The sequence below is a fragment of the Actinocrinis puniceicyclus genome (assembly GCF_018283645.1).
GTDB classification, from domain to species: domain Bacteria; phylum Actinomycetota; class Actinomycetes; order Streptomycetales; family Catenulisporaceae; genus Actinocrinis; species Actinocrinis puniceicyclus.
The window spans coordinates 1-57,671 of record NZ_JAGSXH010000003.1; the positions used below are offsets into that span (position 1 = coordinate 1).

Sequence of the window (57,671 nt, forward strand, 5' to 3'; positions counted from 1 at the left end):
GGCTGGGGCTGGGGCTCGGGCTCGGGCGCGGGTGCTGACGATCGCCGGCTCCGATTCCGGCGGCGGCGCCGGCATCCAGGCCGATCTGAAGACGATGCTCGCGCTCGGGGTGCATGGAATGAGCGTCGTCACGGCCGTCACAGCACAGAACTCCCTGGGCGTGCACGGAGTCTGGCAGCTGCCCGCGGACGCGGTGGCCGCGCAGTTCCGGGCGGTGGTCGACGACATCGGCGTCGACGCGGTGAAGGTCGGCATGCTCGGGACCGCGGAGCTGGTCGCCGAGGTGGCGCGGCTGCTGGCGCGGCTCGACCCGGCCGTTCCGGTCGTCGTCGACCCGGTGTCGGTGTCCAAACACGGTGACGCGCTGCTGGCATCCGATGCCCTCGGCGTCCTGACCACCGAACTGCTGCCGCGTGCGACGATCGTCACGCCGAACCTCGACGAGGCCCGCGCGCTGACCGGAATCACCGTGACAGACGTGGACGCAATGCGCGCGGCGGCGGCGAAACTGCTGGCGTCCGGCCCCGCCTGGGTGCTGGTCAAAGGCGGGCACCTGGCCTCTGAGCAGTCCACCGACCTGCTCACGAACGGCCCGCACGAGGTCACGTTCAGCGCGCAGCGCCGCGACAACCGGCACACGCACGGCACCGGATGCACGCTGGCCAGTGCCATCGCCTCTCATCTGGCGTCAGGCAGCCCGGTTCCCGACGCGGTCCGCGCCGCGAAGCTGTACGTCACGAACGCGATCGCCGGCGGATTCCCGCTCGGCTCCGGCATCGGCCCCGTCGACCACGGCTGGAATCTGTGACCTGCGCCGGGACGACGAGGCGCGGGCACAACGAAAGGCCCCGCGATCGCCGAGAGAACGGCGACGCGGGGCGCAGACTCGGGCACGAGCCGGCTAGCGGGTGACCTTGCCCGCCTTGAGGCACTTGGTGCAGACGTTCTGGCGCTTCGGCGTCCCGTTGGACAGCGTGGTGCGAACCCGCTGGATGTTCGGGTTGAACCGGCGCTTGGTGCGGCGGTGCGAGTGCGAGACGCTCATGCCGAAGCCCGGACCCTTGCCGCAGACATCGCAGGTGGCAGCCACGGGAGACACTCCAAAAGACCGATGGGACGTACGAGGTGAGTCGCCGAGGCCGGTTTTCTCCGTCTGGAGACGCAGGCGCCGATAGGCAACCTGGTCAGGTTAACCCAACCGGCCCGGCAAGAGCCAATCCGGGTCGCGGGCGGTGTACGTAGCGCCCATCACGTTCGATGATGCAAATATCCTCGGTACGAAACGTATGCCACCCCGGCGGACAGAAAGGCGCAGCGTGCTTGAGACGCTCGACGGGCCGGCGGTGCGACTGTGGGCCAGGGCCTGCCTGGCCGCGTTGGGCCGCGCCCGTGAGGAGATCGACGCGCTGAACGTGTTCCCGGTCCCCGACGCGGACACCGGCACGAACCTGTTCCTCACGTTCGAAGCGGCGTGCGAGGCGCTCGACGCGCTCGACCCGCCGCCCGAGGCGGACGGGCTCGGAGCCGCCACCGCTCTCGGCGCGCTGGCCGGCGGAGCGCTCAAGGCCGCACACGGCAACTCCGGGGTGATCCTGAGCCAACTGCTGCGCGGCCTCGCCGACGAGGTCGGCGCGGCCATCCGGGACGGGCAGCCGGCCGGCCCCCGCGTCCTGGCCGCAGCCCTCGCCGACGCAGCCGAACTGGCCTGGCAGGCCGTCGCCGCACCCGTCGAAGGCACCATGCTCACCGTCGCGCGGGCCGCGGCGGACGCCGCGTGCGCCGTCGTCGACGGGACGGACCTGCACGGGGACTGGAACCTCGAACCGACCTTCGCGGCCGTGGCGCAGGCCGCACGGGACGCCGCCGAGTCCGCGCTCGCCCACACCCCGGAGCAGTTGCCGGCGCTCAGCGCAGCAGGGGTCGTAGACGCTGGAGGGCGAGGCATCTGCATCCTGCTCGATGTACTTTCCGCGCTGCTGGGGGGTTACGACCCGATGCGAGCGGTAACTGTGGGACGTGTGCGTGTACCGCCCCAGACCATGACCGCTATACGCGACAACACCGTCCGCGCCGCAAAAAGCTCTGATCCGCCCACCATTCCGTCCTTCGAAGTGGTGTACATGGTGGACACGAACGAGCCGCAGTTGCGGCAGTTGCGCGCGACCCTCGAAGAGTTCTGCGAGCAGGGCGGAGGCGATTCGCTGGTGATCGCCGGGGGCGCCGGCTCGTACCGCGTGCACATTCACGTGGAGCGGCCCGGCCCGGTGATCGAGGCCGCCATCCGGCTCGGCAGGCCGCACGATCTGCATGTCAACGCGCTCTCGGAACGCGCGGTGCGCGCGCCGCGGGAAGAGGCCCCGCTGCGGCTGTCCGGCCGGATCGGTGCCGACCACGCGGACGTCGCCCACGGCGGGGGCCCCCTTCACTTCCACGCCGCGCCCGGCCGCGTCGTGCTGGCCGCGGCCCCCGGGCCCGGCCTCGCCGAGTTGTTCGCCGCGGCCGGGGCGACCCCGCTGCCGTGCGCGGCCGGGCGCCCGCCGACCAGCGCGCAGCTGAGCCGCGCCATCGCCCAGGCCGGAGTCGAGGAGGTGGTGGTCCTGGTCAACGACGCGGACGGCCTGGCCGCGGCCTCCGCCGCCGCCGAACAGGTACACCGCGGCACCTCCGGGGTGCGCGTGGCCGTGGTGCCGAGCAAGGCCGTGGTGCAGGGCATCGCGGCTCTCGCCGTGCACGAGCCGGGCCGCCGCTTCGATGCCGACATCGTCGCGATGACCGCTGCCGCCGGAGCCACCCGGCACGGCGCCTTGCAGGTCGCCGAGGACGACGCCTGGACGATGGCCGGGGTCTGCCACGCCGGGGACGTGCTCGGCTTCATCGAGGGCGACGTGGCCCTGATCGCGCCGACGCTGCGCGACGCGGCTCTCGCCCTGGTCGACCGCATGGTGTCGGCGGGTGGTGAGATGGTGACCCTGGTCACCGGCGACGGCTTCGGCTCGGACGGCGACCCGGACGGCACGCGGTTGGCGGACGCCGTGCGGGCGCGGGTCCAGGCGACCAGGCCGGAGATGGACGTGGTGGCCTACGAGGGCGGCCAGAGCGGCTGGCCGCTGCTGATCGGTGTGGAGTGAGCGAGGCGATGGCGCAGCAGGTCGGGCAGCGGCCGGTCGCGAATGCCGATCCGCTGGCCGAGCGGCTCAAGGAAGTGGTCGGCGGCCGCACCGCGACCACCCTCGAACGCAAGCTCGACCTGCGCACCGTGGGCGACCTGCTGCGCCACTATCCCCGGCGGTACGCGACGCGCGGGGAGCTGACCGACCTGGCGAGCCTCGCGCTGGACGACTACGTGACCGTGCTGGCCGAGGTCGAATCGGTCAGGACGCGGCCGCTCAAGGGCCGGCGCGGCTCGGTGACCGACGTGGTGGTCACCGACGGGTCCGCCGACCTGTCGCTGACCTTCTTCAACCAGCCCTGGCGCGACCGCGAGCTGTACCCCGGCCGGCTGGGCCTGTTCTCCGGCCGCGTCACGGTGTTCAACAAGCGCCGCCAGCTGGCGCAGCCGGAGCTCGAACTGCTTAAGGAGGACCAGGACGCGGCCGCGGAGGCCGAGCGCTACGCGAACGAGCTGATCCCCTTCTACCCGGCGGCCAAGGAGCTGTCCAGCCGCAAGATCCAGTCGTGTGTGCAGGTCGCCCTCGACCGCCTGGACGACCTGCCGGATCCGCTGCCGCGGCCGGTGCGCGAGCGGCACGGGCTGATCGGCCTGCTGGAGGCGTTCGAGAAGATCCACCGCCCGGGCCGGCGCGACGAGTACCGGTTGGCCCGCAAGCGGCTGAAATGGGACGAGGCGCTGCCGCTGCAGGTGGTTCTGGCCCAGCGGCGCCGTGACGCGCTCGCCCTGCCGGCCGTCCCGCGGCCGGTGCGCCGCGGCGGGTTGCTCGACCGCTTCGACGCCCGGCTGCCGTTCCGGTTGACCTCCGGTCAACGCGCCGTCTGCGACCAGATCGAGCGGGACCTGGCCGCCGCGCACCCGATGCAGCGGCTGCTGCAGGGCGAGGTCGGCTCGGGCAAGACCGTGGTCGCGCTGCGCGCCATGCTCACCGTCGTGGACGCCGGCGGACAGGCCGTGTTGCTCGCCCCGACCGAGGTGCTGGCGCAGCAGCACCACCGCTCGATCCTCGACCTGCTCGGTCCGCTGGCCCGCGCCGGGCAGCTCGACGGCGATCCGGAGGGCACCCGTGTGGCGCTGCTCACCGGTTCGCAGGGTGCGAAGGAGCGGCGCGCGAACCTGCTCGACGCGGCAGGCGGCGCCGCCGGGATCGTGATCGGCACGCACGCCGTGATCGAGGACACCGTGCAGTTCGCCGACCTCGGCCTGGTGGTGGTGGACGAACAGCACCGCTTCGGCGTCGAGCAGCGTGACGCTCTGCGCGCCAAGTCCGCGAAACCGCCGCACCTGCTGGTGATGACGGCGACGCCGATCCCGCGCACCGTGGCGATGACCGCGTTCGGCGACCTGGAGACCTCGGTGCTGGCGGAGCTGCCCGGTGGCCGCTCGCCGATCTCCACGTTCGTCGTGCCGGCCGCGGACAAGCCGCACTACCTCGCGCGCACCTGGGACCGGATCCGCGAGGAAGTGGCGGCCGGGCATCAGGCGTACGTGGTCTGCCCGCGGATCGGGGACGGGGAGCCCACCGGCAGCGACGAGGCCGAGGGCGAGGAGACCGGCGGCGCTCCGGACGGCGCGGCTCCGGACGGCGCGGCTCCGGACGGCGCGGCTCCGGACGGCGCTGCCCGGGCCGGCGGCGATCCGGCGGACGAACCGGAGCGGCAGGCCCAGCTTTCCCTGGACGATCTCGCCAAGGCCGCACCCGCCCCCCGGCCGGCGCTCTCCGTCGTCGACACCGCACGTCGGCTGACCGAGCGGCAACTGGCCGGGCTGCGCATCGGAGTGCTGCACGGACGCCTGGCTCCCGAGGAGAAGGACGCGGTCATGACCGCCTTCGCGGCAGGCGGGATCGACGTGCTGGTCGCCACGACGGTGATCGAGGTCGGCGTCAACGTGCCGAACGCGACGGTCATGGTCGTGCTCGACGCGGACCGCTTCGGCGTCTCCCAGCTACACCAGTTGCGTGGGCGCGTCGGGCGGGGAACCGCACCGGGACTGTGCCTACTGGTCACGCAGGCCCCAGAGGAAACGCCCGCGCGGCAACGCCTCGGCGCGGTCGCCGCGACCCTCGACGGCTTCGAGCTCTCCCGCATCGACCTGGAGCAGCGCCGGGAGGGCGACGTGCTCGGCGCGAGCCAGTCGGGGCGCCGCTCCTCGCTCAAACTGCTGCGCGTCCTGGACGACGAAGAACTTTTGCGCGCGGCCCGCGAAGCGGCGAGCGAACTGGTGGAAAGCGATCCGCTGCTGACCGGTGAGCCCGCCCTGGCCGCCGCGGTCGCCGCGCTGGTCAGCTCGGACCAGGCCGGCTTCCTCGACAAGAGCTGAGCCGAACCCTTGATGACATCCGACCGCCGGGCGGAGAAACGTGGCCGGACCACATAACGAACCGCGGCGCCGCTGCGGGCAGAATCGGCGGCATGACACGCATCATCGCGGGCAGCGCGCGGGGACGCCGCCTCGCCGTGCCCGAAGGCCGCACCACCCGGCCCACCTCCGACCGCACCCGCGAGGGCCTGTTCTCCGCGCTCGACGCCTCGTTGAACGGCTTCGGCGGACTGCGCGTCCTCGACCTGTACGCGGGCTCCGGTGCGGTCGGCCTGGAGGCGCTGTCCCGGGGCGCCGCGGCCGCGCTGCTGGTCGAGTCGGACCGGGCTGCGGCCGGCGTGGTGCGGGCCAACCTCGACGCGCTCGGCCTGCCCGGCGCGCGGATCTGCACGGACCGCGTCGAACGGCTCGCCGCCGCACCGTGCCCGGACCAGCCCTACGACCTGGCGTACCTCGATCCGCCGTACGCGACGCCACCGGAGGAACTCGCCGCGGTGCTGGTCGCGCTGGCCGGCAACGGCTGGATCGCGGACGGCGCCATGATCGCGGTCGAGCGCGCGACGCGGGGGCCGCAGTGGGCCTGGCCCGCGGGCTTCGAAGCACTGCGATCCCGCGCGTACGGCGAGGGCACCGTCTGGTACGGTCGCCGCCAAGCTCGCTGAAGACCACCGGCCGGCGCCGACGCCTCCACGCCGAACAGCCGCCGGACCGCCGCGCCGCCGTCCGCTTCGCGGACGCACGATCCCCGGACCGCCCGCCTGCTTCCCCCGAATCCGCCCTCGCCGATGACGACAAGGACTGTCTCGTGGACCCGAATCCCGCCTCCCGGAGAAGACGATGATGCGCCGCGTGGTCTGCCCCGGTTCGTTCGACCCGGTCACCAACGGGCACCTGGACGTGATCGGACGGATGGCACTGCTGTTCGACGAGGTGGTCGTCGCGGTGGGCAAGAACGCCGGCAAGAACGGCCTGTTCGGCTATGCCGAGCGCGTTGAGATGCTGCGCGACGTCACCGCGCACCTGGACAACGTGAAGGTCGAGGTCGTCGAGGGCCTGCTGGTCGACTTCTGCCGGGAGCGCGGCATCCGTGCCATCGTCAAGGGGCTGCGCGCGGTCGGCGACTTCGACTACGAGTTGCAGATGTCCCAGATGAACCTCCGGCTGGCCGACGTGGAGACGCTGTTCGTGGCCACCAACCCGCTCTACAGCTTCCTGTCCTCCTCGCTGATCAAGGAGGTCTGCGCGCTGGGCGGGGACGTCTCCGGCCTGGTTCCCGACGCGGTGTTGGAGCGGCTGACCGAGCGGCTGCGCAAGTAGACGCGCCCGCGGCGGGCGGCCGCGATCACGCTCCAGTGGCCGTGAAGTGACGATACGTCATAACAGCTGCCGACTTTACCGGTGTTACCGGCAATAAGACTATTCACGGCACACCGCCCATTCCGGGCATGGCACTCGCACACTGAGCCGTACGGGGTACCGTTGGCTGGACGCCCGCTTCCGGGCGCCGCCCGTGAAACAGGGAGTGCCAGTCCGGTGGACGTGAATGCCAAGATCGACGACCTCATCGAGATCGTGGAGAGCGCGCGCGCTATGCCGATGTCGGCCTCGTGTGTGATCAACCGAGCGCAGGTGCTCGAACTGCTCGATGAACTCAGGCGGGGGCTGCCCGACGAGATGGACCGGGCCCGCCGGGTGCTCGCGGACCGCGAGTCGGTGCTGGAGGACGGCCGCCGCGAGGCCGAGCGGCTGCTGGAGCGCACTCGCAGCGAGCGCGAGTCGATCATCGGGAACACGGACGTGACCCGGGAGGCCCGTGGCGCCGCCGAGCGCATCCTGGCCGAGGCCAGGCACGAGGCCCAGCAGATGCGCCTTGAGGCCGAGGACTGGGTGGACCAGAAGCTGGCCAACTTCGAGGTCGTGCTCACCAAGACGATCGCGGCGGTGGGCCGCGGCCGGGAGAAGATGCGCGGCAACAGCAACCCGATGGAAGAACTCGGCCGGCATGTCGAGGAGCAGGACGCGGTCGCCGCGGAGCGGCGCCGCTCCCGGGACTTCTCCGGCGCCGACAACGGGTTCGACGGCTACGAGAGCCAGGACTTCACGGTGGACGCATTCGCGGAGGCGGAGCGTCCCTACGAGCAGCACGAGTACGGCGCCGCGGACCAGTACGCGGAGCGGCAGGGCGACTACGCGGCCACGGGCGCGTACGGTTCGGACCAGCACGACGGCTACAGCTACGAGCAGGGCGCGTACGACCAGGGCGCGGCCCACGGCTACGGCACCGGTGAGTTCCACACCGATCCGCAGGGCGGCGGCTACGGCCAGGAGTACGCCGACGAATACGGCCAGCCGCAGCAGTACGGCCAGCCGCCGGCGCAGCGCCAGGGACCGCCCGCGCAGTACCCGGCCGAGGAGACCTCGTACTTCGACACCGGCCTGATCGACGTCCGGCAATTCCAGCATGACGGCGGCTACACCCGCTGAACCGGCCTGGAACCGGCCCTGAGCCGGGCCGCCTGAGTGTGCTGAACCAGCCCTGAGCCGGGCCGTTCCCGAGTCGGCCCGGCTCTTTGGTAAGCTGGATGGCCGGTTGTGCTCCACCCTCCCCATCACCGCTGGAAGTCGTCATGCCTGCCGTATCCAAGCCACGCCGTCTCGACGCGCGGTCGCCGTTCGTCTTCGACGTGCGTGAACTGGGCCGCCGTGCGGGTGCGATGCGCGAGTTCGACCGGGAGCTTCCCGCTGCGGACCTGCTCGGCGGCGAGAACTCGGCCACGCTCGACGGCCTCTACTCGGCGGACGGCGCGGACCTGCAGCTGAGCCTGCGGGTCGAGTCCGTGGTGGAGGGGATGCTGGGCACCGGCCGGGTCTCCGGCTCACTGGTCGGCGAGTGCGTGCGCTGTCTCGATCCGATCGAGGTGGAGCTCGACGCCGATTTCCAGGAGCTGTTCTACTACGACGCCGCCGACCTGACCGCCCAGGAGGCGCAAGAGGCGCTGCTCGTGGTGGAGGACCTGATCGACGTCGGTCCGCTCGTGCGCGACGCGGTGATGCTGGAACTGCCGCTCCAGCCGCTGTGCCGGGAGGACTGCCCAGGGCTGTGCGCCGAGTGCGGTGCCCGACTGGCCGACGATCCCGATCACGGGCACGAGACCGTCGACCCGCGCTGGGCCGCGCTGAGCCGGCTGACGCCGGGCGGCTCCGGTAAGGTCGCCGGGAACGAAACGGGGGCCGGCCGGGAGACCGGCGGCTCCGAGCAGTGACGCGGCACGTATAAGATCCGAGCAGTTCAGTACGCAGTACTCAGTACTCAGTACCCGTAGCGGGCCGGCGGCCCGCGCGGGCGATGACCAGGAGAGTTCGAACCGTGGCCGTTCCGAAGCGCAAGAAGTCCCGCAGCCGCACCCGCTCGCGGCGTGCCCAGTGGAAGGCCGCGCCGCTGACCCTGGTCGCCTGTGACCGCTGCGGGGAGACCAAGCTCCCGCACACGCTGTGCGAGAACTGCGGCACCTACAACAAGCGTCAGGTCATCGCGGTCTGACGGCCGGGAGCCGCTCGTGACCGATTCCCAGGTGCCCCCGGCCGTGCTGGAGCAGCGCCTCGGCGTCCCGCTGGACCCGCGGCTGCTGCAGCGCGCGCTGACCCACCGGTCGTTCAGCTACGAAAACGGCAACGTGCCGACCAACGAGCGCCTCGAATTCCTCGGGGACTCGGTGCTCGGCCTCGTGGTCACCAGCACGCTGTACGACACGCATCCCGACCTGCCCGAGGGACAGCTGGCCAAGTTCCGCTCGCACGTGGTCAACTCGCGCGCGCTGGCGGACGTGGCCCGTTCGCTCGGGCTCGGGCAGTTCCTGCGCCTGGGCAAGGGCGAGGAGTCCACCGGCGGCCGGGACAAGTCCTCGATCCTGGCCGACACCATGGAGGCGCTGATCGGCGCCGTCTACCTGGACCACGACCTGGAAACCGCCGCGGGCCTGATCCACCGGCTCTTCGACGGCCTGATCGAGGCGTCCGCGGGGCTCGGCGCGGGACTGGACTGGAAGACCTCGCTGCAGGAGCTGACCGCGGAACACGGCCTCGGCGTGCCGGTGTACCTGGTCACCGAGGACGGCCCGGACCACGACAAGTTCTTCGAGGCGCGGGTCCGGGTCGCCGACCGGGAGTATCCGCCGGGGCGCGGCCGCTCGAAGAAGGTGGCCGAGCAGATCGCGGCCGAACACGCCTACCGCGCGATCCGCGCGGTGTTCGGTTCGGCCAAGGCGGAGCCCGATGCCGGAGCTGCCTGAGGTCGAAGTCGTGCGCCGGGGCCTGGAGCACTGGACGGCGGGACGCACGGTGGCGGCCGCGCACGCGCTGCACCCGAGGGCGTTACGGCGGCATGCCGCCGGGCCCGCGGACTTCGCGGCGCGGCTGGCCGGCCGGACCTTCGGGACCGCCCGGCGGCGCGGCAAGTACCTTTGGGTGCCGCTGTTCGGCCCCGGGCAGCAGTGGCGCGACGGCGACGACTTCGCCGAGGAGGCGCTGCTCGGGCATCTGGGCATGAGCGGCCAACTGCTCGTCCAGCCGGCCGCCGCGCCCGACGAGAAGCATCTGCGGGTCCGCGTCGTGTTCGCCGACGACGGTCCCCAGCTGCGTTTCGTGGATCAGCGCACCTTCGGCGGACTGTGCCTCGACCTGCTCAAGGACGGTGTCCCGGCGAGCGTCGCGCACATCGCCCGCGATCCGATGGATCCGCTGTTCGACGACGCGAAGTTCGTCGCCGCGCTGCGCGTCAAGAGCACCGGCGTCAAGCGGGCGCTGCTCGACCAGTCACTGATCAGCGGCGTCGGCAACATCTACGCCGACGAGGCACTGTGGCGGGCGAAGCTGCACTTCGAGCGGCCGGGTTCGACGCTGCGCCCGGCCGAGGCGGCCCGGCTGCTGGCCGCGGTCCGCGAGGTGCTGGCGGAGGCGCTGGCGGTCGGCGGCACCTCGTTCGACTCGCTGTACGTCAACGTCAACGGGGAGTCCGGCTACTTCTCCCGCTCCCTCAACGCCTACGGCCAGGCCGGCCGGCCATGCGGCCGCTGTCAGACCCCGATCGCCCGGGTGGCCTTCATGAACCGCTCGTCGTACTACTGCCCGCGATGTCAGCGGGCGCAGATGAAGAAGGCAAGTGCATGAACGCGCGGCAGGACGAGGTCGAGGCGCAGTACCGGGCAGTCGAGGCCGAACTGCTGCGCCGCTGGCCCGAGACCAGGCTCGAGCCGTCCCGGGACCGGATCGAAGACCTGATGGACCTGCTCGGTTCGCCGCAGCGTTCGTATCCCTCGATCCACATCACCGGAACCAACGGCAAGACCAGCACCGCGCGCATGATCGACGCGCTGCTGCGCGCGCTCAACCTGCGCACCGGCCGCACCACCAGCCCGCATCTGGAGCAGATGCGCGAGCGCATCTGCCTGGACGGCGAGCCGATCAGCCGGGAGCGTTTCGTCGAGGTCTACCGCGACGTGCAGCCCTTCGCCGAACTGGTGGACAAGCGCCGGCCGCACCCGCTGTCCTTCTTCGAGATGATCACCGGCATGGCTTACGCGGCGTTCGCGGACGCCCCGGTGGACGCCGCGGTCGTGGAGGTCGGGCTCGGCGGCAGCTGGGACTCGACCAACGTGATCGACGCGCAGGTCGCGGTCATCACCCCGATCTCCCTGGACCACACCCATCTGCTCGGCGACACCGTCGAGGACATCGCCTGGGAGAAGTCCGGGATCATCAAGCGCGACGCGCTCGCGGTGCTGGCGCAGCAGCCGGTGGAGGCCGCGCAGGTGCTGCTGCGCCAGGCGGCCGAGGTCGGCGCGACGGTGGCGCGCGAAGGCATCGAGTTCGGCGTGATGGACCGTCAGCTCGCGGTCGGCGGCCAGCGCCTCGTCATCAGGGGCCTGTCACACGAGTACGACGAGGTCCACCTGCCGCTGTACGGCGCGCACCAGGCGCACAACGCGGCCTGCGCCATCGCCGCCGTCGAGGCGTTCCTGGGCGCGGGCGCGGGCGGGGCGACGCTGGAACCGGACCTGGTACGCGAGGCGATGGCCGTGGTGCGCTCGCCGGGCCGCCTTGAGGTGGTGCGCCGCAGCCCGACCGTGCTGATCGACGCCGCGCACAACCCCGGCGGAGCGCTGGCCACCGCGGAGGCGATCGCCGAGGAGTTCGCGTTCGACCACCTGGTCGGCGTGATCGCGGCGATGCAGGACAAGGACGTGCGCGGTCTGCTCGAAGCCTTCGAGCCGGTGCTGGCCGAAGTGGTCATCACCCGCAACTCCACGCAGCGCGCGATGCCGGTGCGGGAACTGGCCGAGATCGCCGGGCAGGTCTTCGGCGCGGAACGGGTCACCGCGGTCGACCGGCTCGACGACGCGATCGAACGCGCCATCGCGTTGGCGGAGGGCGGCGTGCCGGACGCCTCGCTCGGCGGCTCCGGCGTGCTGATCACCGGTTCCGTGGTGACCGCGGGAGAGGCCGGCCGGCTGCTGCGCCGGTAGGCGGCCGTCCGCGCCCGAGACCCCGCCTGCTTCAATGGGATGTGTCACACCGAGCAGAAAGGGCGATCCGATGCGCCGGATGGCCGCGTCCGTACTGGTCTTCGAAGCATTCATCGCCCTGTTCTTCGGGTTGGTCGCGGCGAAGCTGCACCCGTCCGACGACTGGCTCGTGGCGGTCGTGCTCGGCGGCCTGTGCGTCCTGCTGTCCGGGTTGATGCGTTACCGCTGGGCTTACACGCTCGGCTGGATCCTGCAGGCCGGCTTCATCGCGGCCGGTTTCCTCGTGACGGACATGTTCGTGCTCGGAGTCGTGTTCACCGCGGTGTGGTGGGCGGGGCTGCACTACGGCGAGAAGGCGGAGCGCATCAAGGCCGGGCTTGTGGCCGCGCACGAGGCGCGGGCCGCGGCCGACGAGGGCGCGCGCGAGCACGGCGAGGGCGCGGCGGCCGGAACTTCTACAGACCGTCCTGGAGTGAAGACCCGCTGAGCTGGGTCATAACATCAAGGCAACCACAGACGTCGAAGCGGACGTCGCGCGACTGCTTGAGGAGATGATGGTGGCGACCCCCGTGGAACGCTCGCTCGTGTTGGTGAAGCCGGACGGTGTGCGCCGCGCGCTGATCGGCGAGATCATCCGGCGCATCGAGGCCAAGGGGATCAGGGTGGTCGCGCTGGACTTCCGGGCGCTGCCGCGCGAGCTGGTCGAGGAGCACTACGCCGAGCACGAGGGCAAGCCGTTCTTCGAGCCGCTGGTCTCGTTCATGACCTCCGGCCCCGTCGTCTCCATGATCATCGAGGGGCACCGCTGCATCGAGGCGTTCCGTCTCCTGGCCGGGGCCACCGACCCGGTCAAGGCCGCCCCCGGCACCATCCGCGGCGACCTGGCCACCGACATCGGCACCACGGTCGTGCAGAACCTGGTGCACGGGTCCGATTCGCCGGTCTCGGCCGAACGCGAGATCAAGCTGTTCTTCCCGCAAGAGTCCTGAGCTGAGCCGAGTCTGACTGAGCCGAGTCTGACTGAGCCGAGTTCTGGGCCGAGCCTGACCCCGAGAAGGCGTTCGAGCCCTCGGCGCCGCGCCCGACGCCGCGTCCGGTCCTGCGGGCGCGGCGTCAACCATGTGGCGTCCGCTCGCCCGGCGCGCCAGTGACATTGCGTCATCTTGGTCCCTCATCCGGTGGAACAGCCGTTTCCTTCGCGCAAATCGGCGGGAAGCACCCATAGGGTCTGAAGACGGGCGTGGGCGCTTCGGGAAGGTAGCTGGGACAACATGGGCATGTCGGTCGTCGGCCGTGACATCGCGGTGGACCTCGGAACGGCGAACACGCTGGTCTACGTGCGCGGCAAGGGGATCGTGCTCAACGAGCCGTCCGTGGTCGCGGTCAACACGCACAACGGTGCGGTGCTGGCCGTGGGCTCGGAGGCGAAGAAGATGATGGGCCGCACTCCCGGCAACATCGTCGCCATCCGCCCGCTCAAGGACGGGGTCATCGCCGACTTCGAGATCGCGGAACGGATGCTGCGTTACTTCATCCGCAAGGTGCACCATCGCCGGTTGCTCGCCCAGCCACGGGTGGTCATCTGCGTTCCCAGCGGCATCACCGGGGTCGAGCGGCGCGCGGTCGAGGACGCCGCCGACGCCGCCGGGGCGCGCCAGGTGCATCTGATCGAGGAGCCGATGGCGGCGGCGATCGGCGCCGGGCTGCCGATCCAGGAGGCCACCGGCAACATGGTGGTGGACATCGGCGGCGGCACCACGGAAGTCGCCGTGATCTCCTACGCGGGCATCGTCACCGCGTCCTCGATCCGCACCGCCGGGGACGAGCTGGACAACGCGATCATCCAGTACGCCAAGAAGGAGTACTCCCTGCTGCTCGGCGAACGCACCGCCGAGGAGCTGAAGATCACCCTCGGGTCGGCCGACGAACAGGACTCGGAGCTGCACGCCGAGGTGCGCGGGCGGGATCTGGTCTCCGGGCTGCCCAAGGTCATCGTGCTGACCTCGACCGAGTTGCGGCGCGCGCTCGACGAGCCGGTCGCCGCGATCGTCGACGCGGTCAAGGACACCCTGGACAAGTGCCCGCCGGAGCTGTCCGGCGACATCATGGACCGCGGCATCGTGCTCACCGGAGGCGGCGCCCTGCTGCGCGGCCTGGACCAGCGGCTGCGCCGCGAGACCGGCATGCCGGTGCTGATCGCGGAGAACCCGCTGGACTCCGTGGTGCTCGGCTCGGGCCGCTGCGTCGACGAGTTCGACGCGCTCCAGCCGGTGCTCGGCGCCCAGAGCCGCAGGTAGCGGGGCGGATGACGGTGCTGGAAACAGTCACGGTGCTGGTATCGATCAGGGCACTGGAATCAGTCAGGGCGCTGAGATCGAACGCGGTGGTGCGATGAAAGGCGCGGTCATATGCGCGACACGCGCCGTACCAGGGTGGTGCTGGCCGGCCTGCTGCTCGCGGGTCTCGCGCTGATCACCTTCGACGCGCACGGGGCGCGCCCCGGCGAGCCGCGGCCGCTGGGCAAGCTGCGCTCCCTCGGCCAGGCCGTGCTCGGGCCGGTCGAGCGCGGGGCGGACAGCGGCGTGCGGGCGATCGGCTCCGTCTTCCACGGCTTTGGCCGCTCCTCCGCGGACCAGCAGCGCATCGCCCAGCTGAACGCCCAGGTCGCCGCGCTCAGGAACCAGCTGGAGAGCGGCACACAGGACCACCACCGCGCGCAGCAGCTTGACAGACTGCTGCGGTTGACCGCCCTCGGCGGCCTCAAGACGGTGCCCGCGCGGCTGGTGGCTCTCTCGCCCGAGCAGGACGGCACCTGGTCCGCGACCATCGACGCGGGCCGGCGCGACGGGATCGCCGAGAACCAGACCGTCCTGGACGGCGACGGGCTCGTGGGCCGCACCACCGACGTCGGTCCCCATTCCGCGACCGTGCTGCTGGCGGCCGACCCGGCCTCCACCGTCGGGGTCCGGTTGGCCGGGTCCGGCACCATCGGCACCGCGACCGGGCAGAACCCGCACACCCTGCGCGTGGAGTTCCTCGACCCCCAGTTGCAGGTCAAGCCCGGCGCCGTCGTGGTCACGCTCGGGTCGGCCGGCGACGCGCCGTTCGTGCCAGGCGTCCCGATCGGGACGGTGCGCCAGGTGGTCGCGACGCCGGGGGCGCTGACGCGGACAGTCCTGGTGACTCCGTACGTGGACGCCACCTCCGTCGACACCGTGGCAGTGGTCGTGCAACCGCCGCGCACCGACCCCCGCGACGCGATGGTGCCCGCCGTGGCGCCCGATGCGCCGCGGCCGTAGCGAACCGGGCAGGAGGAGACCAGGACGCCATGCGGACCCTGCTGCGCGCCGCTCTCGTCGCGACCGCCGCGATCGTGACACTGGTGCTGGAGCTTTCCGTCGCGCCACGGCTGCACCTGCCCTACGCGGTTCCCGACCTGGTGGTGCTCGCCGTCTTCGCGTTCGCCGCGCAATGGGGCGCCGCCGCCGGCGCGTCGGCCGGGTTCGCGATCGGCCTGGTGCAGGACCTGGCCCCGCCCGGGCTCGGCGCGCTCGGCCGCAACGCGCTGGTGCTCACCGTCGTCGGCGCGCTGGCCGGCCGGGTCGGCCGCGAGGTGCACCGCTCCGCGCTGCGCACCAGTGCGCTGGCCGGCTCGCTCGCGGCCCTGGCCATGGTGCTCGATCTGCTGATCGGCCTGGCGCTCGGCGGCGGCGTCGGACTTTCGCCGGCCGGTGTGCCGCGCGCCCTGGGCGCCTGCGCGCTGTACACCGCGGTCGCCACGCCGCTGATCGTGCCCGGTCTGGCCGCGCTGGCCCGCCGCACGGACGGCCCCGGCGCCCGGCTGCTCGCACCGCCCGGCAGCGCGTTCGGTGTTCCGGTGCCGACCCGGTCCGGGCCGGCCGAGCCCGCGCCGGGCGAGTCGGCATCGGCCGAGTCCGCGTCGGCGCAGTCCGCGCCGGCCGGCTCCGAGAGCGAAAGGGTGTGATCTGATTGCCGGTCCCGCAGCCCGCGCGCAGCCGCGTCGCCGTCGTACAGGTTCTGGTGCTGGCGCTGCTGGGTACGCTCGGCGCCCGGCTCTGGTTCCTCCAGGTGCGCTCCGGGGCCCAGTTCCAGCAGGCTGCCGCGGCGAACGACCTGCGCTCCGTGGTGACCGCCGCGGTGCGCGGTTCGATCCTCGACGACCAGGGCCGCGCGCTGGTGGACAACCGCACCGTCCTGGACGTGACCGTCGATCTCAATACCCTGGCGCGAGAGCCGCAGTCGGGCCGGCCCGTGCTGGAGCGCCTCGCCGCCGCGCTCGGCGTGCCCGCCGCGCAGATCGAACAGCGGGCTCGGCTGTGCTCGCCGACGGTGGGCCAGCCGTGCTGGACCGGTTCGCCCTACCAGCCGGTACCGGTCGCGCGGGACGTGCCGACGCGGCTCGCGGTCAAGATCATGGAGGAGCGCGACCGGTTTCCCGGTGTCTCCGCCGTGCCCGGGGCGCAGCGCGTGTTCCCCGAGCCGTACGGTGCGCAGGCCGCACAGGTCCTCGGCTACCTGTCCCCGGTCACCCCGGGCGAGCTGGACGCCCCGGACACGAAGTATCAGCCTACTGACATGGTGGGCCGCTCCGGCCTGGAGCAGACCCACGACGACGAACTGCGCGGCGTCTCCGGTGTGGCCGAGGTCGCCGTCGACAACCTGGGCCGGGCGGTGCGCACCGTCTCCGCCACGCCGCCGGTGCCCGGCGACGACCTGGTCACCACCCTCGACGCGCACGTGCAGGCGGTCGCCGAGCAACAGCTTGCCGCCGCGGTCAAGTCCGCGCGCAACGGCTGGGACAAGAACTCGGGGACCCGCTACAAGGCCGACTCGGGCGCCGTCGTCGTGCTCGACGTCAACACCGGCGGCGTGGTCGCGATGGCCACCTACCCGAGCTACGACCCGAGCGTGTGGAGCGACGGGGTCAGCGCCGCGCAGTACGCGCGCCTTACCGACCCCAAGGCGGGCACGCCGCTGCTGGACCGCGCCTACCAGGGCCAGTTCGCCCCCGGATCCACCTTCAAGCTGGTGACCGCCTCCGCGATGCTCCAGGACGGCTTCCCGGCGCGCGGGGTCTACGACTGCTCGCCCTCCTTCGACGTCGGCAGCCAGTCCTTCCACAACTTCGAGGGCGAGGCGTTCGGCCCGATCACGCTCAAGCGTGCCATCGAAGTGTCCTGCGACACGGTGTTCTACCGGGCCGCGTACCAGATGTGGCTGCGCGACGGCGGCAACCGTCCGGTCACGCACCCGGCCGACCCGGTGCAGACCATGGCCGCGGCCTATGGCTTCGGCCGCGCGACCGGTATCGACCTGCCCGGCGAATCCCCCGGCGACGTGCAGAACCGGCAGGAGAAGCTGGCCACCTGGAAGCAGATGAAGGACATCTGGTGCCGCCGCGCCCAGACCGGCTACCCGGAGGTGGCCGGCTCCGACCCGGCCAGGGCCGCGTATCTCAAGCAGATCGCCCACGAGAACTGCCAGGACGGCTGGCAGTTCCGCGGCGGCGACGCGGTGATCGAGGCGATCGGCCAGGGCGGCATCCTGGTCACCCCGCTGCAACTGGCCCGCGCCTACGCGGCGCTTGCCAACGGCGGCACCCTGTACCAGCCCCACCTCGAGAAGGCGGTCATCGCCCCGGACGGCCACGTGGTCTCGACCTACCGGCCGAAGGTGGTCGGGCATGTGCCGGTCTCGCCGGCGACGCGCTCCTTTCTGGTCAGCGCGTTCGAGGGGGTGGCCCAGGAGGGCACCGCCTCCGGTGTGTACGGACCCTGGCCGCAGAACCGGATCGCGGTCGGCGCGAAGACCGGAACCGCGGACGTGTACGGCAAACAGGCCACCTCGGTCTTCGCCTCGTTCCTGCCGGCGGACCACCCGCAGTACGCGGTCGCGATGATGGTCTCCCAGGCCGGCCAGGGCGCGATGGTCTCCGGACCGGCGGTGGAGAAGATCGAGGAGGCGCTCTACGGCGTCCAGGGCGGCGCGATCAACCCGCGGGCGGCCCTGCTGCCGCAGCCGCCCGCCACGCTGCCGGGCATCCGGCCGGACGGGACGCTCGTCGCACCGGCCGACCAGGTGCTGCCGCCCGCATGCCTGCCGCCGCCCGGCTATGGCGTCTCGCAGGCGTTGCCGCCGGCTTTCACCGAGCCTTCGGTGCTCGCCGCGCCGCCCTACTACCTGCCTGAGCGCCGATACGCCGGCCTCTTCCAGGCCGGGGCGCTCGCGTGATCATCGGCGAGAGGGCCGGCGTCCCGGCGGTCACCGTCGCGCTGGGCGATTCGCCGACGGACCGGGTCCGCGCGGCCGCGCGGCGCGGGGGAGCGCTGCGACGCTTCGACTGGGCCCTGGCGGTGTCGGCGAGCGCCCTGGCCGTCCTCGGCGCGATCCTGGTCTGGTCGGCCACCCGCGAGCGCGGCCGGCTGACCGGCGGCGATCCCCAGTACTTCCTCAAGCGGCACCTGCTCAACCTCGCCGTCGGGCTGGTGCTGGCCGCCGCGGTCAGCGCGCTGGACCACAAGCGTATGCGGGCGCTGACTCCGGCGGTGTACCTGTTCGCGATCCTCGGCCTGTTCGCGGTGCTCTCCCCGCTCGGCTCGACCGTCAACGGCGCCCGCTCCTGGATCGAGCTCGGCGCCGGCTTCTCCATCCAGCCGGCCGAGTTCGCGAAGGTCGGCGTCGTCATGGCGGCCGCGATGGCGATGTCCGCCCGCCCCGCGGTGCGCCGCGCGCCGGACATGCTCGCTCCGGTGTTCGACGCGCGCCGGCCCGGCGACGCGCCCTCGGGCCGCCTGATCGGGCTCGCGCTGCTGGCCGCGGCCGTGCCCACCGGCCTGATCGCGCTGCTGCCGGACCTGGGTACGACGATGGTGGTCGTCGCGACGATGGCGGGTGTGATCGTCGTCTCCGGGGTCAGGCTGCGCCTGCTGTTGCTGCTCGGGCTCGCCGCGGCGGGCGCGGTCGCGCTCGTGGTGAAGTTCCACCTGCTGGCCGCTCACCAGGTCAACCGGTTCGCCGCCTTCGCGGACCCGAACCTCGATCCGCAGGGCGTCGGCTACAACACCCACCAGGCGAGGCTGGCCATCGGCTCCGGCGGGATCTTCGGTCAGGGCCTGTTCCACGGCGCGCAGACCAACGGCCAGTTCGTGCCCGAGCAGCAGACCGACTTCGTGTTCACCGTCGCCGGAGAGGAACTCGGCCTGGTCGGCGGCCTGGTGATCATCGCGCTGTTCGGGGTGCTGCTGTGGCGCGCCTGCGTGATCGCCCGCGGCGCGACCGAACCGTTCCAGCTGCTGCTGGCCGCCGGCGTGCTCAGCTGGTTCACGTTCCAGACCTTCGAGAACATCGGCATGACGCTCGGGATCATGCCGGTGGCCGGCATCCCGCTGCCGTTCGTCTCCTACGGCGGCTCCTCGATGTTCGCCAATTTCATCGCGGTGGGCCTGCTGGAGAACGTCCGGCTGCGCTCCACCAGATAGGCGGCGCGGACCAGGTAGCCTGGGACGGTGGTGAACTCCGTCTGGCCCCGGCTCGAAGCCCTGCTGCCGTCCGTGCGCAAACCGATCCAGTACGTCGGCGGGGAGCTGAACTCCACGGTGAAGGAGTGGGACGCCTGCGACGTGCGCTGGGCGCTGATGTACCCGGACGCCTACGAGGTGGGGCTGCCGAACCAGGGCACCATGATCCTCTACGAGGTGCTCAACGAGCGCGAGGGCGTGCTGGCCGAGCGCACCTACTCGGTGTGGCCGGACCTGGAAGCGCTCATGCGCGAGCACGGGGTGCCGCAGTTCACCGTGGACGCGCACCGGCCGCTGGGCGCCTTCGACCTGTTCGGCGTCTCCTTCTCCACCGAGCTGGGCTATACGAACATGCTCACGGCGCTCGACCTGGCCGGCATCCCGATGGCGGCCGTGGACCGCGACGAGTCGCACCCGGTCGTCATCGCCGGCGGGCACGCCGCGTTCAATCCCGAGCCGATCGCGGACTTCGTCGACGCGGCGGTTCTCGGCGACGGCGAGCAGGCGGTGCTCACGATCACCGACATCGTGCGCGCGTGGAAGGCCGAGGGCAGGCCCGGCGGCCGCGACGAACTGCTGATGCGGCTCGCCCGCACCGGGGGTGTCTACGTCCCGCGCTTCTACGACGTCGAATACCTCCCGGACGGGCGGATCAAGCGCGTGGTGCCGAACCGGCCCGGCGTGCCGTGGCGGGTCTCGAAGCACACGGTCATGGACCTCGACGAGTGGCCGTATCCGAAGCGGCCGCTGGTCCCGCTGGCGGAGACCGTGCACGAGCGGATGAGCGTGGAGATCTTCCGCGGCTGCACCCGCGGCTGCCGGTTCTGCCAGGCCGGGATGATCACCCGCCCGGTGCGCGAGCGCTCGATCACCGGCGTCGGCGAGATGGTCGAGCAGGGACTTTCCGCCACCGGGTACGAGGAGGTCGGGCTGCTCTCGCTCTCCTCGGCCGACCACAGCGAGATCGCCGAGATCGCCAAGGGGCTGGCCGACCGGTACGAGGGGACGCAGACCTCGCTCTCGCTGCCCTCCACGCGCGTCGACGCGTTCAACATCGACCTGGCCAACGAGCTGTCCCGCAACGGTCGTCGCAGCGGCCTGACGTTTGCGCCGGAGGGCGGCAGCGAGCGGATCCGCCGCGTCATCAACAAGATGGTCAGCGAGCAGGACCTGATCCGCACGGTCACCGCCGCGTACTCGGCGGGCTGGCGGCAGGTCAAGCTGTACTTCATGTGCGGCCTGCCGACCGAGACCGACGAGGACGTGCTTCAGATCGCGCAGATGGCGCGCAACGTGATCAAGGCGGGTCGTGAGGCCGCGGGCACCCGGGACATCCGCTGCACGGTGTCGATCGGCGGCTTCGTGCCCAAGCCGCACACGCCGTTCCAGTGGGCCGGGCAGTTGGGCGCCGAGGAGACGGACGCGCGCCTGGCCAAGCTGCGCGACGCGATCCGCGCCGACCGGGACTACGGCCGCGCGATCGGCTTCCGCTACCACGACGGCAAGCCGGGCATCGTCGAGGGCCTGCTCTCCCGCGGAGACCGGAGAGTGGGCAAGGTCATCCGCGCCGTGTACGACGACGGCGGCCGGTTCGACGGCTGGAGCGAGTTCTTCTCCTACGAGCGCTGGATGCTGGCCGCGCAGCGGGCGCTCAAGGACGAGCCGGTCGACGTGGCCTGGTACACCACGCGGGAGCGGGACCAGGTCGAGGTGCTGCCGTGGGACCACCTGGACTCCGGTCTGGACCGCGAGTGGCTGTGGGAGGACTGGCAGGACGCGCTGCGCGAGGTCGAGGTCGACGACTGCCGGTGGACGCCGTGCTTCGACTGCGGCGTGTGCCCGCAGATGCAGACCGAGATCCAGGTCGGCCCGACCGGCAAGAAGCTGCTGCCGCTGACAGTGGTCTGATCCCAGCGACGGTTACGCCGGTGTCTCCCGGCGTCCCGTGCGTCGGCGGCGGTTCATCGACGGCGGGGCGCGCGTCCGCGTTGCTTCCGCGCCGGCGTGCGTCCGCAGACCGGCGCGCGAGGCGCGCGCACCGGCCGGTCGTGCGACCCCGCGCGCGCTCTGCTCTCAGACGTCTGTTTCCCGCCATGATCCAAGATCTGCTATGACCCACGGTGAGAGAACCGGTACGGTCGGTGGCATGGTTGATCGAATCGGGCGCGGGGGCGCCGTGGAACCGGTCTGGGACACCCTCACACACCATGAGGACTACGCGATCCCGTACTGGGTCTCCGAGAACGTCACGGTACACATGTGGCAGGCGATGCCGGAGAGCCTGTGCCGGCGGCTGGAGGTGGTCGACGGACGGGCCGTGCTGCTCGGCTCGCCCACCGATGACCATCAGGGTGCGGCGTTGAGCCTGGGGATCGGGCTGCGATCGCACGCGCGTGCCTACGCGCAGGCCAGCGGTCGGCCGGTGGACGCGCTGTACGGCTACGACCTGCGTCTGCGTACTGATCCGCTGCATCACCGCCGGCCCGACGTGATCGTGTACGGGCAGGCGCCGGGCCGCGGGCTGCCCACGCCGTCGGACACGCTGCTGGTCGTCGAGGTGGTCTCGCCGTCCAGCCGGGTGATCGACACCGTGCACAAGTCCGCCGAGTACGCCGCGGCCGGAGTGCCGCACTACTGGACCGTGGAGACCGGCGACGGGTCGATCTGCGCCATCAGCTGGTACGCGCTCCCGGACGGCGACAAGCGCTACCGGCTGCGGGCCCAGTGGACCCCGCAGCTGACCCCGGAAGGGATCTGGACCGACGCGCCGTTTCCGATCCGCATCGCATGGGACGAACTCGCGTTCTAGAGGGTTCTGGACGGAAGGACGTCCGCGGGACGAACAGCGGATCCCGACCTGGTCGACCCGCCCGCCGTCGTCGTCATCGTGATCGTCGGCCGATTCGACGTGGACGAGGCCATCCCGTGCCGGCGACCACGACTGGACCACGAGGTGCGCGCGCGGCGTCCAACGACATTACCTGCGGGTAACCTGGTCTGGATTCATGCGTGTGGCGGTTCTAGGCTTGCGCCATGACGACGAGCGGTGTGACTCCCCAGACGGCCCCCGGTCCGGCGCCGGGCGCCGGTGCGAACGGCGCGGCGACGCGGCTGGAGACGATCCGGCCCCACCTGCCCCGCGAGTTCGTCGCCAGGCTGGTCGAGGACGTCGTGGTCGGTTCCAACGCCGGCACGACGCCCATCCACGCTCCCGTCACCGGGGAGGTCATCGTCGAGCTGCCGCAGTCCGCGCCCGGCGACGTGCGCCTGGCCTTCCAGAAGGCGCGCGCCGCGCAGCCGGCCTGGGCCGCGCGGCCGGTCGGGGAACGGGCCGCGGTGCTGCGCCGCCTGCACGATCTGCTGTTCGACAACGAGCCGCACCTGCTGAACCTGGTGCAGATCGAGACCGGCAAGGCCAGGCTGCACGCCTACGAGGAGCTGGCCGGCGCGGCCGCGGCGCTGCGGCACTACGCGGCGGCCGCGCCGGGGTACCTCAAGACCCGGCGCCGCGCCGGCATCCTGCCCGGACTGACCAAGGTGTCCGAGGTCCGCCACCCGAAGGGCGTAGTCGGCCTGATCACGCCGTGGAACTACCCGCTCGCGCTCGTCGTCATGGACATAGCGCCGGCGCTGGTCGCAGGCAACGCGGTGGTGCACAAACCGGACAACGCGACCACGCTCACAGCGCTGTACCTGCGCCAGTTCGCGGTGCGCGCCGGGCTGCCACAGGACGCGTGGCAGATCGTCACCGGAGAGGGTCCGGTGACCGGCCCGGCCGTGGTCGACCACGCCGACTACGTCGCCTTCACCGGCTCGACCCGCACCGGCCGGCAGGTCGCGCAGCAGGCCGCCGGCCGGCTGATCGGCTGCTCGCTGGAACTCGGCGGTAAGAACTCGATGATCGTGTTCGACGACGCCGATCTGGAGAAGGCGGTGCAGGGGGCGCTGCGCGGCTGCTTCTCCTCGGCCGGGCAGCTGTGCGTGTCCTTCGAGCGGATATACGTGCACTACTCCCTGCACGATCAGTTCCTTGAGCGGTTCGTCACGGAGACCAAGGCGCTGCGGCTCGGCGGCGGTCTCGACTACGGGGCCGACGTCGGTTCGCTCGCCTCGACCCGGCAGTTGGAGTCCGTCACGCTGCACGTCGAGGACGCCCGCGCGAAGGGCGCGAAGGTGCTCGCCGGCGGCCGGCGCCGGCCCGACGTCGGCTCGCTGTTCTACGAGCCCACCATTCTCTCCGGGGTGACCGCCGCGATGAACGTGTACGCGCAGGAGACCTTCGGCCCGGTGGTGTCCGTGTTCGGATTCAAGAACGAGGCCGAGGTGCTGGAAGCGGCCAACGACACGGTCTACGGCCTGAACGCCGCGGTGTGGACCCGTGACGCGAAGCGCGCCCGCGAGGCCGCGCTGCGCCTGCACTCGGGCATGGTCAACGTGAACGAGGCGTACGGCGCCGCGTTCGGTTCCGTCGCCGCGGCCATCGGCGGGATGGGTGATTCCGGGCTCGGCCGACGCAACGGAGCCGAAGGAATACACCGATACACCGAGTTGCAGACGATAGCGCGGCAGACGGTGTTGCCGCTCGCGCCGTGGTTCGGCGAGTCACCCGAGCGTTACACCAAACAGCTGACTTTCTCGCTGCGGCTGCTCAAGCGTCTCGGACTGAAGTAGCGGTTGAACACGCGAACGAATACGCGAACCAATCTCGATCGCACGGCTCGCCGAGCGGCCGTGCGGCGCGCCCGATATGGGTAAAGACTTGGTAATGTCTGCCACCCGGCTATCTGCCGCCGTGCCCGGGCCAGTAGCGTGTAGGTGCAGATGGCACCGAACCGTCACCTCTGCGAGGGCCTTGGGGCTTGGGGGAGCGCGGGAATGGTGGATCTGACAACCTCACAGTTGTCCTATACGCAGAATTCCTGATTCGACGGGGATGGTGAACGATGGCCGGAGCCTATACAACCGACGCTGCGGTGATGCAGAAGGCGGCTCAGCAGGTGCAGCAGGTCAGCGAGGAGATCAACTCCGAACTGCGCTCCCTGATGAGCAGCCTTGAGCCGGTCGCCTCGTCCTGGAAGGGCAGTGCGGCCAGTGCTTTCCAGCAGCTGATGGCGCGTTGGCAGGAGGACGCCAGCAAGCTGACGCAGGCGCTGGACGGAATCGCCGGCATGCTCGACTCGACGACGAAGACCTACTCGCAGGCTGAAGAGTCCAACGCCTCGCAGATCAGCCAGATTCTCGGTAGCCTCGGCTGACCGGGCGGCGGACGGTCAGCGGGTTCTTCATCCCGCCACGGGGCGGGTCTTCATACGTACGAGGGGAGTAGCGCAGATGGGTTACGATCAGGGTCACGTGATGGTGACCTTCGCGACCATCGCGGAGGCATCGCAGAACGTGCAGCGCACCTACCAGAGCCTTGAGCAGAAGCTGAACGACCTGCACCAGTTCCTGCAGCCGATGGTGGCCGAGTGGACCGGTTCGGCCGCCGAGCAGTACCAGCAGAAGCAGCAGCAGTGGAACCAGGCCCAGACGGACCTCGGCAACGTGCTGCAGACCATCGGCCGGGTGCTGGAGGACACGCACACCGCCTACACGCAGACCGAGCAGGCCAACAGCCAGGCCTGGGCCTGAGGTCGAGCCCGAGGCGCATCGTGCCCGGTCTTTCCGGTCCGCGTCCGCGGATCGAACAGACCGGCGCACTCTGATCGCGTTCTGATAATGTGCCGAGCGTGCTTCGGTCGCGGCGATTTGGCTATGGCTTTCCGGCAGGTCCGGTGGGCCAGGCGGTCGCGCGCTGACGAACACGGCGAGACCTCATCCGGCGCCCCGGACCCCGCAGGGTCCGGGGCGCCGTCGCGTCCGAGGTCGGACCGCGCGGCTCCCGGCGCCTTCCCGGCAGGAAGGACCGACCGACCATGAACACCGCCGACACGCCCACCGCCGACACACCTACCGTCGTCACCTCCGACGATGACGCAGTGCACTGCGGCCGTGAACGCATCGACGCGCTGGACGCGCAGATCACCGCCCTGGTGCTGAGCCGCGTCGAGGCCTCGCGGCAGATCCAGGCGGCCCGCGTCGCCGACGGCGGCCGCCGGGTCGACCTGCGCCGGGAGACCGAGATCATCGGCCGGTACAGCGCCGCGCTCGGCCGCCCGGGCATCGCGATCGCGATGGCGTTGCTGGAACTCGGCCGCGGACGCGCGTAACCGGACGTCCGTTCAGTCGTTGTCCCGGGCGGATGGGCCGGGGCGAACGGCCGCGGCCGAGAACGAGCGACGACCGGACCGTGGTTGTGGGACCTCGTCTCGGTGCGTGTCTGCCGGCAGGGGACAGTCGGCGGACGTCCGCGTACCCTTCCTTCTTCGCGGCCGGCCGCCGCTACAGCGGTTCCGGCCGGCCGCGAAGAGCCCCGTAGACTGGTGCGCACTATGGACTCCACCACCCCGCTGGTCCTCGTCATCGACTTCGGCGCCCAGTACGCCCAGCTGATCGCCCGCCGGGTCCGCGAGGCGCGCGTCTACAGCGAAATCGTGCCGCACGATCTGTCCGTCGCCGAGATACTGGCGAAACGGCCGGCCGCGATCATCCTTTCCGGCGGTCCCTCCTCCGTGTACGCCGAGGGCGCCCCGAGCGTGGGGGCGGAGCTGTTCCGGGCGGGCGTGCCCACATTCGGCATCTGCTACGGCTTCCAGGCCATGGCGCGCGCGCTCGGCGGCGTGGTCGACAAGACCGGCACCAGCGAGTACGGCGGCACCGACCTGGTGGTCGGCGAGCCGGCCTCGACCCTCTTCGCAGGCACCGCGCCGGCGCAGTCCGTCTGGATGTCGCACGGCGACTCGGTGGTCGCCGCGCCCGAGGGCTTCCGGGTCAGCGCGAGCACGCCCGGCACGCCGGTGGCCGCCTTCGAGGACGACGAACTGCGGTTGTACGGCGTCCAGTACCACCCCGAGGTGATGCACTCCGAGTACGGGCAGAAGGTGCTGGAGAACTTCCTTTACCGCGGCGCCGGCATCACGCCGAGCTGGACCATGGTCAACATCGTGGACGAGGCCGTCGCGTCGATCCGCGCCCAGGTCGGCGAGCGGCGCGCGATCTGCGGCCTGTCCGGCGGCGTGGACTCCGCGGTGGCCGCGGCCCTCGTGCAACGCGCCATCGGCAACCGGCTCACCTGCGTTTTCGTGGACCACGGGCTGCTGCGCAAGGGAGAGGCGGAGCAGGTCGAGAAGGACTTCGTCGCGGCCACCGGCGTCGCGCTGAAGGTGGTCGACGCCAGGCGGCGCTTCCTCGACGCGCTGGCCGGGGTGAGCGACCCCGAGGAGAAGCGCAAGATCATCGGCCGGGAGTTCATCCGGGTCTTCGAGCAGGCGCAGGCGCAGATCGTCGAGCAGTCCGCGAAGCAGGCCGCGCAGGACGAGCGCCAGGAGCCGTCCGCGCACAGCGCTTCGTTCTCCGACTGGTGCCTCGTGCAGGGCACGCTCTACCCGGACGTGGTGGAGTCCGGCGGCGGCGCGGGCACCGCGAACATCAAGTCGCACCACAACGTCGGCGGCCTGCCCGACGACCTCGAATTCGAGCTCGTCGAACCGCTGCGCAAGCTGTTCAAGGACGAGGTGCGCCGGGTCGGCGAGGAACTGGGCCTGCCCGCGGAGATAGTCTGGCGCCAGCCCTTCCCCGGGCCGGGCCTGGGCATCCGCATCGTCGGCGAGGTCACCGAGCAGCGGCTGGACCTGCTGCGCGAGGCGGACGCGATCGCCCGCGAGGAGCTGACCCGCGCCGGGCTCGACCGGGACATCTGGCAGTGCCCTGTGGTGCTGCTCGCGGAGGTGCGCTCGGTGGGCGTGCAGGGAGACGGGCGCACCTACGGCCACCCGATCGTGCTGCGCCCGGTTTCCTCCGAGGACGCGATGACCGCGGACTGGACCCGGCTGCCGTACGACGTGCTGGCGCGGATCTCCACGCGGATAACGAACGAGGTGCGCGACATCAACCGGGTCGCGCTGGACGTGACTTCGAAGCCGCCGGGCACCATCGAGTGGGAGTGAGCCGCGAAGGCCGGGCCGCCCCGGCTCGCGGTGTCGTTTTCCCGTAACGGATTGCGCCGCGGTCCGCTGTACCCGCCCGGGGCGCGCCCTCACCGGTGTACGCTCCGATCCTGCTGCTCGATCGCGAACGTACGAAGAATCATCATCGCGTTGCCAGGGAGGGGGCGGGCGTGGCCCACGGACCGGATTGCCACTGCTCGGTCCGGCGGGACTACGACCTCGAACTCGCGCAGTTCGCCGACCGCTGTCTGGAGTTCGCCCGCGGGGAAGGCGTGCCCGCCGCGCTGGCGCACTCCGAGTCCGGCGCGAAGCAGTGGGTCTCCGACGAGCTGACCCGGCGGGCCGGACGGCTGGCCGCGGTCTCGCGCCGGGAGAACGCCGCCTGGATCGCGCTGGTCGGCCGGCAGGCGCAACGGGGTGCCTGGTGGCTGCTGGCCGCCGTGCTGGTGCTCGATCTGGCCACGCTGCCGCTCTCGGCGGGCTGGACCCTGCCGCGCACGGCCACGCCGCTGGCCTTCCTCGCCTTCGCGGCGCTGTTCACGCTGTTCAGCCTGGTGCACGGCGACATCGGCGGCGTGCTGTGCTTCCTGGTGGGTGTGGACGGGCGGCTCTCGCTGCCGCGCACCCTGGGCGTGCTGTGGGCGTCCAGCCTGGCCACCGCGTTCGTCTACTTCGGAATCGAGGACATAGCCGCGGGTTCGGCGGCGGACCGGGCGCAGGTCGCCGCGGCGATCTCGCATCCGCACTGGGAGTACCTGGCGCTGCTGGCCGCGCCGGTGTTCGTGGCCGTGGTCAGCGGCGCGGTCAGCGCGGCGCGCATGCGCCGCAGGGCGGCGCCCTACCTGCCGGGCCAGCGCTCGCAACTGCGCGACCTGCTGGTCGAGGAGAGCGGCCTGGGCTCGCTGGCCGCGGCGGTGTGGCTGCCGGTGAACCTGGTCGGGGTGCTGTTCCTCGTGGTCGGCCTGGCGAAGAACCCGTACCAGCTGCCGCGGCTGCCCGACGCGGTCACCGTGATCGCGCTCGGCGCGGCGGCGCTGTATCTGGGCGTGAAGCTGACCGAGGTGCGCAAGCCGGTCCTGGTCTCGGTCGTCAGGGTTCGCACACCGGGCGAGCCGGACGGCCCGATCCGCCAGGGCGACGAGATCGAGATCCGCGGCCTGGGCTTCGTCCCCGCGGCGGCCCGCGCCCCGGACCAGCTCTCCCGGATCGTGGTCAAGCTCGGCCCGGTGCACATCCACGTCCCGCTGGTTCCGGATCAGGACGGCGGGTTCGCCAACCCGACCGACACGAGTGTCACCGTCCCGATTCCGTACGAGGCCGAACCCGGCCCGTGGACGGTGCGCGTGGTGACGGCCGCGGGCCTGGAGACCGACGACTACCCGCTGGACATCCTCGCCGACGAGGTCTGATACGTCCCGCGCCGGCGTCCTACCGGTCGCCGCGGCTCGACCGGGTGTGGCTCTCGCGGCGGGCTCGCACGAACGCTCCGACCACCCCGGACAGGCCGAGGCCGAGCAGCAGGAACGAGCCCGTCCAGCCCGCGTTGACGGTAAGGTGGCCGCCCGACGCGAGTAGGTACGCGCCGCCGAGCAGGAAGAACACCAGACCGACACCGATCGACACCGGGTCGGCCGCGCCGCGCGTCGACGGCTTGGGGCGCTGCCGCGCGGATGCGCGCGGATGCTCGGGGCCGCTCGCCACGGTCGCCTCCTGGAGGGTCGGATAGTCGGGTACCGGGACCGCGAACGTCTCGCCGGTCGCGGTGAACGGCTCGCGGAGGGTCAGGTGTTCGGCCTCTGAGTTCGGGCCGGAATCCGGCCGCTCGGCCGCCCGGCCGGCCGCCGGGGTTTCGCGCGGTTCGTCAGGCACGGTCCACCTCCAAAGATCCCATGCCCACCTTGATGTCCAGCACGATGGTTCCGTGGGAGCCGGCTAAGGCCGGTTCGGCGAAGCCGTCGGTCAGGTCGATCCCGTTGTGCTCGGAGTCGTCGGGGAAGAGGATGTGGCCGGCGCCGACGTGCGCGGTGATCTCGACCGCCACGTCGTCGGGCACCGTGACCCTCAGCTGGCCGACGCCGACGTAAGCCCTGACGTGCACGGCGCCGCCGCGCGGGTCGATCGCGGACAGGTCCAGCTCGCCGTGACCTACCGCCGCGTCGTACGGTGACGCGAGGGCGGCCGCGGATACCGGCGTCCAGAACACGTGCCCGGTCTCGCCGCGCAGCGGCATGCCGACGGCATTGGCCAGGATCAGCGGCACCGCGAGCACCAGTCCGAGCGGAATCAGCGCTCTGGCCCGCCCGAACAGGCCCCCGACGACCATGCCCGCGCCCACCGCCATGACCGCGACCGCCACCCCGGAGGTCACCCCGATGTGGAAGACGCCTGCTTTCCCCAGCACCCCGAGCAGGCCGAGGAGCAGCAGCGCCGCGGAGAGCGCCAGGCCGCTGAGCCGGCGCTGTCTCGGTTCGCCGGCGGGTTCTCGGCCGGAGAGGAGGGAAGGGTCGTAGGCGGGCAAGGTGCCCGCGCTCGTCGTCCTCGCTCCCGCATCCGCGGCCCCGGCTTCCCGACCGACGGGGCCGGGCGCCTGAAGGCCCGGTGCCTGGAGGTCCGGGGCTGCCTGGGCCGCCACCGGGCGCTGCCACCACGGCCGCGGCGCCGCGGCCCCCTGCCGTCCGGGACCGGCGTACTGAGCCGTACCGGCCCGCGCCCCGCGGCTGGCGTCGCCACGCCAGACGAGCACGAGGACGATCACCGAGGCGATCACGAGTAGCGGTACCGCATGGTCGAAGCCCCGGCTCAGCGTCGTCAGCGCCGCCATGAAGCCCAGCGCCATCAGGACCGCCACCGCCACCGCGCCGAGCGCGCTACGGCCCGTCAGCAGCCGGTGCGCCTCGGATTCGTCCTCCCCGTCGCAGGGGACGAACAGCCACGCGGTCGCGTAGGCCAGCAGTCCGAAACCGCCGAAGAAGGTCAGCACGGCGAACAGGATGCGAAAGACGATCGGGTCGACGTCCAGGTGGCGCCCGAGGCCCCCGCAGACCCCCGCGATCATCCTGGAACGCCGGTCCCGCCGCAGCGGCGCGCGAAGCGGGTCCGGCCCCTGCCCCGGTCCCGGTCCCGCGGACGCCTCCGCCTGTCCGCCGGCCCGCGTGCCCGCCGCCGGATCAGGCCCCGGACCCGGTACCGCTCCTGCGCTCCAGGCGTCGCTGTCGTGGTCGCGGTCGCCGCCGCTGTCGCCGCCGCCGATTCCCGAGCTCTGCTCATCGCTCATGGGGTAAACACTGCCCGGGCCGAGCGGTTCGCCGCATCGGGCGCGGCCAGGATTCGACCCGGAATCGTGCCCTGAGTGCGGCTCCGGGTCATCCCCGATGCACAGCAGCTCCTGACCGTGTGAGCATGGCTGACGTGATGCCGTTGTGACGCCGCCGCTGCCTGAGGGCACCCGCCGCCTTTACCGGTCGTCGCAGCGGCGGCTGATCGGCGGGATCGCGAGCGGGCTCTCGCTGCATCTCGGCGTCGACGTCTGGCTGCTGCGCCTCGCGTTCGTCCTGCTGGCCCTGATCGACGGTGCCGGGCTGGTCGCTTACGCGGCGTTCTGGCTGTTCGTGCCGCTCGGCCGGGTACCGCCGGCGGATCGCGCCGAGCCGCGCCCCGGAGCCCGTGCCACGCTGGCGATCATGGTCGCGGCCGAGGCGGTCATCGTGGCCGGGATGGGGGCGGCGGGTCCGCCCGGCAAGTGGAACGTCATCCTGCCGGTGGCCGCGGTGGTGGCCGGGCTCGGGGTGCTGTGGCGCCAAGCCGACGACGAGCAGCGCGCCCGCTGGTTCTCGACCGGCAGGCGGCGGCCCAGGCTCGCCATGCTGGTGCGCAGCGGCGTGGGGGCGCTCGTGGTGCTCGGCGGCATCACGATGATGACGTCCGGGGGCCAGCCGTGGCAGCACGCCGGGCGGGTGCTGATGGCCGCGTTCGCGTTGGTGATCGGCGTCGTGCTGATCGCGATGCCGTTCCTGTTGCGGGTCTTCCGGGACCTGTCGGCGGAGCGTGCCGAGCGAATCCGCTCGCAGGAACGCACCGAGGTCGCCGCGCTCATGCATGACTCCGTGCTGCACACGCTGACGCTCATACAGCGCAGCAGTGGTGACTCGACCGAGGTGGCCAGGCTGGCCCGGGCCCAGGAGCGCGAACTGCGGGCCTGGCTCTACGAAGGCGGGCCGCGGCCCCGCGTCGGCGACGAGGCGGCGCCGCGGACCTTCGTGCAGGCGGTCAAGGCGGCCCTCGCCGAGGTGGAGGACCTGCACGGGATCCAGATCGAGCTGGTGACGGTCGGCGACGCGCCGCTCGACGACCGGCTGCACGCCTGTGTGGCCGCGGCGCGCGAGGCGGCGGTCAACGCCGCGAAGTACGCCAAGGGCGCCGCGATCTCGGTGTATGCGGAAGCTGAGACGGCGGGCGGGCGCATCCGCGGCGCCGAGGTCTTCGTGCGTGACCGCGGCCCCGGTTTCGACCTGGATCGCGTTGCCGCGGACCGAATGGGGATCCGCGAGTCCATCGTCGGCCGGATGAAGCGGCACGGTGGGAGCGCGAGCATTCGCACGGCGCCCGGAGAGGGTACCGAAGTACGCATAGAGTGGCGCTGTGACTGAGCAGGTGGGGGCGCGGGTGGACGACGCGGCGTCGGGCGCGGAGCCGATCAGGCTGGTGTTGGTGGACGACCACCGCTTGTTCCGCACCGGGGTGAGAGCGGAGCTGGACCAGGTCGCCGGCGCCGCGATCGAGGTGGTTGGCGAGGCGGACGATGCGCCGCGAGCGGTGTCGGTGATCCTGGCGACAAGGCCGCAGGTGGTGCTTCTCGACGTGCACCTTCCCGGCGGCGGCGGGGTCGAGGTGCTCAAGCAGTGCCAGGCCAGGGCGCCGGAGGTGCGCTTTCTGGCCCTGTCCGTCTCCGACGCGGCCGAGGACGTGATCGGCGTGATCCGGGGCGGCGCGCGCGGCTACGTCACCAAGTCGATCACCGGGATCGAACTGGTCGACGCCGTGCGGCGGGTCGCCGACGGCGATGCGGTGTTCTCGCCGCGGCTGGCCGGCTTCGTGCTGGACGCCTTTTCCGGTTCGGCCGCGCCGGTGGACGAGGAACTGGACCGGCTCACCGCGCGCGAACGCGAAGTGCTGCGGCTGATCGCGCGCGGCTACGCCTACAAGGAGATCGCCCGCGAGCTGGTCATCTCGGTCAAGACGGTGGAGAGCCACGTCTCGTCGGTTCTGCGCAAGCTCCAGCTGTCGAACCGGCACGAGCTGTCCCGATGGGCGACGGCCCGCCGGCTCGTCTGAGACGGTGCGAAGGCTCGGCGGGCCGGAATGATCCGAAAAGTAGTGAGCCTTTCTCATATATAGTGGCCCGAGAATCGGGGTCGGGCACACCGCGGTCCGGTGACACGGGCGACCGGTGGCACGGGCGACCGGTGGCACGGGGGTCTGAGGACGAGGGGGTCGGATGACGCAGACCAGCGCCGAAACGACACCGGACGGTAAGGCCGGCGACGAGTGGCTACGCAGGCTGCTCGGCTACACGTGGCGCTACAAGCGACTGGTCGTCACGGCACTGATCGCGTCGTTGTCGATCACCGGCATCAACCTCGTCGTACCGCTGATCCAGCGCGCCGTCATCGACGAGGTCATTCTGCGCCACTCCCAGCCGCTGCTGCCGTGGGCGATCGCCCTGCTCGTGGTCGCGGTGCTCAACCTGGTCGTCTCGCGCACCCGCCGTTATGTCGGCGGCCGCATCGGCATCGAGGTGCAGAACGACCTGCGCACCGACGTGTTCGGCGCGCTCACCCAGCTCGACGGGCAGGGCCAGGACAACCTGGAGACCGGGCAGATCGTCTCGCGCTCCTCCTCCGACATCAACATCGTCACGCAGCTGCTCGGCATGGCCCCGATGCTGGCCGGCACGCTGCTGCTGTTCGTCAGCTCGCTGATCGCGATGCTGGTGCTCTCCCCGCTGCTGACCCTGATCGGGCTCGCGGTCGGCCCCGGCCTGGCGGTGGTGAGCACGCTCGCGCGCAAGCGGCTCTTCCCGGCGAGCTGGGACGCGCAACAGAAGAGCGGGATGCTGGCCGGGGTGGTCGAGTCCGCGGTCACCGGGGTGCGTGTGGTCAAGGGCTTCGGGCAGGAACGCCAGGAGGTGCGCAAGCTGGAGGGCGCCGCCGAGGCCCTGTTCGCCTCGCGGCTGCGCACGGTGCGGCTGACCGCGAAGTACAACCCGACGCTCAGCGCCATCCCCACGCTCGGGCAGCTCGGTGTGCTCGCGTTCGGCGGCTGGCTGGCGCTGCGCGGGGACATCACCCTCGGCACCTTCCTGGCCTTCTCCGCCTACCTGGCCCAGTTCGGCGGCCCGGTGCGCGCCCTCTCGACGCTGCTGACCTTCGGCCAGCAGGTGCGGGCCAGCGCGGTGCGCGTCTTCGAGGTCATCGACTCCAGGCCGCAGATCACCGACCTGCCCGCGGCGCCGGCCCTGCCGGCGGACGTCGAGGGCGTCGCGTTCGAGGACGTGACCTTCGGCTACGTGCCGTCTCGTCCCGTCCTGCGGGGCCTGACACTGGAGGTGCGGCCGGGTGAGACGCTGGCGCTGGTCGGCACGGCGGGCTCGGGCAAGTCCACGGTCGCGATGCTGCTGCCGCGCTTCTACGACCCGCAGTCCGGCGCGGTGCGCATCGGCGGGCACGATGTGCGCGAGGTGACGACGGACTCGGTGCGCGCCGCGATCGGCCTGGTGATGGAGGACGCTTTCCTGTTCTCCGAGTCGGTCCGCGCGAACATCGCCTACGGCCGGCCGGACGCGACGGACGAGCAGATCCGTGCCGCCGCGCGGGCGGCCGAGGCGGACCGGTTCATCGAACAGCTTCCGCGGGGTTATGACACGGTCGTCGGCGAGCAGGGCCTGACCCTCTCCGGCGGCCAGCGCCAGCGCGTGGCCCTCGCCCGGGCCCTGCTCACCGATCCCCGCATCCTGTTGCTGGACGACGCGACCTCGGCGATCGACGCGGCCACCGAGGCGGAGATCCACGCGACGCTGCGCCGTGTGATGGCCGGGCGCACCACGGTGCTGGTCGCGCACCGGCGCTCGACCCTCCAGCTGGCGGACCGGATCGCGGTGCTCGACCGCGGCCGCGTCGTGGACATCGGCACCGCCGCGCAGCTGGAAGGGCGCTGCCCGCTGTACCGGCTCCTGCTCTCCGGACCGGGCGAAGACGCCGAGGGCGTGGACGCGGGCGAACTGAGCGCCGTGGCGCCTCCCGACGGCACCGAGGTGAAGGAGGGCACGAACGGTTCGGCGACGAACACCGCCGCTGTCAACGGCTCGGCGCTGAACGGGACTGTGGTTCACGGCGCTGCGGTCAACGGCGCTGCGGTCAACGGCGCTGCGGCGCAGGACGGTCGTGTCGACGGCATCACCGCGCGGCTCTGGGACCGCGCGAAGTACGGTGGCGGCGACCCGTACTCCCCCTACTACACGAAGCGGGCGGACGGCGGCGGACGGGCGGGCCCGGGCAGGCTGATGGCCGCGATGCCCGCGACGCCCGACCTGCTCGCGAAGGTCGCCGCGCTGCCGCCCGTGCACGACAAGCCCGAACTCGACGCAGCGCTCGTACACGCCGAGGACCCCGCGTTCTCGCTGCGCCGCCTGCTGCGGCCCTTCGCCTGGCTGCTCGCCCTCGGCCTGCTGCTCGAAGCCGCCGACGCGCTCGCCTCGCTGCTGGTCCCGGCGCTGATCCGCACCGCGGTGGACCAAGGCATCCAGGGCGCGGCCTACCACGTGATCACGACCATGGTGATGTTCGGCCTGCTGCTGGTGATCGGCGACTGGATCGTCGAGTCCATACAGACCCGGGTCACCGGCCGTACCGGCGAGCGCCTGCTCTACCTGCTGCGGATCAAGTCCTTCTCGCACCTCCAGCGTCTCGGTCTGGACTACTACGAGAAGGAGATGGGCGGGCGGATCATGACCCGGATGACGACGGACATCGACGCGCTCGCCTCGTTCCTGCAGAACGGCGTGTCCACCGCGGTGGTCTCGGTGCTGACGTTCTTCGGGATCGCCGCCGCGCTGCTGGTGCTGGACTGGCGCATGGCGCTGGTCGTCTACGCCGTGCTGCCGATTCTGGTGGCCGCGACGCTGGTGTTCCGCAGGAAGTCCTCGCGCGCGTACACCGAGGCCCGCGAGCGGATCAGCGCGGTGAACGCGGATCTGCAGGAGAACGTGGCCGGCATGCGCGTGACGCAGGCGTTCCGCCGCGAGGGCGTCAACCGCGACCGCTTCGCCGGGAAGGCCGACGCGTACCGGGAATCGCGCACCCGCGCGCAGAAGTACATCGCCACGTACTTCCCGTTCGTCCAGTTCCTCGCGGACCTCGCCGGAGCGCTCGCGCTCGTGTACGGCGCGCACCGGATCGGGCAGGGCACGCTGACCGCTGGCGCGCTGATCGCCTACCTGCTGTACGTCGACATGATCTTCTCGCCCGTGCAGCAGCTCTCCCAGGTCTTCGACGGCTATCAGCAGGCGAACGTCGGTCTGCGCCGTATCCGTGATCTGATGCGCACGCCCACCGCCACGCCGGAGGCCGCCGAACCGCGGCCGGTCCCGGAAACCGGGCTGTCCGGGCGGATCGAGTTCCGGGACGTGCGCTTCGCCTACTCGCCGGACGCGCCGGAGGCGCTGCGCGGGGTGAGCGTCCTGATCGAACCGGGCACGACCGTCGCGCTGGTCGGCGAGACCGGCGCCGGGAAGTCCACGCTCGTCAAGCTGGTGGCCCGCTACTACGACCCGGCCTCCGGAGCGGTCCGCGTGGACGGCGTGGACCTGCGCGAGTACGACCTGTCCGGTTACCGCTCGCGGCTCGGCGTGGTACCGCAGGAGGCTTATCTGTTCCCCGGCACGGTCCGCGACGCGATCGCCTACGGCCGCCCCGACGCGACCGACGCGCAGGTCGAGGCCGCCGCTCGCGCCGTCGGCGCGCACGACCTGGTGGCCCGGCTGCACGGCGGCTACCTCCACCAGGTCGGGGAGCGCGGCCGCAACCTGTCCGCCGGTCAGCGTCAGTTGCTCGCGCTGGCTCGCGCCTACCTGGTGGATCCCGACATTCTGCTGCTGGACGAGGCGACCGCCGCGCTCGACCTCGGGACCGAGGCCGCCGTGACTCGGGCCATGGACGAGGTGGCCCGTGCGCGCACCACCCTCGTCGTGGCGCACCGGCTGACCACGGCGGCCCGCGCGGACCGGATCCTGGTGCTGGATGAGGGCCGTGTCGTCGAGGACGGTACGCACGGCGAACTACTCGCCGTCGGCGGCGTGTACGCCCGGCTGTGGGCCGCCTTCGCGGAGGCGTCGGCGGAGGTCTGAGAGGGAAGCTGACGCGGAGCGTCGCGGCTGCGTGCGCGAAAAGTGCGCGCCCGGACCGCCGGGAGGATGCCGCGGTCGTGGGTGGGTTGCGGCGGTTCGGCGGTCCGGGCGCGATGGGCGGATGACCGGCCGGCTCGGGGGAGGGGAGGGACCGACCGGTGCTGCCCGTTTCGGTGGAGTTGTCCAGGGCCTTGCGGCCGACTGCGATCAGACCCGGGCGTAACCGGTGACGGACATGTAGCCGTAGTACGGGGAGCTGGGGTCCAGCGAGCCGTACTGCACGACGGTGCCCGTGTGCGGTGCGTGGATGTACATGCCGTTGCCGACGTATATGGCGACGTGTCCGGGCGGGTTTCCCTCGAAGAAGATCAGGTCACCGGGCTGGAGCTGCGAAGCGCTGTAGAACTGGGACAGGCCCGCGAACTGCTCCTCGGACGTACGGGGTATGGACACCCCGGCGTACGCCCAGGCCGCCATGGTGAGCCCGGAGCAGTCGAAGTAGCTCGGGCCGGTCGCGCCGTAGACGTAGGAGTCGCCGAGCTTTGACTTCGCGTACTCCACGGCCATGGCGGCCCGGCCGGAGGTCGCGGGCAGCGCACCGGTGTAGGTGGTGGTGCCGCCCGCGCTGTTGACCTGCTGTTGCTGCTGGGCGGTCAGCGTGCTCATCAGAGCCTTGCGCTCGGCGAGCTTCGCGTCCACGGCGGTCTTGGCGGCCTTGGCCTGGTCGAGCACCGCCTGCTGCTGCTGGAGGGCGTTCGCCTCGTTCTTCTTGTCCTGGAGCAGCTGGGCTTTCTCCTGGGTGATCGACCGCATCAACACGGCCTCCTGGTCGGCCTGCTGGCTCGCGATGCCGGCCTGGCTCAGGTACTTCTCGGGGCTGGCGTTGAGCGCCAGCTGCAGTGTCGGGGAGATGCCCCCGTTGCGGTACTGCGCCGCGGCCTGGAGGCCCATCGTGCTTTCGAGCGTGTCGAGCGCCGACTGCTCCTGGGTGATCTGGGCCTGGAGGCCGTCGATCTTCTTCTGGAGCTGCGCGTACTGTTCCTGGGCGGCGTCGTACGCGTTGGTCTTCTGCTCGGCCTGGTTGTTGAGCTGCTGAACCTCGGCCTTGACCTGGCTCAGGCTCGGCGTGGGCGACGCCTGGCTGGTGCCCGGAAGCAACGCGACCGTTCCGGCGGTGACACCGACCACTGTCGCGGCGGCTGCGGTTGCCCTACCGGTTACCTTCGGGGCGCGATGGGACGCCATAGCTCCTTCTTCCGACGGCGCCTACCGGGTTAGCTGACGGGTTCGGGCTGGAAGAAGTCGCCCTACACCCCGCCCGACGCGGCCGGCGTCTGCCGGTGCGACTGGCGCGGCGATTCACCCCGGGGGACTGATGGGTCCCCGGCTCCTTCGACGCCGTCGGTTGAAGTGCGGCCCACTGGGGAGAGGGCGCGTACCGCGATACTGACGAACGCTCGGGACTCGGCGCGGAAGCCGGCGGCCGGTGCGGGGGACCGGCAGGCTCGCTGACTTCTGGGCCGTAACCTTAGCGAGATGCGGCCCGGATGGTGGCTTCGGGGCTGCGGATTTTGTTTCGTCTTTGCCCTGCGGACCCTTGCGCGACGCCGGCGCGACGACGTCCCCCGGGCGGTCGCGGCCTCCTGCTGTGCACCCGAAAGTCCCTTTTGCCCGCTGGGTTTCGGCGTCAAACCCCCTGCACGCCGACGCCGCGGCGAACGGCTCGTCAACCGGTTATTTTCCCGACGATCCGTCGATAAAAACGGGGCTGCCCCCGGGCGTGCCGCGCGCCTTCGGCGGATGCTGACCCGCCTCGTGGTCCGGCTGTGTTACCGCTCTGCTTCAGACCGTGTTGTTAGTGCATTGCCTTCGATGGCCGCGTCCGTCGCCGATACGGCACCGCAGTGTCACGGCCCGTCGATCGCAACGTGTTGCCGGCTGCTTTCATTCCCGCACCTGACGGTCCGCGAGGTGGATACCGCGGCCCGCCGACACCGCCGTGTGCCGCGCGGCCCCGCCGGGACCGTCCGCGCTGTCCTCCCCGCGTTCTAGACTCGATCCCACGATGAGCAGTTCCTCGGCTTCCTACGAAGCGCCCCTTTTCGACCTGCCCAAGCCGCCGCCGGTGCGCACCCGGGCCGAGGCCGCGCTGCCCGCGCTTCCCTCCGCCGGCTTCCCCGACCGCGAGCCCTGGCTGAGCGAGCCGCCGCCGGACGAGGACTGGCACGCCCCGCCGCCCGAGGACGAGGAGCACGAGCGCGCCGAGTCCGCGCGCACCTTCGCGCCCGCGCCGCGCCGCGCCGGTCTCGACCCGGAGGCCCTGCTCGCCGGGCTCAACCCGGCTCAGCGCGCCGCGGTCGTGCACCGCGGCAGCCCCCTGCTCATCGTCGCCGGCGCCGGTTCCGGTAAGACCAGGGTGCTGACCCACCGGATCGCCTACCTGCTGGCCGAGCGCGGCGTGCACCCCGGCGAGATCCTGGCGATCACGTTCACCAACAAGGCCGCCGCCGAGATGAAGGAACGCGTGGCGGCCCTGGTCGGCCCCCGAGCCAAGATCATGTGGGTGTCCACGTTCCACTCCGCCTGCGTGCGCATCCTGCGCCGCGAGCACACCCACCTCGGCCTGCCCTCGTCCTTCACCATCTACGACGCGGACGACTCGCGCCGGCTGATGACCGCGGTGGCCAGGGACCTGGAGCTGGACGTCAAACGGCACCCGCCGCGGGGCCTGCTGGCGCAGGTCTCCGCGCTCAAGAACGAGTTGGTCGACCACGAGTCCGCGCGGGACCGGGCGCGCACCGAGCAGGAGCGGTTGATCGCCGGGGTGTACGCGAACTATCAGCAGCGGCTGATCGCGGCCAAGGCGCTGGACTTCGACGACCTGATCATGACCACGGTGAACCTGTTCCAGGCTTTCCCCGCGGTCGCCGAGTCCTACCGGCGCCGGTTCCGGCACGTTCTTGTCGACGAGTACCAGGACACCAACCACGCGCAGTACGTGCTGGTGCGCGAGTTGGTCGGCGGGGCGGTGTCCCAGCTGCCCAAGTACACCGTGGACGGGGACCTGGTCGGCGCCGGGCCCGACGAACACCGCTCCGGCGCGCGAGGCGGCGAGAACGGCGAGGACGGCGAGGACGGTGCGGTACCGCCGGCCGAGCTGTGCGTCGTCGGCGACGCGGACCAGGCCATCTACGCGTTCCGCGGCGCGACGATCCGCAACATCCTGGAGTTCGAGGCCGACTATCCGAGCGCCACGACGATCCTGCTGGAGCAGAACTACCGCTCCACCCAGACGATCCTGGCCGCGGCCAACGCGGTGATCGACCGCAACAAGAGCCGGCGCGCCAAGAGTCTGTGGACCGACGCCGGCGGCGGCGCGCTGATCACCGGCTACGTCGGCGACAACGAGCACGACGAGGCGGCCTTCGTCGCCAACGAAGTGGACCGGCTTACCGACGAGGGGCTTGCGAAACCGGGCGATGTGGCGGTTTTCTATCGGACCAACGCCCAGTCCCGGGTCTTCGAGGAACTGTTCATCCGGGTCGGTCTGCCGTACCGGGTGGTCGGTGGCGTCCGCTTCTACGAGCGCAAGGAGGTCAAGGATGCGCTGGCGTACCTGCGCGCTTTGGCGAACCCGGACGACTCGGTATCGCTGCGCCGCGTCGTCAACGTACCCAAGCGCGGAATCGGCGAGCGCGCGGAGGCGATGCTCGACGCGCTGGCTCAGCGCGAGCGGATCTCCTTCGGTGCGGCGATCGACCGCGCAGACGAGGCGTACGGTCTGGCGGCGCGATCGCTGAACGCGGTCAAGGGCTTCGCGGCGCTGATGGCGGCGCTGCGCGAGCGGCTGGCCGAGGGCGCGGGCCCGGCGGCGCTGCTGGAGGCGATCCTCGACCGCACCGGCTACGTGGCCGACTTGCAGCAGTCCACCGACCCGCAGGACGAGAGCCGGGCGGAGAACCTCCAGGAACTGGTCGCGGTCGCGCACGAGTACGAGCAGAGCGACCCGGAGGGCGGCGTCGACGGCTTCCTGGAGCGGGTCGCGCTGGTCGCGGACGCCGATCAGATCCCGGACCGCGGCGACGGCGGCATGGTCACCCTGATGACCCTGCACACGGCCAAGGGCCTGGAGTTCCCGGTGGTCTTCCTCACCGGGCTCGAGGAGGGCGTCTTCCCGCACACCCGATCGCTCGGCAACGCAAAGGAACTGGAGGAGGAGCGCCGGCTGGCCTACGTGGGGATCACCCGCGCCCGGCAGCGGCTGTACTTCACCCTCGCGGCCATGCGCTCGGCTTGGGGTTCGCCCTCGTACAACCCGCAGTCGCGTTTCCTTTCCGAGGTCCCCGACAAGCTGATCGACTGGCAGCGCGCCGCCCCCGAGCCGCAGTCCACCTCGTTCGGCACGCTCGCCCCGTCGCTGTCCGCGGCGGCGCAGCGGTCGCGGGACCGGGGCTTCAAGTCGGCCGGCCCCGGCAACCGCGAACCGATCTCGGTCGCGCCGGGCGACCGTGTCGTACACGACACGTACGGCCTCGGTACGGTCGTCGCGGTCGAGGGTCGTTCCGGCGAGCACGCGACCGTGGATTTCGGCTCCTCAGGCGTGCGCAAGCTCGTCCTCGCGTTCGCGCCGCTGCAGAAGCTGTAGGCCTCCCGCCGCTCGCCGATCCGGTTCATCGACTGCGCCGTGGCGGCACCCAGGAGGCACGGCGAACCGGGGAAGGGGCGAACTTGATCGACAGCCCGGTCTCGTCACCCGCGACCCAGAACGTTGATGGTCACGTGCCCTCTTCGACACGTCGCGGGCGCGGACGCGGTCGGGTGGCGTGCGTCACAACGCGGCTGACGGCCGCCTCCGTTACCCTTCGAGGAAGACAATCCTCACGGCGATGACGCAGCAGGGAGTGCCCATGACCGAGTCCGGACCGATCCGCGTGGTCATCGCGAAGCCGGGGCTCGACGGCCACGACCGCGGTGCGAAGGTAGTCGCGCGGGCGTTGCGCGACGCGGGCATCGAGGTCGTCTACACCGGACTGCACCAGATGCCCGAGCAGATCGTGGCGACCGCGATCCAGGAAGACGCGGACGGCGTCGGGCTCTCGATCCTCTCCGGCGCGCACATGACGCTGTGCCCGAAGGTCGTCGAGCTGCTGCGCGAGCGCGACGCCGCGGACATCAAGGTCTTCGTCGGCGGGATCATCCCCGAGGCCGACATCCGGTCGCTGCTGGAAGCCGGGGTGTCCGCGGTCTTCACCCCGGGCACGCCGACCCAGTCGATCGTGGACTGGGTGCGGGCGCAACTCGGCCCGGCGGTCGCCACCGCGTCCTGAGCGCCCTCGCCGATCCTGCATCGGCCAGCCACGCCCGCGTCAGCCGCCGTGACCGGTGGGACCGCAACCCGCCATGATCTGCGCCAGTTCGCTGGTGACCTCGACCGGCACGAACTGCACCGATCCGTCGCCGCGCTGCACGCCGACCGTGATCCGGACCGGTGGCGCGTTCGCAGACGAGTTGAAGGTGCCGGACGAGAAGCACCTGCCGGGCACCGGCACGTACACGTTGACCTCGCCGCCCGGCGGCACCGACTGCGGCGCGATGTACAACGGAGGCGCGGCCGACGTACGCGAGAAAGCCGCGTCGATGACTTTGACCGGCGAAGTGCCGTCGTTGCGCAACAGCACCAGCACGCCGCCGGTTACGGGCACGCCGTTGTACGTCGTGGCGCGGTCGGGTTCGGTCGCCTGGCGAAGCAGGATCGGCGGCGCGGCAGGCTTGTCCATGACGCGATAAGCGGCGTACGAGCCGACGGCGAAGCCGAAGACGGCTACCATCGCCGCGATCATGCCGGTGTGCTGCATGGCGCGGCCGGACAGCGTGTCAATGCCGGGTCCATCGGTACCAGTACTAGCCTGCACTGCCGCCACCGCCGATCCCCGGCAGTTCGGGCAGGCCGCAGTACTTCGCGATCTCGTCCGGAGCGGCCAGCGCGAGCCCCTGTTCGGTCTGGTGGACCCTCGCGTTGTGAGGACCGTCTCGGAAGTCGGCGAACGCCAGCGAGTCGTATCCGTAACCCCCCTGAGCGGACTCCAGCGCGAGAGCGCACGAGACCACGCTGACAGGGATCGCGATGTTCGCCGAGCCACGGGGCGGGATCGACACAGGCGCAGGGGCGCGCACGTCCAGACCGGAATCGGAGCGCCAGCTCGTGACGGCGTCCGCCGGTACCCAAACCAGCAGCGGGAACGGCGCGCGATTGGTGACGCCGACGAGCACCGTGTACGTGCCGCGTGTCTTGGAGTGCAGCAGACCGAACGAGGTGATGACCCCCGGCTCGGGCATCCGCTGGCACACTCTCTGTTCCTCGATGTCGCTGAACCGGTCGATCATCAGGGTCTGCGAACGGGTTCCGCCGTCCGCGGTGCGCACCGTGAGCCTGGCCACCGTGGCGACCGGGTCGACCGACGGAAAGTCCCCGCACACGAAGTGCGCCACTCCTCCCAGCGCGCTGACGCCCCCGGGCGCGGTCGTCGTGGTCGTCGTGGCCGCCGTGGCGCCGCCGGGCGCGGCCGGCAGCAGTGTCGCGGGGGCGAACTGCGACGCGGTCACCTGCGCGCCCAGCACCGTGACCGGGTCGGGGCCGTCGTTGACCACACGCAACGTCACGTGCTCGTCGACCGCGTCCGTCCACGGCGTGGCGAGCAGTTGCCGCACGTCGGTCGGCGGGCTGGGCGGCGAGTCGATGACGAACGGACCGACCGGCGCCAGGTGCAGGACGGTGGCCGCGCGGTCGCGGGCCGCCTGCCGGCCCTGGGTGAAACCCGCCGTGGAAGCCGCGCCCAGAACCAGCGCCGCGAGCGCGATGCCGAGGTGCACGAACAGCGGATTGCCGGCCGCGAGCCCCGCGTTCCAGCGCCGGCCGACCCGCGCGCGCAGCGGCTGCGTCTCGCTCGGCGCAGACCACCGCCCGCCCTCGGTGTCGTCGTAGTCGAATTCGATCTCGAGTCCCAAGCCGCCCTCCCGGCAGGTCGCACTTCGAGTCTAAGACGCGCCGGCAGGCCTAATCTGTCCGCAGCCGGCCGAACGTGTCCTGGCCGCGGGCAACGGGCAACGGGCAACGGGCGACGGGCAACGGGCGACGGGCGACGGGCGACGGGCGTGAGGCGACGGGTGACGGGTGACGGGTCAGCGAAGGGGCGAGAGGCGACCGGCGCCCTCTGTCGGCGCGATCGAATAATGTCTCGGCCATGGCAGGAACGACCAACCCCGCCGCGGCGCAGCGCTGGCCGGCGCAGCGGGTGCACGCCCTCGCGCCAGACGCGTCGTCGCAGCGTGCGGGCGCGAAGCTCGCCGTGCCCACGCCGTGGAGCGGCTGGGGAGCGCGCGCCGAGTCAGGGCTGGTGTGGGGGGACTGTAAGGGCAGCGACAACCAGCCGTATCAGGTCACTGTGGAGCTACCGGGCGGCCAGTCACCGCCCTCGTACTCGTGCTCGTGCCCCTCGCGCAAGCTCCCCTGCAAGCATGCGCTCGGCCTGCTGCTGCTGTGGTCCGGCGGCGCGGTCCCGGAGACCGACGAACCGCCGCGGCGCGTACTGGACTGGCTGGCCGCGCGCCGCGAGCGGGCGGAACGCGGGGAGGCCCGCAAGGCCGCGGCCGCGCAGAAGGCACAGGCGGCCGAGCTGGAGGACCCCGCCGCCGCGCGCAAGGCGGCCCAGGCCGCCGAGCGCCGCGCCGAGCAGCGGATACGGCGGATCGACGCCGGAGTCGACGAGCTCGAGTTATGGCTGTGCGACCAGGTCCGCTCCGGGTTGACCGGGTTGCGCGCGGCGGGGTACCGGCCGATCGACGAGCTCGCCCGGCGGCTGGTCGACGCGCAGGCACCGGGGCTGGCAGCCCGGGTGCGCGACCTGACGTCCTGTCTCAACGCGCCACAGGACTGGCCCGAACGCACCCTCGCCGAGTTCTCGCTGCTCTACCTGCTGGTACAGGGTTGGCGTAACCGCGACGCGCTGCCTGATGCGCTCGCCGCGACCGTGCGCCGCCGGATCGGACTCAATCCGAGCAGCGCGCAGATCGCACAGTCGGGAGAGCGCGCCGCGGGGCGTTGGCTCGTGCTCGGATGCCGGGACACGACCGCGGACAAGCTGGTGGAACGGCGGGTCTGGCTGCAACGGGAGGCGGACGGGCGCGTCGCGATGCTGCTCGCCTTCGCCCCGCCCGGGCAGGCGCTGAACCTGGCGCTGTCCGCTGGAGAGGTCCTGGACGCGGAACTGGCCTTCGCCCCGGAGGCGGCGCCGCTGCGCGCGGTCGTCATCGAGCAGGGAGCGCAGCTGCCCGATCAGGACGGATCCGCCGAGCAGCAGGGCGCGCCGGACTGCCCGCCGCGGGACGCGTCGACCCGGCTCGCCTGGACTCCGCAGGGCGGAACGCTCGACGAGGCCGCGGCGGCTTTCGCGGCGGCGCTCGCGGCCGATCCGTGGACGCGCTTCATACCCTTCGTGCTCGGCAGTGCGCTACCGCTTCCCGCCGACGCGACGGGGGCGTGGCGGATCGCCGACGCGAAGGGCGGCGGCCACGTCTCGCTGCTGCCGGAGACCGGCGACGGGACCGACCCCAACCGCGCCGAGCAGATCGGTCTCGCGCTGCTGGCCTGCGGCGGCGGCCACCCCTCGCCGCTGTTCGGCCTCTACCGGCCCGCAGGACTGACGCCGGTTTCCGTGTGGCGTGACGGCGAGGCGACGAACCTGTGACGGACGTGACTGTGTCAGCGGCGACTGTGCCGGATGTGACTGTGCCGGATGTGATGGACGACTGGGCGCACCTGGTCTCCACCGCTCTGGTCGGAACCGACCGGCGCCCGCTGCCCGCCGCCGGCCCCGGACCGGGTGCCGACCCCGCCGCGCAACTGCTGGCCCGGGCCGCCCTGGCAGGTCTCGCCAGGCGGGTCGGCCGCCCGCCGGAGCGCTTCGAGGGCGCACTGCCGCAACCTGCTCCGCCTGATCCGCGGCCTGCGTTACCGCAAGCCGCCGCGCGCCGGCTACGCACCATCCTCGATTCCTATCCCAAGTACCTGCCGGAATGGCTCGCCGCCGTGCGGCGCGCCGGGTTCCGGCTGCCCGCGGCCTACCTGCCGCCGCTGCTCGACATCGGCCGAACCAATATGCTGATCCGCGCCGACCTCGCCGCGGTGCTCGCCGAACCCGGGCGCTGGCTCGCCGCGGCGAGCGGCAACTGGCGGTACCTGCTGCGTGAGGCCCGCGCGGAAGCCCGGCCGGAGGACTGGCAGGGCGCCGACCCGGACGCCCGGGTCTGCTATGTCGCAGGTCTCTACCTCAGCGACCCGCAGGCCGCCCGGCGGCTGATCCGGCAGGACTGGGCCGCGCAGCGGGCTGCGGTCAAGCTCGGGCTGCTGGCGTTGGTGTCCCGATACCCGGACCCGGACGACGTGTCCTTCGTGCAGGGCCTGCTCAAGGACCCGTCGAAACAGGTACGCGACGAGGCCACGCTGCTGGCCGGCGGCCTGGAGCGGCGCAGCGCGAAGCCGCCGCCACCCGACTTCACCGCCGAGGTCGCCCGCCTGCTGGCCGCGAACCGTGGCGTAGGGCGCGACCTGCACAACTTCGTGATGACCCGCAGCGGTGAGCCCTGGCCGCACGACGGCGCGCTGCTGCTGATCGACGCGCTGGCCGAACGCGGCGGGCGCGCCGCCAAGGCCGCGTGGTCGGACTGGATCGCCGAGCAGGTGCAGACCGCCGTCGCCGACAACGCCCCGTTGACCGTGCGCGACAGGGTCGCCGGGCTGGTCGCAGACCAGGCCGTGGCGGCGGCGCTGGAGGGCGCCGCGCCGCGGGTCGACTTCGCGGCCATGCTCGCGCTGCTGGACTTCCGCCGCGACATGCTCGCCGAACTGCGCCTCTCTTAACAGGGCCCGCACATACCCCGCCCCGCACGCTCGACCGCGCCCGCACATCCGTGACGACAGGCAGGAACCGCCGACGATGACCACCCCGCTGTCCGAACCAGCACCCGCCGTCCTGCGCCCGCACGCCGAGGACGCGTACGCCCGCGAACTCGACGCGCTCGCCAAGGGCGACACGCTGGCGCGCCCGCCGCGCTGGAACCTCTCCCCCCAGGCGGTGACCACCTACCTGCTCGGTGGCCGCGCCGCGGACGGCACCGAGATCACCCCGAAGTACATCGGCCCGCGCCGGCTGATCGAGGTCGCCGTCGCGACGCTGGCCACCGACCGGGCGCTGCTGCTGCTCGGGGTGCCGGGAACCGCGAAGAGCTGGGTCTCCGAGCACCTGGCCGCCGCGGTGAGCGGAGACTCGACGCTGCTGGTGCAGGGCACCGCGGGTACCTCCGAGGAGTCGATGCGCTACGGCTGGAACTACGCGCAGCTGCTCGCGCACGGCCCCTCCCGCGAGGCGCTGACATCCTCTCCGCTGATGACCGCGATGGCCGCCGGAAAGGTCGCCCGGATCGAGGAGCTGACGCGCATCCCGGCCGACGTGCAGGACACGCTGATCACCATCCTGTCCGAGAAGACCCTGCCGATTCCCGAACTCGGCGACGAGGTGCAGGCCGTCAAGGGTTTCACCGTGATCGCCACCGCCAACGACCGCGACCGCGGGGTCAACGACCTTTCCTCCGCGCTGCGCCGCCGTTTCAACACCGTGGTGCTGCCGCTGCCGGCCAGCGCCGAGGACGAGGTGCGGATCGTCTCCCGGCGTGTCGAGGAGCTGGGCCGCACCCTGGAACTGCCCGACGTCCCGGCCGCGCAGCAGGAGATCCGCCGCGTGGTCACCGTGTTCCGCGAACTGCGGTCCGGGCTGACCGAGGACGGCCGCACCAAGCTCAAGTCCCCCTCCGGCACCCTCTCTCCGGCCGAGGCGATCTCCGTGCTCACCGGCGGCATCGCGCTGGCCGCGCACTTCGGCGACGGGACGCTGCGCCCGCACGACGTGGCGGCGGGCATCCTCGGCGCGGTGGTCAAGGACCCGTCCGCGGACCCGGTGGTCTGGCGCGAGTATCTCGAGACGGTGGTGCGGTCGCGCGACGGCTGGTCCGGCTTCTACGAGGCATGCCGGGAGCTGTCGGCGTGAACCACGGCGGCGCGCGAGTCGTTCTGTTGGGCGTAAGGCACCACGGTCCGGGTTCGGCCCGCGCGGTGTCGGCGGCGCTGTCGGCCTTCGAACCCGACAGGATCCTGATCGAAGGGCCGGCCGACGCCGATCCGCTCATCCCGCTGGCCGGCGCGGAGGGCATGGAGCCGCCGGTCGCCCTGCTCGCCTACCGGGAGCAGGATCCGAAGGTCTCCGCGTTCTGGCCGTTCGCGGGCTTCTCGCCGGAGTGGATCGCACTGCGGTACGCGATCGAGCGAGGGATCGGCGTCGGGTTCTGCGACCTGCCGGCCGCGGCCTCGCTGTCTCAGGACACGAAGGCGCAGGCGCGCGATCGGGATCGGGACCGGACCGGGGACGGCCCCGATCCGATCGCGCGCCTGGCCGAGGCCGCCGGCTACGCCGATGCGGAGACGTGGTGGGAGGACGTCGTCGAGCACCGCGGCGGCCGATCCGGCCCGCGCGAGGGAGCGCGACAAGCGGACGGAGGGGATTCGCTCGCAGCGTTCGACGCCATCGCCGAAGCCATGGCGGCCGTGCGCGAACACGAGCCGACACCGGAACGCGACGCGCTGCGTGAGGCACACATGCGCAGTGTGCTTCGCGCGGCGCTCGCGGAAGGCGCGCGGCGCGTCGCCGTGGTCTGCGGCGCATACCACGTCCCGGCGCTGTCAGGGATCTGTGACGGACGCGAGGCGCAGCCCCCGGCGCAGGCTGCGGACAAGGCGCTGTTGGCGGCGCTGCCCAAGCAGACCAAGGCCACTGCGACCAAGCTGACGTGGGTACCGTGGACGCACAGCCGGCTGTCGTACCACTCCGGCTACGGCGCCGGCATCGGCTCGCCGGGTTGGTACCGGCACCTGTTCGAGACGGACGACCACGTCACGGAGCGCTGGCTCGCCTCGGTCGCGCGGTTGCTGCGGGACGAGCGGCACCCGGTCTCCAGCGCGCACCTGATCGAGGCGACCAGGCTCGCGCGCGCGCTGGCCGCGTTGCGCGGACGGCCGCTGCCGGGCCTGGCCGAACTGACCGAGGCGACCGTCGCCGTGCTCTGCGAAGGCCGCGAGGAGCCGCTGGCGCTGATCGGCCGGGAACTGGTCGTCGGCGAGGATCTCGGCACGGTTCCGGGCGGCGTGCCGACCGTGCCGCTGGCCGCCGACCTGGCCCGCGAGGCCAAGCGGCTGCGCGTGCCCAGGACCGCGACGCGCAAGCAGTACGACCTGGACCTGCGCAACGCCACCGACCTGGAGCGCTCGAAGCTGTTCCACCGGCTGGGACTGCTGGGCGTGGACTGGGCCGTGGCGGTCGGCTCCCGCTCCGCGGGCACCTTCCGCGAGTCCTGGGACGTGACCTGGGAACCGCTGTTCGAGGTCCGGCTGGTGGAGGCGGCGGTGTGGGGGACCACGGTGCAGTCCGCCGCGACCGCGAAGGCGCTGGAAACGGCCGAGCAGACCGAGACGCTGGGCTCGCTCACCGTTCTGGTGCAGCGCTGCCTGACCGCGGACCTGCCCGGCGCGGTTGATCCGCTCATAGCTCAGGTGCAGAACCGCGCCGCGCTGGACACCGACATCGCCGACCTGGCCACCGCGTTGCCGCCGCTGGCCGGCATCCTGCGTTACGGAGACGTGCGCGGTACTCGCGCGGACGGCCTGCGCACCGTCGTGCACGGCATCGCGGTACGTATCGCCATCGGCCTGCCGCCGGCTTGCGTCAATGTCGATGACGACGCCGCCCACGCCCTGGCTCCGTCGCTCGCCAAGGTGCACGCGGCGATCCAGACCCTTGACGAACCGGCGATCCGCGATCCGTGGATGCGGGCGCTGCGACAGGTCGCGGACCTCGGCGGCGCGGGGGCGCACGGACTGCTCGCGGGCCGCGCCGCCAGGCTGCTCAGCGACGCCGGAGTTCTCGGCGCCGAGGCGGTCGCGGCGCTGATGGCCAGGGCGCTGTCCCGCGGCGGGGAGCCCGCCGGCGCCGCCGGATGGCTGGAAGGACTCCTCGCGGGCTCAGGGCTCGTGCTCGCCCATGACAAGGCCCTGCTCCGGCTGATCGACGACTGGCTCGCCGGGCTGGACGCCGACCGCTTCGAGCACGTGGTGCCGTTGCTGCGCCGCACCTTCGCGACCTTCACCGCGCCCGAACGCCGCACGATCGGCGAACGGGTCGCGCACCTGGGCGCCCCGGACGGCGCGTCCGCGCTCGCCGAGCGATCCGCGCCGCCGACCGGTGTCGCGGCGGACTGGTTCGCCGCGGCGCTGCCGACCGTGCGGCTGCTGCTGACCGGCAGCCCTTCGCATCCCGGCAGCCCTTCGCATCCCGGCAGCCCTTCGCATCCCGGCGGCGCTGTATCCGCCGAAGTCGCACCGACCCGGAAACTGGAGCCCGCGCCGTGACCGCAACCGACCTCACGCCGGCGTCCGGCGAGGCCGACCCCGGCGACAAGTCCCCGCGGGCCGAGCGGCTGCGCCGCTGGCGGCTCGTGCTCGGCGGCGAGGCGGAGAGCGCCTGCGGTGGTCTCGGCGGCCGCGACCAGCGCATGGACAACGCGCTCGACGCGCTCTACGCCGCCGCGGCCGACGGCGGCGCCGCTTCGCGTATCCGTCCCGGCGCCCGTGGGGAGCGAAGCGCCGGGCTCCAGGCTTCCGCGCCGAACGTGGCCCGCTGGCTCGGCGACATCCGCGAGTTCTTCCCCAGCTCGGTCGTGCAGGTCATGCAGCGTGACGCGGTGGATCGGCTGAACCTGCGCCAGTTGCTGCTGGAACCGGAGCTTCTCGGCGCGGTGGAACCCGACGTTCATCTCGTCGGCACCCTGCTCTCCCTGAACCGGCTGATGCCCGAGGAGACCAAGCAGACAGCGCGTCAAGTCGTGCGTACCGTCGTCGACGACCTCGAACGCCGCCTCGCGCAGGGCTTCCGCGCGGCTGTCACCGGGGCACTCAACCGGGCCGCGCGCACGAACCGACCGCAGCCGCGCGACATCGACTGGAACCGGACCATCCGCGCCAACCTCAGGCACTATCAGCCGGAGTACCGCACCGTGGTACCTGAGCGGCTGGTCGGTTACGCGCGCGCTGCGAACACGGTCAAACGCGACGTCGTGCTCGCCATCGACCAGTCCGGCTCGATGGCCGCCTCAGTCGTCTACGCCTCGCTGTTCGGCGCGGTTCTCGCCTCGATGAAGACTCTGCGCACGTCGCTGGTGGTCTTCGACACCGAGGTGGTGGACCTGACCCCCGTGCTCGCCGATCCGGTCGAGGTGCTGTTCGGCACGCAGTTGGGCGGCGGTACGGACATCAACCGGGCGGTCGCCTACTGCCAGTCGCTGATCGGCCGCCCCGCGGACACCATCTTCATCCTGATTTCCGACCTGTACGAGGGTGGGGTCCGCGACGAGCTGATGCGCAGGATGGCCGAGATGACCGCGGCCGGAGTCCAGTGCATCGCGCTGCTGGCACTGAGCGACGAGGGCGCGCCCTCCTTCGATCAGCGCAACGCGGCCGCGCTGGCCGAGCTCGGCGTCCCGGCGTTCGCCTGTACCCCGGACCGCTTCGGCCCGCTGATGGCCGCGGCCATCGAACGACGCGACCTGGCGCCCTACGCGGCTGCGGACCGAGCCGGCTGAACGGCGAAGCGGCGAGCGGCCGGCGGCTCGGCCGCCCGCTCGCACGGCATTGCGGGTTCCGGGCGGAACTTCGTACCGTGCGACGCTGGCGGACTGATCCGCCGGATCGAGCCGCCGGACTGATCCGCCGGATCGAGCCGCCGGATCGAGCCGCGCGCGGCACGCTTTCGGGCACGCGGAAACCGTCCCGCCCACCGCCGGCCTTCGGATGCGCCTGCTTTTGACGCACATCACACGCGGCCGGTTACGGGGCATTCACCGAACCGGGATAACCTCGTATCAGCTTCCTAGGCCGGGGACGAGCAGCCGCCCCGAGCCATCAGTCACCGAGGACGGACGCGCGTGGATCTTTTCGAGTACCAGGCGAGGGACCTCTTCGCCAAGCACGGTGTGCCGGTCCTTCCGGCGCTGGTCGCCGGGACACCGGAGGAGGCCGAGGCGGCCGCGTCCAGTCTCGGCGGCAAGACGGTGGTCAAGGCACAGGTCAAGACCGGGGGCCGGGGCAAGGCCGGCGGGGTGAAGCTGGCCGCGGACCCAGCGGACGCGCGGGAGAAAGCCGGGCAGATCCTCGGCATGGACATCAAGGGCCACACCGTACACAAGGTGATGCTCGCGGCGGCCGCGCAGATCGAGGCCGAGTATTACGTCTCCTTCCTGCTCGACCGGGCCAACCGCACCTTCCTGGCGATGGCCTCGGTGGAGGGCGGGATGGAGATCGAGGAGATCGCGGTCACCAAGCCCGAGGCCCTGGCCAAGGTGCCCGTCGACGCCACCGAGGGCGTGACCGCCGAGAAGGCCCGCGAGATCGTCGCGGCGGCGAATTTCCCCGCCGAGGTCGCCGACCAGGTCGCCGACGTGTTGCAGAGCCTGTGGAAGGTCTTCGTCGCGCAGGACGCGCTGCTGGTCGAGGTCAACCCGCTCGTGCTGCTCAAGTCGGAGGACGGCTCCGCGGCCCCCGGGCTCTCCGGCGGCAAGATCGTCGCGCTCGACGGCAAGGTCTCGCTCGACGCCAACGCCGCCTTCCGCCAGCCCGGCCACGCGGAACTCGAGGACAAGGCCGCAGCCGACCCGATGGAGGCCGAGGCCAAGGAGAAGCACCTCAACTACGTGAAGCTGGACGGCGAGGTCGGCGTCATCGGCAACGGCGCCGGGCTGGTCATGTCCACCCTCGACGTGGTCGCCTACGCCGGAGAGGCGCACGGCGGCGTCAAGCCCGCCAACTTCCTGGACATCGGCGGCGGCGCGTCGGCCGAGGTGATGGCCAACGGCCTGGAGATCATCCTGGGCGACCCGGCCGTCAAGTCGGTGTTCGTCAACGTGTTCGGCGGCATCACCGCGTGCGACGCGGTCGCCAACGGAATCGTGCAGGCGTTCGCGTTGCTCGGCTCGCGCGGCGAGGTGGTCGACAAGCCGCTGGTGGTCCGGCTGGACGGCAACAACGCGCAGCTCGGCCGCGAGATCCTGACCGAGGCCGCGCTGCCCGGTCTGGAGCAGGTGGACACCATGGACGGCGCCGCTGCCCGCGCGGCCGAACTCGCCGCGGCGAAGTAGGGGAGTGACGAGAATGGCTATCTTCCTCGACGAGAACTCGAAGATCGTCGTCCAGGGCATGACCGGCTCGGAGGGCATGAAGCACACGCGCCGCATGCTCGCCTCCGGCTCGAAGATCGTCGGCGGGGTCAACCCGCGCAAGGCCGGCGAGAAGGTGGAGATCGACGGCGTACAGATCCCCGTCTTCGGGACGGTGGCCGAGGCGATGAAGGAGACCGGGGCCGACGTCTCGGTCGTCTTCGTGCCGCCGGCCTTCGCCAAGGGCGCGGTCATCGAGGCGATCGACGCCGGCATCCCGCTCGCGGTCGTCATCACCGAGGGCATCCCGGTGCACGACACCACCGAGTTCTGGGCATACGCCCAGGGCAAGGGCACCCGCATCGTCGGCCCGAACTGCCCCGGCCTGATCAGCCCCGGCAAGTCCAACGCGGGCATCATCCCGGCCGACATCACCAAGGCCGGAAGGATCGGCCTGGTCTCCAAGTCCGGCACGCTGACCTACCAGATGATGTACGAGCTGCGTGACCTGGGCTTCTCCAGCGCGGTCGGCATCGGCGGCGACCCGGTCATCGGCACCACGCACATCGACGCGCTCCAGGCGTTCCAGGACGACCCGGAGACCGCGGCCATCGTGATGATCGGCGAGATCGGCGGCGACGCCGAGGAACGGGCCGCGGCCTACATCAAGGAGCACATCACCAAGCCGGTGGTCGGCTACGTTGCGGGCTTCACCGCGCCGGAGGGCAAGACCATGGGCCACGCCGGCGCGATCGTCTCCGGTTCGTCCGGTACCGCGCAGGCCAAGAAGGAGGCGCTGGAGGCCGCGGGCGTGAAGGTCGGCAAGACCCCGTCCGAGACCGCGCGGCTCATGCGCGCGATCGTCGAAGCTCTCTGACATTCCGCGGCGACCAGGCGCGCTCGTCCTTCACCCGGGTGAAGCGCGGGCGCGCCTGCGCTGTGCGGCACCGTTCCCGCGCCCAGCATGGGTGCCATGGCCGACAGCAAGCAGCCGCCCGTCGACTCCTCGGCGCCGCCCGCGACCAGGCGCGCCGGCGAGGCGTCGTCGTTTCTCGGCGCTCGATCAGGTCAGCCGCAGGACGAGCCTGACGGTCCGTCACCGCGGCCGCATATCGCAGAACAGCGATACACCGCCGCGGGGCCGACCGCGCCCGCCGAGGCGGAATCGGCGCCGCCCGAGGACCGCGTCGCGGATGGCGGCGCCGGTCCCGCCGAGACCTCGGGTCCACTTTTCGCCGGCCTGGCCACGGCGCTGCGCGAGGGGTCGCCGGCGGCGCTGCGTCGTATCGGGCAGGCCGTGGCCGGGCACGCCGCCGAACTGGCCGCCGGAGCGGCCACCGCGCTGGTCGTCGCGGCGGGCGGCTGGCTGGCTGCGGCGGCGCTGACGCTCGCCGTGTGGGCGACGACCGCGCCGACGACCGATTCCTTCGCCGCCCCGCTGCATGTCGCCGGGCAGCTGTGGCTCGCCGCGCATCACGTCCGGCTGCGCACCGCCGATGGCACGTTCGGCCTCTCCCCGCTCGGCTTCACCATCCTGCCGGCCGCGGCGCTGCTGCTTGCCGGGCGGTACGCCGCGCATCGCCTGCGTGCCGGGATCTGGACGCTGGCCGCCGTCGCCGTCTGTTATCCGCTGGCCGCGCTCGTCATCTCGTGGAGCGCCGTCTCGGGTGCGCTGCACGCCGATCTGGGCACGGCCGTCGGCTATCCCTGCTTGATCGCGTTCGCCGCCTGTGGTGTCGGCTTCCTGAGCGCGCGTACCGCCTTGTTCGCGTCCCCGGGTCCGGCACCCACCGACACAGACGCCGACACAGACGCCGACACCGACGCCGACACCGACACCGAGCGCTGGTCTGCGGCGGCGCTGCGTGCGGCCGCGGCGGCGCTGGCGGTCCTGGTCTGCGGCGGCGCGCTGCTCGCGGCGCTCGCGGTGTGCCGGAATTTCGGCGACGTCTCGCGCCTGGGCTCGGTGATCGGCCAGGGCACCGCGGGCGAGTCGGGCCTGTTCCTCATCGATCTGGCGCTCGCGCCGAACCTGGTGGTCTGGGCGTTGAGTTACGCCGCGGGTCCCGGTTTCGCGGTGGGCGTCGGCAGTGCGGTGTCGGTGCGCGGCTCGCGGCACGGGCCGCTGCCGGGGCTGCCGCTGCTTCAGGCGGTTCCGCACGCCGGTGCGGCTTCGCCCTGGCTCTACCTGGTCTTCGCCGTGCCGCTCGCCGCGGGAGTCGTCGTCGTGTTGATCACCGGCCGCTCGGTGCGCGGTTTCGGCGGGCGGGCGGCGGCGGCCGGCGCGGCCGTCGCGGTGGTCGGCTGCGCGGTGGCCGTGGGCGCCGCGCTGTCCGGCGGTCCGGTCGCCGCGGGCGTGATGTCGGCGGTCGGCCCGGTGCCGTGGCGGCTCGGGGCGGTGGTGGCGCTGGAACTGGGCTGCGTCGCGGCCGCGGGGTTAGTGCTGTGGTTCGCGCTTGACCGGGTGCGTCGCGGCGCGGATCGGCCGGCGCTCGCCGCGTCAGCGGGTCCGCACGACGACGCTGCGGACGATCTTGTCGGCCCAGGTCTGGTGTTTGGAGTCCCACAGCGGCCAGAGCAGGTTGAGCACGCCGGGGATGGCGCAGGCCACCCAGAACAGCCAGTCGAGGAACAGCCGCAGGAAGCCGACGGCGGCGCCGACGGGCAGTCCGTTCTCGAAGCGGGCCAGCCGGAGGCCGAGGGTCTGTTTTCCGTAGGACTGGCCGGTGCGCCCGGCCCGGATGCTGTTGCCCACAGCCCAGATCAGCCCGAGGAAAGCCAGAACGCCGAACAGGATGTCGACGGATTCGACTTGGGTGGCTCCGGTGAGCGAGCCGGCGACGATGAAGGGGCCGTTGTCGAGGGCGAAGGCGCCGACGCGCTGCCACCAGTCGGCGAGCGGGGGCATGCCGACGGGTAGCCCCGCTCCTGCCGCCGGATAGCCGTAAGGCTGTCCGTACGGCGGCGGCGGTGCTGCCTGGTAAGGGCCGCCATAGGGTCCAGCGCCGTATTGCCCAACCCCGTAAGGCTGCTGCGCGTAACCGGGTTGACCGTAGGGAGCCCGATCCTGTGGCTCCTGCGCTCGTGCCTCTTGGGGCTGTGGTGCCTGGGATTGCGGTGTCTCGGGCTGCGGTGTCTCGGGCTGCGGTGTCTCGGCCTCTCGCGGCGGCAGCGGCGGCGGGACCGCCGAATACGCCGTGGCGCCGGCTTCATCGGCCTGCGGTTTGTCAACCAGGTCGCGAAGCGGGTCATGGGGCGCCGCGCTCTGCTGTCCTTCAGGCTCCGGCTGTGACCCGCGCCCGGCCTCGGGGTCCTGCGCCGGCTCGGCCTCCTGCGCCGCCTCGGGTTCCTGTTCCGGCTCGGGCTCTCGCTCCGGTTGCCGCGGATGGCTCGGTGTCGTGCTCACGCCGCCTCCTGACGAGTACTCTCACCATATCGTCAGGCTTTGTCCTGCTACGCACATTCTCCAGTGGTCTGAACGGGTATCAGCCCACAAAGCCGAAACGGCGCAATTGCCAAAGCCAGGAACCGGCGACCATCAGCGCGCCCGCGGTCCATCGCAGCCACACCGGTGTCCGGGCCAGGGCGGCCATCGGGTCGACCGTCGTCAGCGGCGCGGCCAGAAAGAGCACCGCCGCGGCCACGGTCAGCGGATTGGCCGCGAGCGCGCCGCCCCAGTGCCCGGCACCCGCTTCCATGAAAACCGTGGTCGAGCCGCAGAACGGGCAGGGCACGCCGGTCAGCCGGCGCAGCGGGCAAAGCGCCCCCGGATCGTGGTTCTGGTGCACCCATGCCGCGGCGACCGAGGCGAGCGCGACGAGGCCGAGCCGCAGCGCGGCAGCCCGCGGACCGCGAACGGCCGCGCTGACCGCCCGCGGTGCGGCCGCGCTCACGGCACGAGGGCCAGCGAATGGTCGAACTGCTGCTGGCACACGTTCTGCCCGGCGATCGTGTTAGCCGCCCGCATGCAGTCCGAGTACTGCCGAAGCTGCGGGAAGAAGATCAGCGAGTAGGAGACCACGGCGAGCGCGACGAGCGAGGAGATGCCGCTCCACACGACCGAGGCGACCGCCTCCGGCGCGCGCTGCGCCTGGCGTGCCGCGTCGCGCTGGGCGAAGGTGCCCAGCCACAGGCCGCCGAGCGACATCAGCAGGCCCGTACATGCGGCGATGAGCCAGACCGGGAAGTCGCGGTAGCCGTTGAGCAGCGTGATCATGGTGCACGCCGCGCCGCCGAGGGCGAGTCCGCGCGCCCAGCGGGTGCGCAGGCCCAGCGGCGGGCGCTTGCCGGGCTCCTCACCGCCGGGTTGCTGCTGACGCGGCGGTTGCTGCTGCGGCGGGCGGTACGGCGAGCGCGGATCGAACTGCG

Annotated in this window: 47 protein-coding genes, 1 pseudogene and 1 riboswitch (1 of these 49 running past the window's edge); of the genes and pseudogenes, 39 read left to right on the forward strand and 9 right to left on the reverse strand. The window is 71.8% G+C overall.

From position 1 onward, the window contains the following. The first annotated feature begins 31 nt into the window (after positions 1-31). On the forward strand, positions 32-808 hold the full coding sequence (gene thiD / locus KGA66_RS01385; RefSeq protein ID WP_369015782.1) for a bifunctional hydroxymethylpyrimidine kinase/phosphomethylpyrimidine kinase: 777 nt from the start codon (positions 32-34) through the stop codon (positions 806-808). A gap of 93 nt (positions 809-901) precedes the next feature. Here the strand turns inward: thiD and rpmB are convergent, their stop codons facing one another. Beyond that, on the reverse strand, positions 902-1,090 hold the full coding sequence (rpmB, locus tag KGA66_RS01390) for a 50S ribosomal protein L28 (protein ID WP_211463592.1): 189 nt from the start codon (positions 1,088-1,090) through the stop codon (positions 902-904). Positions 1,091-1,316: 226 nt separating this feature from the next. Between rpmB and KGA66_RS01395 the strand changes: the two genes are divergently transcribed. The 25 genes from KGA66_RS01395 to KGA66_RS01515 all read left to right on the forward strand — a co-directional run bounded on the left by KGA66_RS01395 (position 1,317) and on the right by KGA66_RS01515 (position 29,004). After that, the gene (locus KGA66_RS01395; RefSeq protein ID WP_211463593.1) at positions 1,317-3,128 is read left to right on the forward strand and encodes a DAK2 domain-containing protein; all 1,812 of its coding nucleotides are present in this window, start codon (positions 1,317-1,319) and stop codon (positions 3,126-3,128) included. A gap of 8 nt (positions 3,129-3,136) precedes the next feature. Continuing rightward, complete coding sequence (locus KGA66_RS01400) at positions 3,137-5,491, forward strand: ATP-dependent DNA helicase RecG (protein WP_211463595.1); 2,355 nt, start codon at positions 3,137-3,139, stop codon at positions 5,489-5,491. Between the two features lie 92 nt (positions 5,492-5,583). Then, on the forward strand, positions 5,584-6,153 hold the full coding sequence (gene rsmD / locus KGA66_RS01405) for a 16S rRNA (guanine(966)-N(2))-methyltransferase RsmD (protein ID WP_211463604.1): 570 nt from the start codon (positions 5,584-5,586) through the stop codon (positions 6,151-6,153). Positions 6,154-6,331: 178 nt separating this feature from the next. Beyond that, complete coding sequence (gene coaD / locus KGA66_RS01410) at positions 6,332-6,808, forward strand: pantetheine-phosphate adenylyltransferase (protein WP_246506855.1); 477 nt, start codon at positions 6,332-6,334, stop codon at positions 6,806-6,808. Positions 6,809-7,024: 216 nt separating this feature from the next. Further along, positions 7,025-7,975, forward strand: a complete 951-nt coding sequence (locus KGA66_RS01415) for an ATP synthase subunit B family protein (RefSeq protein ID WP_211463608.1) — start codon at positions 7,025-7,027, stop codon at positions 7,973-7,975. A gap of 143 nt (positions 7,976-8,118) precedes the next feature. Then, positions 8,119-8,754, forward strand: coding sequence for a YceD family protein (locus tag KGA66_RS01420; protein WP_211463610.1), 636 nt, complete (start codon positions 8,119-8,121; stop codon positions 8,752-8,754). A gap of 104 nt (positions 8,755-8,858) precedes the next feature. After that, positions 8,859-9,032, forward strand: coding sequence for a 50S ribosomal protein L32 (gene rpmF / locus KGA66_RS01425; RefSeq protein ID WP_211463612.1), 174 nt, complete (start codon positions 8,859-8,861; stop codon positions 9,030-9,032). A 16-nt stretch (positions 9,033-9,048) separates the two neighbouring features. Then, entirely contained in the window at positions 9,049-9,780 is a 732-nt protein-coding gene (rnc, locus tag KGA66_RS01430) for a ribonuclease III (protein WP_211463614.1), read from the forward strand. Next, the gene (mutM, locus tag KGA66_RS01435; RefSeq protein WP_211463616.1) at positions 9,764-10,657 is read left to right on the forward strand and encodes a bifunctional DNA-formamidopyrimidine glycosylase/DNA-(apurinic or apyrimidinic site) lyase; all 894 of its coding nucleotides are present in this window, start codon (positions 9,764-9,766) and stop codon (positions 10,655-10,657) included. Before rnc ends, mutM begins: the two co-directional genes overlap by 17 nt. Further along, positions 10,654-12,012, forward strand: a complete 1,359-nt coding sequence (folC, locus tag KGA66_RS01440) for a bifunctional tetrahydrofolate synthase/dihydrofolate synthase (RefSeq protein WP_211463618.1) — start codon at positions 10,654-10,656, stop codon at positions 12,010-12,012. The genes mutM and folC overlap by 4 nt, the downstream gene beginning before the upstream one ends. A 79-nt stretch (positions 12,013-12,091) precedes the next feature. After that, a complete protein-coding gene (locus KGA66_RS01445; RefSeq protein WP_211463620.1) occupies positions 12,092-12,499 on the forward strand; it encodes a DUF4233 domain-containing protein in 408 nt (135 codons plus the stop codon). A 64-nt stretch (positions 12,500-12,563) separates the two neighbouring features. Next, on the forward strand, positions 12,564-13,001 hold the full coding sequence (gene ndk / locus KGA66_RS01450) for a nucleoside-diphosphate kinase (protein ID WP_438822013.1): 438 nt from the start codon (positions 12,564-12,566) through the stop codon (positions 12,999-13,001). Positions 13,002-13,289: 288 nt separating this feature from the next. Continuing rightward, positions 13,290-14,309 (forward strand): rod shape-determining protein, encoded by a 1,020-nt coding sequence (locus tag KGA66_RS01455; protein WP_211463771.1) that lies wholly within the window; start codon positions 13,290-13,292, stop codon positions 14,307-14,309. Positions 14,310-14,420: 111 nt separating this feature from the next. Beyond that, positions 14,421-15,311 (forward strand): rod shape-determining protein MreC, encoded by an 891-nt coding sequence (mreC, locus tag KGA66_RS01460; RefSeq protein WP_211463622.1) that lies wholly within the window; start codon positions 14,421-14,423, stop codon positions 15,309-15,311. A 29-nt stretch (positions 15,312-15,340) separates the two neighbouring features. Further along, a complete protein-coding gene (gene mreD / locus KGA66_RS01465) occupies positions 15,341-15,997 on the forward strand; it encodes a rod shape-determining protein MreD (RefSeq protein ID WP_211463623.1) in 657 nt (218 codons plus the stop codon). Between the two features lie 5 nt (positions 15,998-16,002). Beyond that, positions 16,003-18,264, forward strand: a complete 2,262-nt coding sequence (mrdA, locus tag KGA66_RS01470; RefSeq protein WP_211463624.1) for a penicillin-binding protein 2 — start codon at positions 16,003-16,005, stop codon at positions 18,262-18,264. Continuing rightward, complete coding sequence (locus KGA66_RS01475; RefSeq protein WP_312886680.1) at positions 18,261-19,511, forward strand: FtsW/RodA/SpoVE family cell cycle protein; 1,251 nt, start codon at positions 18,261-18,263, stop codon at positions 19,509-19,511. Before mrdA ends, KGA66_RS01475 begins: the two co-directional genes overlap by 4 nt. A 27-nt stretch (positions 19,512-19,538) precedes the next feature. After that, on the forward strand, positions 19,539-21,458 hold the full coding sequence (locus tag KGA66_RS01480; protein ID WP_211463626.1) for a TIGR03960 family B12-binding radical SAM protein: 1,920 nt from the start codon (positions 19,539-19,541) through the stop codon (positions 21,456-21,458). Positions 21,459-21,696: 238 nt separating this feature from the next. After that, complete coding sequence (locus KGA66_RS01485; RefSeq protein WP_211463628.1) at positions 21,697-22,359, forward strand: Uma2 family endonuclease; 663 nt, start codon at positions 21,697-21,699, stop codon at positions 22,357-22,359. A 224-nt stretch (positions 22,360-22,583) separates the two neighbouring features. After that, a complete protein-coding gene (locus tag KGA66_RS01490) occupies positions 22,584-24,221 on the forward strand; it encodes a succinic semialdehyde dehydrogenase (RefSeq protein ID WP_211463630.1) in 1,638 nt (545 codons plus the stop codon). Between the two features lie 272 nt (positions 24,222-24,493). Further along, a complete protein-coding gene (locus tag KGA66_RS01495; RefSeq protein WP_281416316.1) occupies positions 24,494-24,805 on the forward strand; it encodes a WXG100 family type VII secretion target in 312 nt (103 codons plus the stop codon). A 76-nt stretch (positions 24,806-24,881) separates the two neighbouring features. Then, a complete protein-coding gene (locus KGA66_RS01500; protein WP_211463632.1) occupies positions 24,882-25,181 on the forward strand; it encodes a WXG100 family type VII secretion target in 300 nt (99 codons plus the stop codon). Positions 25,182-25,465: 284 nt separating this feature from the next. After that, the gene (locus tag KGA66_RS01505) at positions 25,466-25,759 is read left to right on the forward strand and encodes a chorismate mutase (protein WP_211463633.1); all 294 of its coding nucleotides are present in this window, start codon (positions 25,466-25,468) and stop codon (positions 25,757-25,759) included. A gap of 222 nt (positions 25,760-25,981) precedes the next feature. Next, positions 25,982-27,595 (forward strand): glutamine-hydrolyzing GMP synthase, encoded by a 1,614-nt coding sequence (gene guaA, locus KGA66_RS01510; RefSeq protein WP_211463634.1) that lies wholly within the window; start codon positions 25,982-25,984, stop codon positions 27,593-27,595. A 170-nt stretch (positions 27,596-27,765) separates the two neighbouring features. Beyond that, on the forward strand, positions 27,766-29,004 hold the full coding sequence (locus KGA66_RS01515; RefSeq protein ID WP_211463635.1) for a hypothetical protein: 1,239 nt from the start codon (positions 27,766-27,768) through the stop codon (positions 29,002-29,004). 19 nt (positions 29,005-29,023) lie between these two features. Here KGA66_RS01515 and KGA66_RS01520 read toward each other — a convergent pair whose 3' ends face one another. Together KGA66_RS01520 and KGA66_RS01525 are read right to left on the reverse strand one after the other, a co-directional pair. Then, the gene (locus tag KGA66_RS01520; protein WP_211463636.1) at positions 29,024-29,464 is read right to left on the reverse strand and encodes a hypothetical protein; all 441 of its coding nucleotides are present in this window, start codon (positions 29,462-29,464) and stop codon (positions 29,024-29,026) included. Continuing rightward, entirely contained in the window at positions 29,457-30,869 is a 1,413-nt protein-coding gene (locus KGA66_RS01525) for a PspC domain-containing protein (RefSeq protein WP_211463637.1), read from the reverse strand. The genes KGA66_RS01520 and KGA66_RS01525 overlap by 8 nt, the downstream gene beginning before the upstream one ends. Before the next feature lie 145 nt (positions 30,870-31,014). Between KGA66_RS01525 and KGA66_RS01530 the strand changes: the two genes are divergently transcribed. The 3 genes from KGA66_RS01530 (at position 31,015) to KGA66_RS01540 (ending at position 36,995) form a co-directional block, all read left to right on the forward strand. Further along, positions 31,015-32,241 (forward strand): ATP-binding protein, encoded by a 1,227-nt coding sequence (locus KGA66_RS01530; protein WP_211463638.1) that lies wholly within the window; start codon positions 31,015-31,017, stop codon positions 32,239-32,241. Then, complete coding sequence (locus KGA66_RS01535) at positions 32,234-32,926, forward strand: response regulator (protein ID WP_312886682.1); 693 nt, start codon at positions 32,234-32,236, stop codon at positions 32,924-32,926. The genes KGA66_RS01530 and KGA66_RS01535 overlap by 8 nt, the downstream gene beginning before the upstream one ends. 163 nt (positions 32,927-33,089) lie before the next feature. Continuing rightward, positions 33,090-36,995, forward strand: a complete 3,906-nt coding sequence (locus KGA66_RS01540; protein WP_211463640.1) for an ABC transporter ATP-binding protein — start codon at positions 33,090-33,092, stop codon at positions 36,993-36,995. 207 nt (positions 36,996-37,202) lie between these two features. Here the strand turns inward: KGA66_RS01540 and KGA66_RS01545 are convergent, their stop codons facing one another. Further along, positions 37,203-38,240, reverse strand: a complete 1,038-nt coding sequence (locus KGA66_RS01545) for a C40 family peptidase (protein ID WP_211463642.1) — start codon at positions 38,238-38,240, stop codon at positions 37,203-37,205. A 3-nt stretch (positions 38,241-38,243) separates the two neighbouring features. Beyond that, positions 38,244-38,409, reverse strand: a riboswitch (cyclic di-AMP (ydaO/yuaA leader). 651 nt (positions 38,410-39,060) lie between these two features. Between KGA66_RS01545 and pcrA the strand changes: the two genes are divergently transcribed. Then, positions 39,061-41,640: a DNA helicase PcrA gene (gene pcrA / locus KGA66_RS01550; RefSeq protein ID WP_211463644.1), complete on the forward strand. Its 2,580-nt coding sequence runs from the start codon at positions 39,061-39,063 to the stop codon at positions 41,638-41,640. Between the two features lie 262 nt (positions 41,641-41,902). Further along, complete coding sequence (icmB, locus tag KGA66_RS01555) at positions 41,903-42,322, forward strand: coenzyme B12-dependent isobutyryl CoA mutase small subunit (RefSeq protein ID WP_211463646.1); 420 nt, start codon at positions 41,903-41,905, stop codon at positions 42,320-42,322. A 39-nt stretch (positions 42,323-42,361) separates the two neighbouring features. Here the strand turns inward: icmB and KGA66_RS01560 are convergent, their stop codons facing one another. Then, positions 42,362-42,850 carry a hypothetical protein gene (locus tag KGA66_RS01560; RefSeq protein WP_211463648.1) on the reverse strand — a complete coding sequence of 163 codons (489 nt, stop codon included), beginning with the start codon at positions 42,848-42,850 and terminating at the stop codon, positions 42,362-42,364. 46 nt (positions 42,851-42,896) lie between these two features. Continuing rightward, positions 42,897-44,000, reverse strand: a complete 1,104-nt coding sequence (locus KGA66_RS01565) for a hypothetical protein (protein WP_211463650.1) — start codon at positions 43,998-44,000, stop codon at positions 42,897-42,899. Positions 44,001-44,236: 236 nt separating this feature from the next. On the opposite strand from KGA66_RS01565, the gene KGA66_RS01570 reads away from it, so the two are divergent. From KGA66_RS01570 to KGA66_RS29600, 8 genes and pseudogenes are all read left to right on the forward strand, one after another. Then, positions 44,237-45,739, forward strand: a complete 1,503-nt coding sequence (locus tag KGA66_RS01570) for an SWIM zinc finger family protein (protein WP_211463652.1) — start codon at positions 44,237-44,239, stop codon at positions 45,737-45,739. Between the two features lie 35 nt (positions 45,740-45,774). Next, complete coding sequence (locus KGA66_RS01575; protein WP_211463655.1) at positions 45,775-46,911, forward strand: DUF5691 domain-containing protein; 1,137 nt, start codon at positions 45,775-45,777, stop codon at positions 46,909-46,911. 76 nt (positions 46,912-46,987) lie between these two features. Next, positions 46,988-48,094 carry an ATP-binding protein gene (locus KGA66_RS01580; protein WP_211463657.1) on the forward strand — a complete coding sequence of 369 codons (1,107 nt, stop codon included), beginning with the start codon at positions 46,988-46,990 and terminating at the stop codon, positions 48,092-48,094. Beyond that, a complete protein-coding gene (locus KGA66_RS01585) occupies positions 48,091-50,505 on the forward strand; it encodes a DUF5682 family protein (protein ID WP_211463659.1) in 2,415 nt (804 codons plus the stop codon). Before KGA66_RS01580 ends, KGA66_RS01585 begins: the two co-directional genes overlap by 4 nt. Beyond that, the gene (locus KGA66_RS01590) at positions 50,502-51,734 is read left to right on the forward strand and encodes a VWA domain-containing protein (protein WP_312886685.1); all 1,233 of its coding nucleotides are present in this window, start codon (positions 50,502-50,504) and stop codon (positions 51,732-51,734) included. Before KGA66_RS01585 ends, KGA66_RS01590 begins: the two co-directional genes overlap by 4 nt. A 342-nt stretch (positions 51,735-52,076) precedes the next feature. Then, positions 52,077-53,285: an ADP-forming succinate--CoA ligase subunit beta gene (gene sucC, locus KGA66_RS01595; RefSeq protein ID WP_211463661.1), complete on the forward strand. Its 1,209-nt coding sequence runs from the start codon at positions 52,077-52,079 to the stop codon at positions 53,283-53,285. Between the two features lie 13 nt (positions 53,286-53,298). After that, positions 53,299-54,180, forward strand: a complete 882-nt coding sequence (gene sucD, locus KGA66_RS01600; RefSeq protein ID WP_211463663.1) for a succinate--CoA ligase subunit alpha — start codon at positions 53,299-53,301, stop codon at positions 54,178-54,180. A gap of 96 nt (positions 54,181-54,276) precedes the next feature. Beyond that, a pseudogene (locus tag KGA66_RS29600) lies at positions 54,277-55,728 on the forward strand (cell division protein PerM); the annotation flags it as partial. Between the two features lie 75 nt (positions 55,729-55,803). On the opposite strand, the gene KGA66_RS31925 reads toward KGA66_RS29600, so the two are convergent. The 3 genes from KGA66_RS31925 to KGA66_RS01615 all read right to left on the reverse strand — a co-directional run. After that, a complete protein-coding gene (locus KGA66_RS31925) occupies positions 55,804-56,211 on the reverse strand; it encodes an RDD family protein (RefSeq protein ID WP_369015783.1) in 408 nt (135 codons plus the stop codon). A gap of 577 nt (positions 56,212-56,788) precedes the next feature. Beyond that, the gene (locus tag KGA66_RS29605; protein WP_211463666.1) at positions 56,789-57,196 is read right to left on the reverse strand and encodes a DUF2752 domain-containing protein; all 408 of its coding nucleotides are present in this window, start codon (positions 57,194-57,196) and stop codon (positions 56,789-56,791) included. Next, on the reverse strand, positions 57,193-57,671 hold the end of the coding sequence (locus KGA66_RS01615; RefSeq protein WP_211463667.1) for a hypothetical protein. 670 nt of this gene lie beyond the right edge of the window; only the last 479 of its 1,149 coding nucleotides appear in the window; its start codon lies off the right edge, out of view — the gene reads right to left on this strand; the stop codon is at positions 57,193-57,195. The genes KGA66_RS29605 and KGA66_RS01615 overlap by 4 nt, the downstream gene beginning before the upstream one ends.

Excerpts from the sequence above, each read along its gene's own strand:
- KGA66_RS01400 (WP_211463595.1), top strand. The coding sequence starts at position 3,137 with ATGGCGCAGCAGGTCGGGCAGCGGCCGGTCGCGAATGCCGATCCGCTG.
- KGA66_RS01560 (WP_211463648.1), bottom strand. The coding sequence starts at position 42,850 with ATGCAGCACACCGGCATGATCGCGGCGATGGTAGCCGTCTTCGGCTTC.
- folC (WP_211463618.1), top strand. The coding sequence starts at position 10,654 with ATGAACGCGCGGCAGGACGAGGTCGAGGCGCAGTACCGGGCAGTCGAG.
- pcrA (WP_211463644.1), top strand. The coding sequence starts at position 39,061 with ATGAGCAGTTCCTCGGCTTCCTACGAAGCGCCCCTTTTCGACCTGCCC.
- KGA66_RS01490 (WP_211463630.1), top strand. The coding sequence starts at position 22,584 with ATGACGACGAGCGGTGTGACTCCCCAGACGGCCCCCGGTCCGGCGCCG.
- icmB (WP_211463646.1), top strand. The coding sequence starts at position 41,903 with ATGACCGAGTCCGGACCGATCCGCGTGGTCATCGCGAAGCCGGGGCTC.
- mreC (WP_211463622.1), top strand. The coding sequence starts at position 14,421 with ATGCGCGACACGCGCCGTACCAGGGTGGTGCTGGCCGGCCTGCTGCTC.
- coaD (WP_246506855.1), top strand. The coding sequence starts at position 6,332 with ATGCGCCGCGTGGTCTGCCCCGGTTCGTTCGACCCGGTCACCAACGGG.
- KGA66_RS01495 (WP_281416316.1), top strand. The coding sequence starts at position 24,494 with ATGGCCGGAGCCTATACAACCGACGCTGCGGTGATGCAGAAGGCGGCT.
- sucD (WP_211463663.1), top strand. The coding sequence starts at position 53,299 with ATGGCTATCTTCCTCGACGAGAACTCGAAGATCGTCGTCCAGGGCATG.
- KGA66_RS01500 (WP_211463632.1), top strand. The coding sequence starts at position 24,882 with ATGGGTTACGATCAGGGTCACGTGATGGTGACCTTCGCGACCATCGCG.
- KGA66_RS01540 (WP_211463640.1), top strand. The coding sequence starts at position 33,090 with ATGACGCAGACCAGCGCCGAAACGACACCGGACGGTAAGGCCGGCGAC.
- mutM (WP_211463616.1), top strand. The coding sequence starts at position 9,764 with ATGCCGGAGCTGCCTGAGGTCGAAGTCGTGCGCCGGGGCCTGGAGCAC.
- KGA66_RS01455 (WP_211463771.1), top strand. The coding sequence starts at position 13,290 with ATGTCGGTCGTCGGCCGTGACATCGCGGTGGACCTCGGAACGGCGAAC.
- KGA66_RS01545 (WP_211463642.1), bottom strand. The coding sequence starts at position 38,240 with ATGGCGTCCCATCGCGCCCCGAAGGTAACCGGTAGGGCAACCGCAGCC.
- mreD (WP_211463623.1), top strand. The coding sequence starts at position 15,341 with ATGCGGACCCTGCTGCGCGCCGCTCTCGTCGCGACCGCCGCGATCGTG.
- KGA66_RS01445 (WP_211463620.1), top strand. The coding sequence starts at position 12,092 with ATGGCCGCGTCCGTACTGGTCTTCGAAGCATTCATCGCCCTGTTCTTC.
- KGA66_RS01525 (WP_211463637.1), bottom strand. The coding sequence starts at position 30,869 with ATGAGCGATGAGCAGAGCTCGGGAATCGGCGGCGGCGACAGCGGCGGC.
- KGA66_RS01485 (WP_211463628.1), top strand. The coding sequence starts at position 21,697 with ATGGTTGATCGAATCGGGCGCGGGGGCGCCGTGGAACCGGTCTGGGAC.
- KGA66_RS01580 (WP_211463657.1), top strand. The coding sequence starts at position 46,988 with ATGACCACCCCGCTGTCCGAACCAGCACCCGCCGTCCTGCGCCCGCAC.
- guaA (WP_211463634.1), top strand. The coding sequence starts at position 25,982 with ATGGACTCCACCACCCCGCTGGTCCTCGTCATCGACTTCGGCGCCCAG.
- KGA66_RS01420 (WP_211463610.1), top strand. The coding sequence starts at position 8,119 with ATGCCTGCCGTATCCAAGCCACGCCGTCTCGACGCGCGGTCGCCGTTC.
- rsmD (WP_211463604.1), top strand. The coding sequence starts at position 5,584 with ATGACACGCATCATCGCGGGCAGCGCGCGGGGACGCCGCCTCGCCGTG.
- KGA66_RS01505 (WP_211463633.1), top strand. The coding sequence starts at position 25,466 with ATGAACACCGCCGACACGCCCACCGCCGACACACCTACCGTCGTCACC.
- KGA66_RS31925 (WP_369015783.1), bottom strand. The coding sequence starts at position 56,211 with ATGCCCCCGCTCGCCGACTGGTGGCAGCGCGTCGGCGCCTTCGCCCTC.
- ndk (WP_438822013.1), top strand. The coding sequence starts at position 12,564 with ATGATGGTGGCGACCCCCGTGGAACGCTCGCTCGTGTTGGTGAAGCCG.
- KGA66_RS01570 (WP_211463652.1), top strand. The coding sequence starts at position 44,237 with ATGGCAGGAACGACCAACCCCGCCGCGGCGCAGCGCTGGCCGGCGCAG.